General features: G+C 40.3%; 55 protein-coding genes, 2 tRNA genes and 1 pseudogene (1 of these 58 running past the window's edge). 9 read left to right on the forward strand and 49 right to left on the reverse strand.

From position 1 onward, the window contains the following. The 4 genes from clpB to rluD form a co-directional block, all read right to left on the reverse strand. Window positions 1-1,926, reverse strand: the 5' portion of a protein-coding gene (gene clpB / locus DRZ93_RS05525) for an ATP-dependent chaperone ClpB (RefSeq protein ID WP_113746041.1). The gene continues 657 nt to the left of window position 1, outside the view; only the first 1,926 of its 2,583 coding nucleotides appear in the window; the start codon lies at window positions 1,924-1,926; its stop codon lies off the left edge, out of view. Between the two features lie 312 nt (window positions 1,927-2,238). Continuing rightward, window positions 2,239-2,436: a YqaE/Pmp3 family membrane protein gene (locus tag DRZ93_RS05530; RefSeq protein WP_113743028.1), complete on the reverse strand. Its 198-nt coding sequence runs from the start codon at window positions 2,434-2,436 to the stop codon at window positions 2,239-2,241. Between the two features lie 155 nt (window positions 2,437-2,591). Then, window positions 2,592-3,329: a peptidoglycan editing factor PgeF gene (gene pgeF / locus DRZ93_RS05535; protein ID WP_113746042.1), complete on the reverse strand. Its 738-nt coding sequence runs from the start codon at window positions 3,327-3,329 to the stop codon at window positions 2,592-2,594. Beyond that, window positions 3,322-4,287, reverse strand: coding sequence for a 23S rRNA pseudouridine(1911/1915/1917) synthase RluD (rluD, locus tag DRZ93_RS05540; protein WP_113746043.1), 966 nt, complete (start codon window positions 4,285-4,287; stop codon window positions 3,322-3,324). Before rluD ends, pgeF begins: the two co-directional genes overlap by 8 nt. A 109-nt stretch (window positions 4,288-4,396) precedes the next feature. Between rluD and DRZ93_RS05545 the strand changes: the two genes are divergently transcribed. Continuing rightward, window positions 4,397-5,239 carry an outer membrane protein assembly factor BamD gene (locus DRZ93_RS05545; protein ID WP_113743031.1) on the forward strand — a complete coding sequence of 281 codons (843 nt, stop codon included), beginning with the start codon at window positions 4,397-4,399 and terminating at the stop codon, window positions 5,237-5,239. 133 nt (window positions 5,240-5,372) lie between these two features. Here DRZ93_RS05545 and DRZ93_RS05550 read toward each other — a convergent pair whose 3' ends face one another. Next, complete coding sequence (locus DRZ93_RS05550; protein ID WP_113743032.1) at window positions 5,373-6,350, reverse strand: NADP-dependent oxidoreductase; 978 nt, start codon at window positions 6,348-6,350, stop codon at window positions 5,373-5,375. 88 nt (window positions 6,351-6,438) lie between these two features. Between DRZ93_RS05550 and DRZ93_RS05555 the strand changes: the two genes are divergently transcribed. Continuing rightward, window positions 6,439-7,155, forward strand: coding sequence for a pseudouridine synthase (locus DRZ93_RS05555; protein WP_113743033.1), 717 nt, complete (start codon window positions 6,439-6,441; stop codon window positions 7,153-7,155). Window positions 7,156-7,227: 72 nt separating this feature from the next. Here the strand turns inward: DRZ93_RS05555 and DRZ93_RS05560 are convergent, their stop codons facing one another. The 9 genes from DRZ93_RS05560 to prfB form a co-directional block, all read right to left on the reverse strand. Further along, window positions 7,228-8,307 (reverse strand): glycosyltransferase family 9 protein, encoded by a 1,080-nt coding sequence (locus DRZ93_RS05560; RefSeq protein ID WP_113743034.1) that lies wholly within the window; start codon window positions 8,305-8,307, stop codon window positions 7,228-7,230. 60 nt (window positions 8,308-8,367) lie between these two features. After that, window positions 8,368-9,279, reverse strand: a complete 912-nt coding sequence (gene djlA / locus DRZ93_RS05565) for a co-chaperone DjlA (RefSeq protein WP_113746044.1) — start codon at window positions 9,277-9,279, stop codon at window positions 8,368-8,370. Continuing rightward, window positions 9,276-9,947 carry an N-acetylmuramate alpha-1-phosphate uridylyltransferase MurU gene (gene murU, locus DRZ93_RS05570; protein ID WP_113743036.1) on the reverse strand — a complete coding sequence of 224 codons (672 nt, stop codon included), beginning with the start codon at window positions 9,945-9,947 and terminating at the stop codon, window positions 9,276-9,278. The genes djlA and murU overlap by 4 nt, the downstream gene beginning before the upstream one ends. Continuing rightward, a complete protein-coding gene (locus DRZ93_RS05575) occupies window positions 9,944-10,918 on the reverse strand; it encodes an aminoglycoside phosphotransferase family protein (RefSeq protein WP_172458065.1) in 975 nt (324 codons plus the stop codon). The genes murU and DRZ93_RS05575 overlap by 4 nt, the downstream gene beginning before the upstream one ends. Beyond that, entirely contained in the window at window positions 10,896-11,609 is a 714-nt protein-coding gene (gene trmB / locus DRZ93_RS05580; protein ID WP_113746046.1) for a tRNA (guanosine(46)-N7)-methyltransferase TrmB, read from the reverse strand. Before trmB ends, DRZ93_RS05575 begins: the two co-directional genes overlap by 23 nt. After that, the gene (gene dapA, locus DRZ93_RS05585; RefSeq protein WP_113743039.1) at window positions 11,609-12,490 is read right to left on the reverse strand and encodes a 4-hydroxy-tetrahydrodipicolinate synthase; all 882 of its coding nucleotides are present in this window, start codon (window positions 12,488-12,490) and stop codon (window positions 11,609-11,611) included. The genes trmB and dapA overlap by 1 nt, the downstream gene beginning before the upstream one ends. Window positions 12,491-12,567: 77 nt before the next feature. Then, window positions 12,568-13,350, reverse strand: a complete 783-nt coding sequence (locus DRZ93_RS05590) for a glycosyltransferase family 25 protein (protein WP_113746047.1) — start codon at window positions 13,348-13,350, stop codon at window positions 12,568-12,570. A gap of 53 nt (window positions 13,351-13,403) precedes the next feature. Beyond that, window positions 13,404-14,927: a lysine--tRNA ligase gene (lysS, locus tag DRZ93_RS05595; protein ID WP_113743041.1), complete on the reverse strand. Its 1,524-nt coding sequence runs from the start codon at window positions 14,925-14,927 to the stop codon at window positions 13,404-13,406. 24 nt (window positions 14,928-14,951) lie between these two features. Beyond that, window positions 14,952-16,050 (reverse strand): peptide chain release factor 2 gene (gene prfB, locus DRZ93_RS05600; RefSeq protein WP_218564255.1). Its coding sequence is split into 2 segments (ribosomal slippage): window positions 14,952-15,974 and window positions 15,976-16,050, totalling 1,098 coding nucleotides; the frame shifts between segments, so codons are not numbered across the junction. Window positions 16,051-16,192: 142 nt separating this feature from the next. Here prfB and nadC point away from each other — a divergent pair. Next, window positions 16,193-17,038 carry a carboxylating nicotinate-nucleotide diphosphorylase gene (nadC, locus tag DRZ93_RS05605; protein ID WP_113743043.1) on the forward strand — a complete coding sequence of 282 codons (846 nt, stop codon included), beginning with the start codon at window positions 16,193-16,195 and terminating at the stop codon, window positions 17,036-17,038. A 104-nt stretch (window positions 17,039-17,142) separates the two neighbouring features. Here the strand turns inward: nadC and alr are convergent, their stop codons facing one another. The 4 genes from alr to DRZ93_RS05625 all read right to left on the reverse strand — a co-directional run bounded on the left by alr (window position 17,143) and on the right by DRZ93_RS05625 (window position 19,954). Next, window positions 17,143-18,222: an alanine racemase gene (gene alr / locus DRZ93_RS05610; protein WP_113746049.1), complete on the reverse strand. Its 1,080-nt coding sequence runs from the start codon at window positions 18,220-18,222 to the stop codon at window positions 17,143-17,145. Between the two features lie 9 nt (window positions 18,223-18,231). After that, the gene (gene dnaB / locus DRZ93_RS05615; protein ID WP_113743045.1) at window positions 18,232-19,683 is read right to left on the reverse strand and encodes a replicative DNA helicase; all 1,452 of its coding nucleotides are present in this window, start codon (window positions 19,681-19,683) and stop codon (window positions 18,232-18,234) included. 100 nt (window positions 19,684-19,783) lie between these two features. After that, window positions 19,784-19,860: transfer RNA gene (locus tag DRZ93_RS05620), tRNA-Arg, on the reverse strand. 17 nt (window positions 19,861-19,877) lie between these two features. Then, a tRNA-Arg gene (locus DRZ93_RS05625) sits at window positions 19,878-19,954 on the reverse strand. 283 nt (window positions 19,955-20,237) lie between these two features. On the opposite strand from DRZ93_RS05625, the gene rfbA reads away from it, so the two are divergent. The 4 genes from rfbA (at window position 20,238) to DRZ93_RS05645 (ending at window position 24,492) form a co-directional block, all read left to right on the forward strand. Beyond that, complete coding sequence (gene rfbA / locus DRZ93_RS05630) at window positions 20,238-21,116, forward strand: glucose-1-phosphate thymidylyltransferase RfbA (protein ID WP_113746050.1); 879 nt, start codon at window positions 20,238-20,240, stop codon at window positions 21,114-21,116. Between the two features lie 5 nt (window positions 21,117-21,121). Further along, window positions 21,122-21,727, forward strand: a complete 606-nt coding sequence (locus DRZ93_RS05635; RefSeq protein ID WP_113746051.1) for a hypothetical protein — start codon at window positions 21,122-21,124, stop codon at window positions 21,725-21,727. Window positions 21,728-21,745: 18 nt separating this feature from the next. Beyond that, window positions 21,746-22,279, forward strand: a complete 534-nt coding sequence (rfbC, locus tag DRZ93_RS05640) for a dTDP-4-dehydrorhamnose 3,5-epimerase (protein ID WP_113746052.1) — start codon at window positions 21,746-21,748, stop codon at window positions 22,277-22,279. Between the two features lie 458 nt (window positions 22,280-22,737). Beyond that, window positions 22,738-24,492: an IS1634 family transposase gene (locus tag DRZ93_RS05645; RefSeq protein ID WP_113746053.1), complete on the forward strand. Its 1,755-nt coding sequence runs from the start codon at window positions 22,738-22,740 to the stop codon at window positions 24,490-24,492. A gap of 452 nt (window positions 24,493-24,944) precedes the next feature. On the opposite strand, the gene DRZ93_RS05650 is transcribed toward DRZ93_RS05645, so the two are convergent. After that, on the reverse strand, window positions 24,945-26,174 hold the full coding sequence (locus DRZ93_RS05650) for a WaaS/CpsH family glycosyltransferase (protein ID WP_113746054.1): 1,230 nt from the start codon (window positions 26,172-26,174) through the stop codon (window positions 24,945-24,947). 343 nt (window positions 26,175-26,517) lie between these two features. On the opposite strand from DRZ93_RS05650, the gene DRZ93_RS05655 reads away from it, so the two are divergent. Beyond that, a complete protein-coding gene (locus DRZ93_RS05655; protein ID WP_113746055.1) occupies window positions 26,518-28,587 on the forward strand; it encodes an IS1634 family transposase in 2,070 nt (689 codons plus the stop codon). A gap of 302 nt (window positions 28,588-28,889) precedes the next feature. On the opposite strand, the gene DRZ93_RS05660 is transcribed toward DRZ93_RS05655, so the two are convergent. The 15 genes from DRZ93_RS05660 to DRZ93_RS05740 form a co-directional block, all read right to left on the reverse strand. Beyond that, window positions 28,890-29,183, reverse strand: coding sequence for a hypothetical protein (locus DRZ93_RS05660; protein ID WP_113745493.1), 294 nt, complete (start codon window positions 29,181-29,183; stop codon window positions 28,890-28,892). A gap of 232 nt (window positions 29,184-29,415) precedes the next feature. Then, a complete protein-coding gene (locus DRZ93_RS05665; RefSeq protein WP_113745492.1) occupies window positions 29,416-29,619 on the reverse strand; it encodes a hypothetical protein in 204 nt (67 codons plus the stop codon). A 477-nt stretch (window positions 29,620-30,096) separates the two neighbouring features. Further along, window positions 30,097-30,726 (reverse strand): DUF4376 domain-containing protein, encoded by a 630-nt coding sequence (locus tag DRZ93_RS05675; protein ID WP_113745490.1) that lies wholly within the window; start codon window positions 30,724-30,726, stop codon window positions 30,097-30,099. Between the two features lie 8 nt (window positions 30,727-30,734). Further along, the gene (locus DRZ93_RS05680; RefSeq protein WP_113746056.1) at window positions 30,735-31,577 is read right to left on the reverse strand and encodes a hypothetical protein; all 843 of its coding nucleotides are present in this window, start codon (window positions 31,575-31,577) and stop codon (window positions 30,735-30,737) included. After that, on the reverse strand, window positions 31,574-32,284 hold the full coding sequence (locus tag DRZ93_RS05685; protein WP_113746057.1) for a hypothetical protein: 711 nt from the start codon (window positions 32,282-32,284) through the stop codon (window positions 31,574-31,576). The genes DRZ93_RS05680 and DRZ93_RS05685 overlap by 4 nt, the downstream gene beginning before the upstream one ends. 73 nt (window positions 32,285-32,357) lie before the next feature. Next, on the reverse strand, window positions 32,358-33,185 hold the full coding sequence (locus DRZ93_RS05690; protein WP_172458067.1) for a phage tail protein I: 828 nt from the start codon (window positions 33,183-33,185) through the stop codon (window positions 32,358-32,360). Next, the gene (locus tag DRZ93_RS05695; protein WP_113746059.1) at window positions 33,182-34,312 is read right to left on the reverse strand and encodes a baseplate assembly protein; all 1,131 of its coding nucleotides are present in this window, start codon (window positions 34,310-34,312) and stop codon (window positions 33,182-33,184) included. The genes DRZ93_RS05690 and DRZ93_RS05695 overlap by 4 nt, the downstream gene beginning before the upstream one ends. After that, window positions 34,302-34,631, reverse strand: a complete 330-nt coding sequence (locus tag DRZ93_RS05700) for a GPW/gp25 family protein (RefSeq protein WP_113746060.1) — start codon at window positions 34,629-34,631, stop codon at window positions 34,302-34,304. The genes DRZ93_RS05695 and DRZ93_RS05700 overlap by 11 nt, the downstream gene beginning before the upstream one ends. Then, window positions 34,628-35,086, reverse strand: coding sequence for a phage tail protein (locus tag DRZ93_RS05705; RefSeq protein ID WP_113744231.1), 459 nt, complete (start codon window positions 35,084-35,086; stop codon window positions 34,628-34,630). The genes DRZ93_RS05700 and DRZ93_RS05705 overlap by 4 nt, the downstream gene beginning before the upstream one ends. A 581-nt stretch (window positions 35,087-35,667) precedes the next feature. After that, window positions 35,668-36,783 carry a DUF6402 family protein gene (locus tag DRZ93_RS05715; RefSeq protein ID WP_113746061.1) on the reverse strand — a complete coding sequence of 372 codons (1,116 nt, stop codon included), beginning with the start codon at window positions 36,781-36,783 and terminating at the stop codon, window positions 35,668-35,670. An 8-nt stretch (window positions 36,784-36,791) separates the two neighbouring features. Next, window positions 36,792-37,520: a hypothetical protein gene (locus DRZ93_RS05720; RefSeq protein ID WP_113746062.1), complete on the reverse strand. Its 729-nt coding sequence runs from the start codon at window positions 37,518-37,520 to the stop codon at window positions 36,792-36,794. Further along, complete coding sequence (locus DRZ93_RS05725; RefSeq protein WP_113746063.1) at window positions 37,501-37,944, reverse strand: Panacea domain-containing protein; 444 nt, start codon at window positions 37,942-37,944, stop codon at window positions 37,501-37,503. The genes DRZ93_RS05720 and DRZ93_RS05725 overlap by 20 nt, the downstream gene beginning before the upstream one ends. An 86-nt stretch (window positions 37,945-38,030) precedes the next feature. Next, the gene (locus tag DRZ93_RS05730) at window positions 38,031-38,606 is read right to left on the reverse strand and encodes a phage baseplate assembly protein V (protein WP_113746064.1); all 576 of its coding nucleotides are present in this window, start codon (window positions 38,604-38,606) and stop codon (window positions 38,031-38,033) included. Further along, entirely contained in the window at window positions 38,596-39,489 is an 894-nt protein-coding gene (locus DRZ93_RS05735; RefSeq protein WP_172458069.1) for a phage late control D family protein, read from the reverse strand. The genes DRZ93_RS05730 and DRZ93_RS05735 overlap by 11 nt, the downstream gene beginning before the upstream one ends. A gap of 230 nt (window positions 39,490-39,719) precedes the next feature. After that, complete coding sequence (locus tag DRZ93_RS05740) at window positions 39,720-39,935, reverse strand: tail protein X (RefSeq protein ID WP_113745085.1); 216 nt, start codon at window positions 39,933-39,935, stop codon at window positions 39,720-39,722. Between the two features lie 71 nt (window positions 39,936-40,006). On the opposite strand from DRZ93_RS05740, the gene DRZ93_RS05745 reads away from it, so the two are divergent. Continuing rightward, the gene (locus tag DRZ93_RS05745; protein WP_113744225.1) at window positions 40,007-40,267 is read left to right on the forward strand and encodes a hypothetical protein; all 261 of its coding nucleotides are present in this window, start codon (window positions 40,007-40,009) and stop codon (window positions 40,265-40,267) included. 14 nt (window positions 40,268-40,281) lie between these two features. Here the strand turns inward: DRZ93_RS05745 and DRZ93_RS05750 are convergent, their stop codons facing one another. The 15 genes and pseudogenes from DRZ93_RS05750 to DRZ93_RS05820 form a co-directional block, all read right to left on the reverse strand. Further along, complete coding sequence (locus tag DRZ93_RS05750) at window positions 40,282-42,777, reverse strand: phage tail tape measure protein (RefSeq protein WP_113745483.1); 2,496 nt, start codon at window positions 42,775-42,777, stop codon at window positions 40,282-40,284. Window positions 42,778-42,949: 172 nt separating this feature from the next. Beyond that, window positions 42,950-43,294, reverse strand: a complete 345-nt coding sequence (locus DRZ93_RS05755) for a phage tail assembly protein (RefSeq protein ID WP_113744223.1) — start codon at window positions 43,292-43,294, stop codon at window positions 42,950-42,952. A 5-nt stretch (window positions 43,295-43,299) separates the two neighbouring features. Next, the gene (locus tag DRZ93_RS05760) at window positions 43,300-43,824 is read right to left on the reverse strand and encodes a phage major tail tube protein (protein WP_113745482.1); all 525 of its coding nucleotides are present in this window, start codon (window positions 43,822-43,824) and stop codon (window positions 43,300-43,302) included. Between the two features lie 11 nt (window positions 43,825-43,835). Beyond that, on the reverse strand, window positions 43,836-45,317 hold the full coding sequence (locus DRZ93_RS05765; RefSeq protein WP_113745481.1) for a phage tail sheath family protein: 1,482 nt from the start codon (window positions 45,315-45,317) through the stop codon (window positions 43,836-43,838). A gap of 10 nt (window positions 45,318-45,327) precedes the next feature. Further along, window positions 45,328-45,615, reverse strand: coding sequence for a hypothetical protein (locus DRZ93_RS05770; protein ID WP_113744220.1), 288 nt, complete (start codon window positions 45,613-45,615; stop codon window positions 45,328-45,330). A gap of 19 nt (window positions 45,616-45,634) precedes the next feature. Then, the gene (locus tag DRZ93_RS05775) at window positions 45,635-46,153 is read right to left on the reverse strand and encodes a hypothetical protein (protein ID WP_113745480.1); all 519 of its coding nucleotides are present in this window, start codon (window positions 46,151-46,153) and stop codon (window positions 45,635-45,637) included. After that, window positions 46,150-46,704, reverse strand: a complete 555-nt coding sequence (locus tag DRZ93_RS05780) for a phage tail protein (protein ID WP_113744218.1) — start codon at window positions 46,702-46,704, stop codon at window positions 46,150-46,152. The genes DRZ93_RS05775 and DRZ93_RS05780 overlap by 4 nt, the downstream gene beginning before the upstream one ends. A gap of 34 nt (window positions 46,705-46,738) precedes the next feature. Further along, window positions 46,739-47,062: a hypothetical protein gene (locus DRZ93_RS05785; protein ID WP_113744217.1), complete on the reverse strand. Its 324-nt coding sequence runs from the start codon at window positions 47,060-47,062 to the stop codon at window positions 46,739-46,741. A 2-nt stretch (window positions 47,063-47,064) separates the two neighbouring features. After that, window positions 47,065-47,328, reverse strand: coding sequence for a hypothetical protein (locus DRZ93_RS05790; RefSeq protein WP_113745479.1), 264 nt, complete (start codon window positions 47,326-47,328; stop codon window positions 47,065-47,067). Next, the gene (locus DRZ93_RS14085; protein WP_245933774.1) at window positions 47,328-47,654 is read right to left on the reverse strand and encodes a major capsid protein; all 327 of its coding nucleotides are present in this window, start codon (window positions 47,652-47,654) and stop codon (window positions 47,328-47,330) included. Before DRZ93_RS14085 ends, DRZ93_RS05790 begins: the two co-directional genes overlap by 1 nt. A gap of 165 nt (window positions 47,655-47,819) precedes the next feature. Then, entirely contained in the window at window positions 47,820-48,383 is a 564-nt protein-coding gene (locus tag DRZ93_RS14090) for a major capsid protein (RefSeq protein ID WP_113746067.1), read from the reverse strand. A gap of 26 nt (window positions 48,384-48,409) precedes the next feature. Beyond that, the gene (locus DRZ93_RS05805) at window positions 48,410-48,781 is read right to left on the reverse strand and encodes a hypothetical protein (protein WP_113744214.1); all 372 of its coding nucleotides are present in this window, start codon (window positions 48,779-48,781) and stop codon (window positions 48,410-48,412) included. A 14-nt stretch (window positions 48,782-48,795) separates the two neighbouring features. Next, a complete protein-coding gene (locus DRZ93_RS05810) occupies window positions 48,796-49,608 on the reverse strand; it encodes a Clp protease ClpP (RefSeq protein WP_245933783.1) in 813 nt (270 codons plus the stop codon). After that, complete coding sequence (locus DRZ93_RS13740; RefSeq protein ID WP_113746069.1) at window positions 49,511-49,861, reverse strand: ATP-dependent Clp protease proteolytic subunit; 351 nt, start codon at window positions 49,859-49,861, stop codon at window positions 49,511-49,513. Before DRZ93_RS13740 ends, DRZ93_RS05810 begins: the two co-directional genes overlap by 98 nt. After that, a pseudogene (locus DRZ93_RS05820) lies at window positions 49,848-50,399 on the reverse strand (phage portal protein); the annotation flags it as partial. The pseudogene DRZ93_RS05820 and the gene DRZ93_RS13740, both read right to left, overlap by 14 nt. Between the last annotated feature and the right edge of the window lie 129 nt (window positions 50,400-50,528).

The following is a 50,528-nucleotide window of genomic DNA, read 5'->3' on the forward strand; positions in this document are numbered from 1 at the left end:
TGAGAATTTTTCCATAAACTCAGACATATCTATTCTGACCATGGACTTTTCAGTATCAAACATAAACTCGGCTACAGCCTTGCACAGCTCAGTCTTACCCACACCGGTAGGTCCTAAAAACATAAAGGATCCTATAGGACGGTTTGGATCGCTAAGCCCCGCACGTGAACGTCTTATGGCACTGGCAATGGCTGATACAGCCTCATCCTGACCGATAACTCTCTGGTGCAGATTGTCTTCCATATGTAAAAGCTTGTCTCTTTCACCCTCAAGCATCTTGGCTACAGGAATACCTGTGGCACGTGATACCACCTCGGCAATCTCGGCATCTGTAACCTTGTGTTTTACAAGCTCACTGTTGCCCATCTCCACATTGCCAGCATCTGCAACTCTCTTCTCAAGCGATGGAATAATGCCATACTGCAGCTCACTCATACGAGCCAGATCGCCAGATCTCTTGGCCACCTCAAATTCATGACGGGCATTTTCCAGATCAACTTTAATCTGCTGTGTTCCCTCAAGCGAGAGCTTTTCTTTCTTCCAGATATCCTCAAGCTTTGAGAACTCCTCCTCACTTTCTTTGATCTCAGCATCAATAGCCTCAAGACGTCTCTTGCTGGCCTCGTCACTTTCCTTGGCCACAGCCTGTCTTTCCATCTTAAGCTGAATGATCTTGTGATCAAGTCTGTCAAGAGGCTCAGGCTTTGAGTCAATCTGCAGTCGTATAGAGGCTGCAGCCTCATCTATAAGATCGATAGCCTTGTCTGGCAGCTGTCTGTCAGTTATATAACGGCTTGAGAGTGTAGCAGCTGCCACAATGGCAGGATCGGTTATCTGTACGTGATGATGGATCTCATATCTCTCCTTAAGACCACGTAAAATAGCAATGGTATTCTCAACAGTAGGCTCATCTACAAGCACCTTCTGGAAACGACGCTCAAGAGCGGCATCCTTTTCAATATACTGTCTGTACTCATCAAGAGTTGTGGCACCCACACAGTGCAGCTCTCCACGAGCCAGAGCAGGCTTTAACATATTGCCAGCATCCATTGAGCCTTCAGATTTGCCGGCACCTACCATGGTGTGCAGCTCGTCAATAAAGAGAATAACCTTCCCCTCTTCCTTAGCAAGCTCATTTAATACTGACTTGAGGCGCTCTTCAAACTCACCTCTGTACTTGGCACCTGCAATAAGGGCACCCAAGTCAAGAGACAGCACTCTTTTATTGCGCAGTCCCTCAGGAACCTCGCCCTTTACAATACGCTGAGCCAGACCCTCAACAATGGCAGTCTTACCAACACCAGGCTCACCAATTAACACTGGATTGTTCTTGGTGCGGCGCTGCAGTACCTGCATGGTACGGCGGATCTCATCATCACGGCCAATAACAGGATCAAGCTTGCCCTTTTCTGCTCTTTCTGTCAGATCTATGGTATATTTCTTTAAGGCACCACGGGCATTTTCAGCATTTTCATCCTCAACGGTCTTGCCTGCACGTATGGTGGTTAAAGCGTGTTTAAGCTTTTCTTCTGTTACATTACACTTTTGCAGTATGCTCTGCAGCTCACCGCCTGACTGCATGGCTGCAAGAACAAACATCTCAGATGAGATAAAACTGTCTTTATTCTCCTGTGACAGTTTGTCACATAAATTTAATATTCTGCCTGTCTGTGGTGAGAGCTGCAGATCGCCGCCAACACCCTTTACCTGCGGCAGCTTGTCTACTGCCTCATCAACTAAAATTTTTACAGCCTGCGGATCTGATCCTGCAAGTGTAAGTAAAGGACGAATGGAACCATCCTCCTGTGCCACCAGGGCTGACATAATATGTACAGGCTCTATAAACTGATTGTCATGACCTACAGCCAGTGACTGTGCATCAGATAAAGCCTCCTGAAACTTTACTGTAAATCTATCTAAACGCATCTTAACTTCCTCTTATTCATCGTACTTTATCCTGTTGTATATTAGGTGGGGTCTAAGAGGGCAAATTTAAAGAGATTTTACAAATATATTTATACATAAATTTTATATTGTGACCTGCTGTTTTACTTTTGTTAAAGTGCCAAGTCATTTGAACTTACGTAAGATATCACTATGAAAATAAAGCACAATTTTAAAAATTATCTGGCTTAGTGCAAAAAAGCTGCAGACTATAGTGCTCTTATGGGATGGACAATAAAAAGAAAAAGGCCCTGCGTGGGCCCATAACAAAAGTTTTATGCACCAAGTGCCGTATTAGCCTTTTTTGGCTCCTAAAGCTGCCTCGATCTTTTTATCAGTTTTGAACTGACCCAAGGCAAATACAGCCCAGATAGCTGCAGGAAGCCAGCCTAATACAGTTATCTGTAAAATAAGACAGATGATGCCTGCTATTGGACGTCCTATAGTAAAGAATGCAAAGAAAGGCAAAAATATTGCTAAAAGTAGTCTCATACTATCTCCTTTAAAATGTGCGCCGATTATAGCACACTAATTTGTATAACTTTTTTATGCTATATCACACTTATATCATCTGACAATAAAAGTTTATACTACACAAAAGCTCCTAAAGACTATTTTAAAATCTGGCCTTAGGAATTATATGGCTGCTATTTTACAGATTTTATAGCAATGACCGAGGCCATGCGCCCTGTGGTGCCCTCTTTTCTGTAGGAGAAAAAGTCATCTGTATGGGTATAGGTATCAATTGCCGCCATGTGTATATTATCTATACCAAGGGATTTAAGCTCACTTTTACAGATAGAGGCAAGAGAGCACATATACCTGCCCCTGTCATTTAAAACAAAAAACTTTGCATAATCCTGATTTTGCTGTAAAAAGGCCTCTTTGACCTCTGATCCAACCTCAAAAGACTTTGCCCCAATACATGGGCCCATAAAGGCCGTAGCTTTGATGCAGCCTAAATCACGCATACGTAAAAAAGTTTTGCTGATAATGCCAGACATAGTTGATCGCCAGCCACAGTGTACTGCAGCTACACACGAGCCACTGTCGCAGGCCAATAGCACAGGCAGGCAGTCAGCCGTCATAACAGCAAGACCTAGATCCTTTTTATCAGTGACAAGAGCATCTGCCTTAAACAGAGTGACATCATCTTTAACATAAACCACGTCACTGCCATGCACCTGATCCATATAACAGATATGATCAAGGCTAAGTAGCTGTTTTAATCTGTCTCTGTTTTTATTTACAGCAACAGCATTATCACCAACATGCAGTCCTAAATTAAAGCTTGCATATGGTTTTTGTGAAAAACCGCCGTGACGTGTGGTATAGCAGGCCCTGATGCCTTTACCAAAACAGGACAGATTAACAATATTAGACATGCTGCGCAGCATCCTCTTTTAAAAGTGAGATAAGATGCTGCATATCATCTGGCAGAGGACAGTCAAAGCTTAAAAGCTCGTCTGTTACAGGATGGACAAATTCAATATGTACAGCATGCAGAGCCTGATGCCTGAAATCGTGCAGACACTGCTGCAGCTCATCACTTGCTTTGGATAAATGTCTTATGCGTCTGCCGCCATAGACATTGTCACCTAAAAGAGGATGACCTATAGATGCCATGTGCACACGAATCTGATGGGTGCGTCCTGTATCAAGGCGCAGTCTTATTCTACTGTGGGCTCTGTAACACTCCATAACCCTGTAGTGGGTTACAGCCTCGCGACCTATGCCATCTGGCATAATGGCCATACGTGTTCTGTTATGAACATCACGGCCAATAGCAGCATCAACTGTACCGCCTGAGGCAATAAGTCCCTCGGCCACAGCCTCATACTCACGCACCACATCATGTTTTGATATGGCTTTGACCAGGGCCTGCTGTGCCTTTTGTGTAAGAGCAATGACCATAAGACCTGAGGTGTCTTTATCAAGGCGGTGCACAATACCGGCCCTTGGCAGAATCTTGGTCTGAGGAAAATGATAGAGCACTGCATTCATGACAGTACCGTCTTTGACGCCGGCGCCAGGATGGACCACAAAGTTTATAGGTTTGTTGATAACTATAAGATGCTCGTCACTATAGACAATATCAAGCGGCAGATTCTGCGCTACCACCTCAAGACTCTCAGGCTCTTTTAAGGTAAGCTCAAGCCTCTGTCCCATCACAAGCTTAAAGCTTGGTTTGGTCACAACCTGACCGTCAACGCTGACCAGACCCTCTTCAATATAGCCTTTAAGAACACTTCTTGAATGTGTATCAACTAGTGAACCTAAGGCCTGATCAAGGCGGGATGAGTGCAGATCGTCTGTAATAATAAAGTCTAATTTTTCTGACATAATATAATCTATCTTTTCTTGAACGTAATTTTTCTTTTAAAATACAATATATCTTAATTTTAGGTTAAAATGTAGAATACTATAAAAAGAACATATTTGGAGCCATATAATGTTTAAGATTGTAGCCCCACTAGCTTTATGTATAGCTTTAGCTACATCAGCCTGTTCATCCACAAATTATAACAAAGATGAAGTACCAGATGTTTCACCAGCGACACTTTACTCAACTGCCCGCGCAGCCATGTCTGCAGGAAATCTTGGTGAGGCCAGACAATATCTTGAGGCCATAGATTCACGTTATCCTTTTGGTCAGCTTTCAGAGCAGGTACAGCTTGATTTAATCTATGTCTACTACAAAAGCCGTGAAAGTGATTTGACCTCAGCCCAGATAAAACGCTATCTGCGTTTAAGCCCTACAAGTCAGTATGCTGACTATGTCACCTATATGAAAGGTTTGAATGAGATTCAAAAGCGTTCTGATATTATTCAGGACTTCTTTGGTCTTGACCGTTCACAAAAGGATCCTACCAATTATCTGGCTGCCTTCAAGACCTTCAAGGGTCTGATTGAGACCTATCCTGACAGCCCATATGTGCCAGATGCCAGACAGCGTATGATCTTTATCAAAAACGAGATGGCCAAGCGTGAGCTGCTTATTGCCAAGTACTACAATGAAAGAGGTGCCTATCTGTCATCTATCCGCCACTGCCAGAATGTGCTCTATGCCTATCGCGGCACTCCGCATCTAAAAGAGGCTCTTGAGCTTATGGTTGAAAACTACAACAACCTCAATCTGCCAGAGGCTGCCAACAATACCAAGGCTGTACTTGCAGCATCATTTGATGGCAAAAACTATATCTACACCAAGGATCCATCTCAGATTCAGAGATTAAACAAAGGTTCTGATGAGCCTTGGTACAAGAAACTTGATGTCTTTGACTTGTTTGGTTAAACCTTAATTTTAAAGACACAATATTTGTACAGCAGGATAGATTTTAAAAATCTATCCTGTTTTATTTCATAAGACCCATAAGAGACTAAACCTCATGGGCCTTGAATTTATATCATAACTTTACTGCCTGCTTTTAGCTGCACAGACCGTTTGGCAGCAGCACTATCTTGCCTTTAGTATGGCAGCTTTCAATCTGACTATGAGCCTTGGCAATATCCTGCAGCGCATATCTGCCGCTGATATTGACCTTAAGCTTATTGGCATAAAGCATATCCATAAGTTTTTTAATAAGTGCATTGTCACTATGTGAGAGCACAGAGGCGCTGCGCTTGTCACAAGGGGTATGCTCTTTTATAAAATCGGCTGTAATGGTAGGCACAGTAATAAGCAGACCATCTGTCTTTAGATAGTTAAAAAATGCAAGACCAGTATCAAAGCCTATATTGTCAACTACATAGTCAAAGCTCTCAAAACTCTCATTATTCTCATCAAGATAGCTCAAACGCCCATCAAGCGCTAAGCTCTTTAAAAAAGCATCTTCCTTGTTTTGTGACAGACTTGAAACGCTAAGGCCAAAGTGGATTAAAAGCTGCAGCAGTATATGCCCCACACCGCCTGTAGCACCTGTCACCAGGACTTTAGAGTCTTTTACATCAAGAGATCTTGTTTGTATATCATCAACTATCATGGATGCTATGTTATAGGCTGTAATGCCTGCAGTTAACAAAGATGCCGCCTCATCAAGTCTTGTGTCGTTATCAAGTTTTACAAGTCTTGCCCCATCTGTTATGACATGGGTTGAATAGGCACATGGGTATACTCTGTGCCCCACAAGACCTGTTACAACATCTCCTTCTTTAAAGGCAGCTTTAGATCCTGCCTTTATGACAATACCTGCCACATCAGAGCCTAAGGACCATGGCTTTGGCTCTTTTATAAGTGAGCATAAAAAACTCTGTCCCCTTCTTAGCTTGGTATCTACAGGATTGATGCCTGCTGCCATAATCTTTAGAATAAGCTCATTATCCTTAATCTCAGGCAGTTCAATATCTGCCACATACATAACCTCAGGGCCGCCAAAGTCATCAAATAAAATACGCTGTGCTTTCATATACTGCCTCTTTATCTGCCTCTTGGCAGTTAGATCTTAATTTTTGATTTTTCTTATTTTAAAATATGCACAATTCAAGAGGAATAATATGTCGCAGAATTTTGTATACAATCCACCCCTTGTGCCGTTTTTAGATACACTGTATGAAGATGGCGATATTATTGTGGTTAACAAACCATCGGGACTTTTATCAGTACCAGGCAGGCTTAAGGAATATCATGACAGCATACTCTCAAGAGTGCGCTCTATCTATCCTGATGCCTTTGCCGTACATCGTCTTGATCTTGGCACCTCAGGTGTGCTCGTGGTGGGTCTTAACAAAGAGGCCATATCCAATCTTGGCAGGCAGTTTATGGATCGCAGTGTAAAAAAGGTCTATATTGCCTATGGTGCAGGTAAACTTGAAGGATCTGGACGTATAGATCTGCCTATGCGCACTGATATTGACAACAGACCTTATCAGATAATAGATTTTGAGCATGGCAAAAAGGCTCTGACCTTTTATGAGGCCCTGTACTATGATGCAAATGCAGATAAAACTCTTGTCAGACTTTATCCTCAGACAGGACGCTCACATCAGCTGCGAGTGCATTTAAAGGAGCTTGGACATCCTATTCTTGGTGATCATCTCTATGCCCCTGATGCTATCTTCAAAGCTGCCGACAAGCTGCAGCTGCATGCCTGTGCTCTTAGCTTTTTACATCCTAGAACCAAAGAGCCTTTAGCCTTCACGGCAGCCCCTGAATTTTATGTGCCAGATGAGTTTATGCCAGAACTTTCATGGCTTGAGCATCAACTTGCCTGATTGTCTTTAAAGACATATTTTCTACTAACATTAACTGCATATAGACTGTTTTTGTCTATATGCAATGTCTTGCTACCTGCAGTATCTGTCTATAAAAGCCTCAAAATCCTCTTTGATATCAGCATAGCAAAGATCTGATATATAGACACCCTCTTTAGAGAATTTAACACTGTGCGTCATAGCATGATGAGGACCCCACAAGGTAATATTAGCCTTCGAAGGGTGCAGAGAAAACAGTGGTATATCAAAAGCACCTGCAATATGCACATTTGCTGTATCAACACTTACAAGAGCATCAAGACATGCGATCACAGATGACAGTTCAATCACTGTAATATGATCAGGCAGAGCAATACATCTGTCACCAAGCTTTGTTTCAATTTTATGTTTGTAATTTACAGCAGATGGTGCAAGCAACATAACTATCTTATAATCAGTATGCTCTAATATGTAATCTAGCATCTGCTCCTGCATCTTTTGAGTTATATTTTTACAGCTCATTGCTCCATATGGTGTAAAGCCTATAACCTTGCTACCCTTAAATACTTCCCTGTATTTACTGATAAGCAAATCTGATGCAAAAGAAATATAGCTATCATCAATATCTTTAATACCGCCTAAGCTTAACAGTGAGTTTAAAGCCTGTGACATATGCCTGCTGTAATCAATGCTAATAGGAATATTGACACAATCAAGGCCTTTTGCCGTGGCTGCAACATAGTCAGGCTTTAGATAGTGCAGCATGTAAAACTCTCTTGGTCTTACAACTTCATCAAGAAAGATAAATAAGTCGCACTTTCCATTGACACCTATCTTCTCTGCCATAGCTAAAACCTGAGCCTTGGATGGTCTTTTTTGTGGAGCGATTAGTGTAGTATCAACACCTATACATTGCTCATAGATATCTTTTACATTGGCAAGAGTGATAACAGATATCTTTATATGCGGATAATGCTTTTTGATATTGGCAAAAAAAGGTGTCATAACCTGTGTATCACCAAGCTTGCCGTCAATTTTTGAGATAACTATATGTTGTATAGAAGAAAAATTAAAATCATTGCCTGATTTTACAGCTTTGTAGTCATAAAGCGCCTTGTAGATTCTAAAGCGCAGCTTATCACGGTAAACTCTTAAATCGTCAATAAAGGCCATAGGTACATCACTAAAACAACAGGCAGTATAACTGCCTGCTATATTTATTAAAATGCAGTATTACTGCCATCCTTTAGATTTTTTAATCAGATCAAAGGCTGCCTGTATATCTTTAGCCTTTTGTGTATAAAGCTTTAACATCTCAGGCGGCAGACCCTGTGAGGCCAGTCGGTCTGGATGATATTTAAACATAAGACGCTTGTGGGCCTTTTTAACTTCATCAAATCTTGAGTCTTTGGTGACACCTAAGATTTCATAGGCCTGCTGCAGCTCTGAATCTGAAGCTTTGCGCTGATAGTGGTTATCTGATGAGCCTGATGAGTATGAATTGTCATAAGAGCCAGATGAGCTATAGCCACCTTCTCTGCTGGCAAAGCCTCTTACAAATTCAGCAAATTTAATTTCAGCAAGTCTGATACGGATCAGGCGCTCCATCTCGGCACTGTCAATATTGAATATGGCCGCCAGCATCATAAGTCTCTGATGCTCCTCAGACTCGATAACGCCATCGGCTAGGGCTATCTGAACCTGAATTTCAAGCAAAAAGGTTATCATCTCAACACTAAGCGAGCCCCTGCTCTTTAGTGCATCAACCTCTGCATTTAAATTAAAGCTGGCATTTTTGCCCTTATTGAAGCTCTCAATAGCCAGAGCTCTGGCATCATCGTTAAGCTCCATTGTGGCCATGATCTGCTCGGCCTTTTTAATATGGGAGGTAGTAATAGTACCGGCACCACGGGCTACAAAGCCTGCAAGCTTAAAGGTAAAAGACAAAAAGTCCTGAGCAGAGATTAACTTTTTAACTTCAGAGTCAAAAGAAGCTCCTGCTGAAAATGGATGCTGTCTGGCATAGGTCAGCATCTTTGGCTTGTCATAGAAGTAATAACCTATTGCAAAACCAATAAGCGCTCCTATAGGACTTAAAAACAGACCTATCAGAGCACCAATGACACGTCCTTTATAACTTTTCATAGCTTTTCCTTTAAATAACTGTCAAGTATCTCAAGTCTTTGCACTGTACCTACATCAAACCACGGGCACTCAAGCACGCTGCCTTTAAGAGTCTGACTTTCAATCCATCTGTCAAATAAAACCCTGAGTTTTAAACGACCGTCAGGCACACCATCAAAAGCTTTTTTAGTATAAATAGCAGCTCCTGTAAAAGTATAATCACTGCCATAACAGATCCTATCACCACTCAAAGCAAAATCACCTTTAAGATTATGCTCAGGATTTTTAGTTAAATATAGTAAACCATTAAGATTAGGCTCAACATAGGCCTCAATCAAAGCTTTATAATCTATATCCAGAAAGATATCGCCATTTATAACAAAAAAAGGCTCATCTCCAAGATAAGGCAGAGCTCGCACTATACCGCCTGCTGTCTCAAGACCGCCCTCCTCTTCAACAGAGTGCTGTATATTGACACCAAAGGCATGCCCATCCTGTAAAAAGGAGACTATTTTGTCACTTAGATAGGCAGAATTAACCACTATATCGCTAATGCCTGCTGCCTTTAATTTATTTATATGCCAGACAATAAGCTCAAGGCCTCCTGCCTTAATAAGAGGCTTTGGTGTACTGTCAGTAAGAGGTCTTAATCTCTCACCGCGCCCTGCTGCTAAAATCATGGCCTTCATCTGAATTTACCCTCAAGGTTGTCTTTAAAGAAAGCGCCTAATTCTTTAAGATCACATCTGTCACACTCATGCAGCACATACTCTAACACCAGCGGCAGATCCTTTAGATATGAGCTTTTGCCGTCGCGCAGATACAGTCTGTTGAAGATGCCAAGTACCTTGATATGTCTTTGCAGTGAGGTCATGTAAAGAGTCTTTGCAAAGACACTGTATGACATATCAAGTGCCATGTCACTTGTATATCTGTCATAGGCATAGTGCATAAGTTCATCTACAAGAGCGTCATCAAGTTTTATATAGCAGTCAAAAATCAATGAGGCCAGATCATATAAAAGCGGGCCGCAGACCATATCCTGAAAATCAATGCAGCACAGCTGTCCTTCATGCAGCATTATATTTCTGCAGTGAAAATCACGGTGCATGGCAATCTGTCTTTGTGCAAGACAGTTATCTGCAAGAGCAGCAAAGCCTTTGTCCAAAATATGTAAAGCCTTGTCATCAAGCTCAAGGCCAAGGGCTTTTTCAAGACACCACTGTGTGCAGATATTAAGCTCAAATAAAATAAAGTCTCGGTCAAAAGGCGGCAGACCTTTACTATCTGCTTTGCCTATTTTTAAAAGCATATCAATAGCTTTTTTATAATAGACAGCCTTTTCATCAGATACAGCCTTGTCATAAAACAGAGTATCGCCCAGATCCTCTAATATAAAAAAGCCGTTTTTAAGATCCATGGCATAAATCTCAGGCACTCTGACGCCACAGTTTTTAAGCCTTGCATTTATATCTGCAAATTCATGGTTTTTTTGAGTATCTGGCGGTGAGTCTACTATGATTTTGCCTAAAGCGCGGTAATAATGCCTGAAACTTGCATCACCGCCTAAAGCTTGCAAAGTGATAGTGTCTGTGTGTAAAGAGGCCTTCACAAAGGCCTCAAGTTGATTGTAACGCTTATGCTTTACGGCTAAATTCAAGATCCCATACTCCATGTCCAAGTCTCTGACCTCTTTGTTCAAACTTGGTCAGAGGACGCCAGCTTGGTCTTGGTATATAAGTTCCATCTGCAGCCTGGTTGACAAAGCCATCTGCTCTGTTCATAACCTCAAGCATCTGTTCGGCATAATTTTCCCAGTCTGTTGCCATGCGGATAAGTCCGCCTGGTACAAGCTTTGGTGCAATCATGGCTATAAAGGCATCATTGACAAGACGGCGCTTGTGATGTCTCTCCTTTGGCCATGGATCTGGAAAGAAAATCTGCACAATATCAAGACTTTCATCTCTTAAGCACTTTTTAAAGATCTCAAAGGCATCGTACTGAATAATGCGCACATTGCCAATACCCTGCTCTTCAATCAGCTTAAGACAGGCACCAACCCCAGGAGGATGTACCTCAATACCCACAAAGTTTTTATCAGGGTTGTCTTTGGCCATCTGCACCAATGAGGCGCCCATGCCAAAACCAATCTCAAGCACCACAGGAGCCTTATGATCAAATACTGCATCAAAATCAATAATCTCTAATTTTGATACATCAATTATATATTTAGGGCCTAAGTTGTTAAGGGCATTTATCTGCCCTTCTGTCATACGTCCGGCGCGTATGACATAGGATTTGATGTGATCCTGCCTCAAACCCTCTTTTTGACTGTGTTCCCTGCTCTCCACTAGATAAGCTCCAGCTTTGTCATCTCAGCCTTAATCTCCTGCTTGATCTCATCGCTCAAAGGCATGACAGGCAGACGTACCTCATCAGAGCACAGGCCTAAAAGTGAGGCACCGTACTTGGCACCAGCTGGTGATGGCATCTTGAACATCAGTGCGTGCAGGCGCATAAGCTTGTGCTGCAGTGCTGCAGCTTCCTGCCATTTGTTCTCCAGGGTAAGATTCTGTACCTTGGCTACAAGTGTAGGGGCAATATTGGCAGTAACAGAAATACAGCCAACGCCGCCTGCCACGTTATAGCTTACCTGTGTACCATCTTCACCTGAGAGCCAGGTAAAATCGTCACGGTTAATAAGAGTTCTTTCTATCCAAGGTCTGGCCAGATCGCCTGTGGCATCTTTAATACCCATGATGCGTGGCAGTTTGGCAAGCCTGGCAAGAGTCTCTGGAAGAACATTAACAATGGCACGGCCTGGAATATTGTAGACAAATATAGGCAGATCGGTATTGTCATGCACCATCTTAAAGTGGGCATAAAGACCATCCTGATTTGGTCTGTTGTAATAGCCTGCTACATGCAAAAGACCGTCGGCACCGGCCTTTTGTGCCTCCTGTGAATAATGTACAGCCTCAACAGGATTGTTCGAGCCTGCTCCTGCCATTACAGGAATGCGGCCTTTGGCCACAGAGGCTACAATCTCTACCACACGTACATGCTCTTCATTTGATAAGGTAGGACTCTCACCTGTGGTGCCTGTTGGTACTATAGCATGAGTGCCGTTTTTAATATGCCACTCAACCATCTTCTCAAGTGCCTGTTCATCAAGTCTGCCATCTTTAAATGGAGTAATAAGGGCCACCAGTGAACCGTGAAACTTATGCATATCTGCTCCTTGTCCAAACTTTAAGTTCTGTTACTAATATATTTTAAAGTCAGACATTAGTTAATAATTTTTTAAATTTATTCGCTGATCTGATCTTTATGGTACAAACTCTTTATTTTCTTAAAGGCCCGTGAGTACCAAGGTTTTACATTTTCTGCCATATCTCCTGAGTGAAGGATGGTAGTCTCATCATCTGTCAGATCGAAAATCTTAGGTATACACTTATATGAATTTAATTTATTATAGGCAAGCAAACCTAAAATCACATCAGCCTGTGCTCTTACAGGAAATGATGTATCTAAAAGATATTTAGCTGCCCTGTTGGTAATAACATAGGCTACAGTTCCATTGACATTGCGTCTTCGGTTATAAAACCAGTCATATTTGCCCATGCCGATTTTTTTAACCTGTACGCCGTATTTAGTATCTACAGGATCGGATTTTGATTTTAATCTGTCACCATACCATAAATACAGTACATCACAGCCTATCTCATCTACAACGCTGTCTATGTTCTTATAAAACTCGACACACTCAGCCTTGAGCGTAATGTCATCTTCTAAAATGACAGCCATAGGCAGATTTTCATCAACAATTTTCTGATACACGCTAAGATGGGACAGAGCGCAGGCATACTCGGTGTCAGATAAATATACATTAGCAGAGCAGCAGACAAAGCGGTTGTGCCAGAAACGCTGAAAGCGTGTTCTGTCTATTGAGTACTGACTCAAATCGTCCTTTTTACCGTCTATTGCTTTAAACCATTGTACATTTTCAAGACCGCGCTCTTTAAGATGGGCAAAAATTTTATCGCGGCGCTCTGGCGATCTCTCAAGAGATATTACAAAGGTCTTAACCATAAGCTAACCTCTGATACAGCTAAAGGTCCACAGCTGTGGACCTTTGCAGTTTTTTAATTATTAGGACGTAATGTTGGGAAGAGAATAACATCACGTATGGTATGGCAGTTGGCAAAAAGCATAACCACACGGTCAATACCAATGCCCTCACCTGCTGTAGGTGGCAGACCATGCTCTAAAGATACAATATAGTCCTCATCATAGTACATAGCCTCATCGTCACCATTCTGCTTGGCCTCTGCCTGCTGACGGAAACGGCCTGCCTGATCATCTGGATCATTTAACTCACTAAAGCCATTACCCATCTCACGGCCGCCGATGAAGAACTCAAATCTGTCTGTAAACTCTGGGTTGTCATCACTGCGGCGTGCAAGTGGTGAAATTACAGCAGGATACTCTGTAATAAATGTTGGCTGCTGCAGTTTCTCCTCAACAAGCTCTTCAAACAGAGCAGTAATGAAGTGACCATGCTCCCAGCCCTTTTGAATTTCAATATGATGTTTCTTGCACAGCTCTTCACACATAGCAGCATCATCAAGCTGCTCCATGGTGATATCCTTGCCGTATTTTACAATTGATTCTTTCATGGTCAGACGGTCAAAAGGCTTGGCAAAGTCAAGAGACAGACCCTCCTGTCCTTCCTTGGCATAGTGCACCTGTGTGGTACCTAACACATCAAGGGCCATCTTGCGGAACAGATCTTCTGTAAAATCAATCAGATCTCTGTAGTCATGATAGGCCATATAGAACTCAATCATGGTGAATTCAGGATTATGACGAACATCAATACCCTCGTTACGGAAGTTTCTGTTGATCTCATAGACCTTTTCAAAACCGCCTACAACAAGTCTCTTTAAGAACAGCTCAGGAGCAATTCTTAAATACATATCAATATCAAGAGCATTGTGGTGTGTTACAAAAGGTCTGGCATTGGCACCGCCTGGAATCACGTGCATCATTGGAGTTTCAACTTCCATAAACTGATGTGAGTCCATGTAACGGCGGATAAATGAAATAATCTTGGTTCTGATCTGGAAGGTTCTGCGTGAATCCTCATTGGCAATCAGATCAAGATATCTCTGACGGCAGCGGGCTTCCTGATCGGTAAGACCCTTGTACTTCTCTGGCAGTGGGCGCAGAGCCTTTACTAAAAGACGTAAAGAGGTGACATGCAGTGTCAGCTCACCGGTCTTGGTTCTAAAGGCATAGCCTGTAACACCAATGATATCGCCAAGGTCAAGCTTTTTAAAGAGCTCCTGATACTGACCCTCTGGCAGGGCATCGCGGGTTACATAAATCTGAATCTTGCCGCCCATATCCTGCAATGTGGCAAAAGCGGCCTTACCCATGATTCTGCGGGTCATGATACGACCTGCAATGGTAAAGGTTATTTTCTGAGCCTCAAGACTTTCACCGTCTATCTCAGAGCATTTTTCAAAAATATCTGATGATACGGCATCACGATGAAAATCATTTGGATATGCCTGACCTAGGGTACGCAGATGCTCAAGCTTGTTGCGGCGCTCCTGCATCTCATTGTTTAAACTTTCAGTAGTAGATATGTTGTGTTCGCTCATTTTAACTTCCTGTACCAAATAAGCTTAAAGTCCTGACTTTAAGCTTGCTTCAATAAACTGATCCAAATCGCCGTTCAATACTCTTTGAGTATCGCGGCATTCAACGCCTGTACGCAGATCCTTGATTCTTGCATCATCAAGCACATAAGAACGGATCTGACTGCCCCATCCTATATCTGATTTGCTATCCTCAAGAGCCTGTTTCTCTGCCATCTGCTTTCTAAGTTCAAGCTCATAGAGCTTGGCTCTTAACTGCTTCATAGCCTGATCTCTGTTTTGAAACTGAGATCTTTCATTCTGACAGCTGACCACAATACCTGTAGGTTTATGGGTCAGACGTACAGCAGATTCGGTTTTGTTAACGTGCTGACCGCCTGCACCTGATGCTCTGAACACATCAGTCTCAATATCAGCAGGATTGATTTCAATCTTGATCTCATTGTCTATCTCAGGATAGGCAAAGGCCGAACAAAAAGATGTATGTCTTTTGTTGTTGGAATCAAAAGGAGATTTTCTAACCAGGCGGTGTACACCTGTTTCAGTTCTGAACCAGCCATAGGCATTGGCCCCTGAAAACTTTAAGGTACAGCCTTTAATGCCTGCCACATCTCCATCGGTTACAGATATGACAGTGCTTACAAAGCCATGGCGATCGGCAAATTTAAGATACATGCGCATCACCATTTCAGCCCAGTCCTGAGCCTCTGTACCACCTGATCCTGACTGAATATCAAGATAGCAGTCTGAATTATCATGCTCACCTGAGAACATACGCTCCATCTCAAGAGCATTGACAGTCTGCTCAAGTGCCTGGGCCTCCTGCTGTGCATCGGCTATGGCCTTTTCATCCTGCTCCTCGCAGGCTAGCTCATAGAGTGTGCTTACATCATCAAAGCCCTGATATAAGGCATTAAATCTGTCAATAATGGATTGCAAAGACTGTTTTTCTCTGCCCAGAGCCTGAGCCTGTTCCTGATTGTCCCAGAGATTTGGATCTTCTAAAAGCCCATTGACTTCTTCAAGGCGCTCCTTTTTGGCCTCAAAGTCAAAGATACCCCCTAAGCTCATCCGTTCTTGAGATTAAGCTTTCAAGAAGGTTTTGTAATGAAATAGAATCTGTCACTTTAAACCTTTAATATTTACGCGCAAATTTAATCAGCAGATTATAGCATTTATGTTATAAGCAAAAAATATGCTTTTATGTGTTTGAGCAAAATCAGTGGTAAAATAGATATCAAGCACTAATTTATTACATAGGAAATATTATGCTTACAGAAGATATAAAACTAAATGTGCAATGTGCTCTTGCAGAAGATCTTGGCGGCAGCGTTGACGCCTCTCTTGATGTAACAGCACAGCTCATCCCTGAAGGTACTGTCAATGAAGCTACAGTTATTACCAGAGAGTCTGGTATTTTCTGCGGCAAGGCCTGGGTTAATGAGGTCTATGCTCAGTTAGGCGGCAAGGTAGAGATTACCTGGTTTGTTGAGGATGGGGATGAGATAAAGCCATCACAGGAATTATTCCATGTCAAAGGTGATGCCAGAACCATGCTTACAGCCGAGAGAACCACACTTAATTTTGTACAGACACTCTCAGGCGTTGCCACTACTGTCAACGGCTATGTCAAAGCCATTGCCGGCACCTCATGCCGTCTGTTAGATACAAGAAAGACTGTACCTGGTCTGCGCACTGCTCTTAAATATGCCGTAAAATGTGGCGGCGGCCACAATCACCGTATTGGTCTTTTTGATATGTATCTTATAAAAGAAAACCATATCATGGCCTGCGGCGGTATTGACAAGGCTATTGCTAAGGCTCATGAGCTCAATCCTGGCAAGAAGGTTGAGGTTGAAGTTGAGTCTATAGATGAGTTAAAGCAGGCACTTGAGGCTAAAGCCGATATTATTATGCTTGATAACTTTGACTTTGACATGATGACAGAGGCTGTAGCCATCACCGATAAAAAAGCCCAGCTTGAAATCTCTGGCAATGTAACTATTGATACTATTGCCCGTTTTGCTCAGACCGGTGTTGATTTTATCTCTGTAGGTGCCCTGACCAAGCATGTAAGAGCCCTTGATTTATCCATGCGTTTTGTCAAGGACTAGGCTACAGAGCACAAAGGGCAGTCTTTGATTTAAAGAGCTACTGTTTTTTGCTTTTATGTTGACTAAAGGAGAGCTGCAGTTTTACTTACTGCAGCTTTTTACTGTCAGATACACTCTACATTGACGCGTGGCATGATATGGCAGACCAGCTCATATGGTATGGTGCCACATCTTGATGCCACCTTCTCAACGGGCAGACCGTCGCCCCAGAGTATGGCCTCATCACCAACCTTATCCTTTGAGTCAGGTCCCAAATCCACAAAGAGCATATCCATACAGACATGACCTGCAGTAGGCACCTCTCTGCCATTGATTAATACAGGTGTGCCATTTGGGGCATTGCGTGGATAGCCATCGCCATAACCTGTAGCTACAATACCTAGGACAGTATCGCGCTCGGCTCTCCAGGCGGCGCCATAGCCTACTCTATCCCCCTGTTTGACACGGCGCACTGCAATAAGACGACTTTTTAGTGTCATGACAGGCTCAAGATTATGATCATAGCCACACTTGTCGGCAAAAGGAGATATACCGTATAAAATAATGCCAGGACGTACCCAGTCGGTATGAGACTTGGGCCAGGAGAGAATACCTGCTGAATTGGCAAGACACAGATCGCCATCAAAGGAGGCAGCAATCTTGTGAAAGTACTCTATCTGCTCATTATTGTAATCCTCAAGGCCTGCAGTATCGGCAACAGACAGATGAGAGATAAGACCTAAAGGTTTGACTACATTTTTACAGGCATTGAGTCTTTGCTTTAACTCTTCAATTTCATCTTTGTTGGCGCCAAGACGATGCATGCCTATATTGATCTTAAAAAAGCAGCTTATAGGTTTATCAATTCTGGCATTTTCTATAGCCTCAACCTGCTCCTTGTCATGCACAGCTGTTGTCAGGTTGTAATTGGATATAAGCTCTACATCCTCATCTGCAAAAAAGCCCTCAAGCAGAATAATTGGCTTTTGTACTCCCTTGTTGCGCATAGATATAGCCTCATCTATGCGGGCTACAGCAAAGGCATCAACATGATCTACAAGTGTATTTGCCACAAGAAACAGACCGTGTCCATAGGCATTAGCCTTAACCACGGCTATAATTTTTGACTTTGGTACCAGCTTTTTAATGTGCTCTATATTATGTACTAAAGCTGAAGTATTGATAATGGCACTGACAGCATTCATGTAGGATCCTTATTGATAGTAGTTTTCTGAAAGAGGAGGCTCTTCCATAGAGGCTATTATATTATCTTTATCGTAAAAGGCGGTATAGGCTCCCTGAAACTGCAGCTCTATATCCTTAAGAGCACCATTTCTGTTTTTACTTACAATAAGTATGGCCTTGCTTTCATCGGCCTCTTCATCACTCTTATACACAGACTCACGATGCAGGAACATAATCATATCAGCATCCTGCTCCAAAGAACCAGACTCTCTTAAATCAGAGTTCATAGGTCTGTGATCCTTACGGCCTTCAACCTCACGGTTTAACTGTGACAGAGCAATTACAGGTACATCAAGATCTTTGGCCAGCATTTTTAATGATCGTGAAATCTCGCCCACCTCAAGAGCACGGTTTTCAGAGCGGGTCTGACCTTTCATCAGCTGAATATAGTCAATCATGATGCATGACAGGCCGCCATGCTCAAGAGCAAGTTTTCGGGCACGTGAGCGCACCTCAAGAGGGGTGATATCACCAGAGTCATCTATAAATAACTTGTTTTTCTTGTCATCACCCTCGCCATAGGTCAGCATGGAGACTTTGGAGATAATATCACGCCACTGATTAGATAGAACCTTGCCCTCCTGCAGATCTTTCATGCTGACGCGTCCAAAGGTTGAGAGCATACGCAATACAATCTGATGGGCCGGCATTTCAAGTGAAAATACTAAGGCAGGCTTGGTATTTTCAGGATTCATGGCAATATTTTCTATAATATTCATAGAAAATGAGGTTTTACCAATACCAGGACGGGCAGCTACAATATTAAGGCTTCCAGGCTGAAGCCCTGATGTAAGCTCGTCAAGCTCTCTAAAGCCTGTGGATATGCCTGTCATCTTGACACCAAGAGTCATATCCTTTTGTATTTTTTCTAAAAGAGATATGGCAATAGGTACGACTTCCTGCGGACCTGAGTCAGTGTGGGCATTTTCCTCTGATAATTTAAAGATAAGACCCTGTGCCTCATCAAAGATCTCATCTATGCCACGTCCCTCTGGCATATAGCCTATTTTGGCAATATGTTCTGCCACATCAATAAGGCGTCTGCGCTTGGCATTGTTTCTTATAATGGTGGCATATTCAACAGCAGCTGAGCTTGGACCTGTAATAGAGCATAATGAGGAAACATAGGCTCTGCCACCTACTTTATCGAGCAGACCCTCATTTTCTAAAAGAGCACACATTACGGTTGGATTAAAATCATCAGATGAAGTGGCTCTTTTTAAAATGGCATTATATATAAGTCTGTTTTTTTCAGAGGCAAAATCATCAACTGCAAGAGGTCCTATTTCACTGCCTATACGTGTGAGCAAAGTACCATCAAGAAGCAGTGATCCAAGAAGATTGCGCTCAGCTTCAAGATCTTTGGGTGGGTCTTTTTGCAGCTCGCCTGATGAATAATTCTTTGTTTTATATTCTGCCATTTGTACAAAACCTAAAAACAACCACACACTAACATAATATCAGTCTGTGTATTATATTGTATAAAGAAGCAGATGGATTCGAGTGCTGATTAAGACTCAGTGGCGCACCCGAAGAGATTCGAACTCCTGACCGACCGGTTCGTAGCCGGTTACTCTATCCAGCTGAGCTACGGGTGCGTAGACTGTAACTTAAGTGGCGCACCCGAAGAGATTCGAACTCCTGACCGACCGGTTCGTAGCCGGTTACTCTATCCAGCTGAGCTACGGGTGCATCGTAATGTTAGTTACATCACATTACAGATGCGACATTATACTACTAATTTGAACTATTTCAATATATTTCTTAAATAATTTTTAAGATTTTTTTAAATCATATTAAATATGCCTTGATTTTTAAAGAATTTTTTAAGATTATTTTATTTGCCAGCATTAGCAATTCTTGCTCTTTGTCAGCGAATATACTCAATATCTGCATGGTCTTTGATCTATGTACAAAGTCTTAATGTGTTAAATATGTTAAACTAATTGGATGTAAACCATTTTAGGGGATGTCTATGAAAAAAACTAAGGGCATAATTTTAGCAGGAGGTACAGGCTCACGCCTCTACCCTATGACACTATCTGTTAATAAGCAGCTTTTGCCAGTATATGACAAACCTATGATTTACTACCCTATTACCACTCTTATGTCTGGTGGAATTGTAGATATTCTTATTATATCTGGGCCAAAGGAGCTGCCTCTGTATCAAAGCCTTTTAGGAGATGGCTCTCAATGGGGAGTTCATTTTGAATATGCAGTGCAAGAAAGTCCAGATGGTCTTGCTCAGGCTTTAATTATTGCTGAGAATTTTTTAGATGGTTCGCCTAGCGCCATGATTCTTGGAGACAATCTTTTCTTTTCATCAAACCTGCACAAAAGGATGCAGGCAATAGATTTTACAAAAGCAGGTGCAACTGTTTTTGCCTACAGAGTTCAGGATCCTGAAAGATATGGGGTCGTAGAGTTTGATGCAGATGGTAAAGCTCTGTCAATTGAAGAAAAACCTAAAGATCCTAAATCTCAGTATGCTGTAACCGGTCTATATTTCTTTGATGAAAATGCACCCGCCTATGCCAAAACGCTTAAGCCTTCTGCAAGAGGCGAGCTTGAGATTACAGATCTTAATATGATCTATCTTAAAAAAGGAGTTTTAAATGTAGAGATTCTAAGTCGTGGTACAGCATGGCTTGATACCGGAACCCCAGAGTCGCTTCTTGATGCATCTGATTTTGTACGTATCATTGAAAGTCGTCAGGGCCTAAAGATTGGATGCCCTGAAGAGGTTGCATATAAATCTGGATTTATAAATAGAGACAAACTTATAAAGCTTGCCAAACCACTTTCAAAGAACAATTATGGTAAATATCTTCTTGATTTAGCCAATGTGGGATAAAGCTCATGGCAAAAACAATAAGATTAAAAACAAGCCTCTTTTTTTCAGCTTTGCTTCTGGTTTTAGCCTGCAAAAATAAAGAGCGTATATTTATTACAAGATCTACGCCGACAAGAGATATCATTGCCTACCACTATGACAGATGTAATGAAAAAGACCTTTTCATTACTTTTAATATAGATAGATATGCAAGAAAAGTTTTTAAGAAAAGACTCTTCTCTGTATTTTTTAAACTCCTGCACAACAGCAGCTTTAACAGGAAAAACAAAATATCTTTTATTTTATGTAATATAGAATCGCAGGCTACAGTTGATCTGATTAAATACCTTTATCCAAAGGCCACAATATATGGAAAATATGTTGATATCATGTCATGCTTTTTTAAGTCAAAAGCCGAGTTACTAAGTAATACGAGAGGCTGTTACGAAATAGACTCATATAGTAAAGATGACTGTCAGATATTTAATCTTAAATATATTCCTGATCTGGCTAACATTGACGAAGACACCCCTGAAGATTTTGCAAATTTTTTAGAATCTAGTGCAGTATATGATAAATCTGAGCTTATAAGTTTTCAGAGTCATTTATCTAAAGGCTATCTTCCTGAATAATTGAAGTAGGTTTTTTATATGATTATTACAAATTCACCTCTTTTAGATGTTTTAATTATTGAAAATAAAAAATTTGGTGATGACAGAGGCTGGTTCTCTGAGGTCTTTAGGCAGAATGAGTTTGAGATGGCTGCGGGAAAGCATAATTTTGTACAATATAATGAGTCCTTTTCGGGCCATGGCATTTTAAGAGGCATTCACTTTCAGAATCCAAATCCTCAGGGTAAGCTAGTACGTGTTGTAAGAGGTGAGGTTTTTGATGTAGCAGTAGATCTGCGCAAAAACTCTAAGACCTATGGACATTGGTTTGGCATAACTCTATCTGCTGAAAATGGCAAGCAACTGTGGATACCAGAAGGATTTGGCCATGGTTTTTATGTAACTGGGGAGTGTGCACATTTTATATATCAATGCACTAATTACTATGACCCTAAGTCAGAACATTGCATAAAGTATGATGATAAGGATCTCAATATTAAATGGCCACTGCAAGGCAAACAACCAATAGTTTCAGAAAAAGACTTAACTGGCATTTCTTTTTTAGATTATTGAAACTATGCACTGATATTCTGCATTATAGCCTTACTGAAATTCTATTTAAAAAATAGCTTGAATTCAAAGCTAATTGCCATATACCCTTCCTATCATTTTCAGACAGATGAAAGATGTGCAAAATATCTCTATCAAATCCTCCATTTGTTAGATGAATTTTCCGGGTTTTTAAAAGATTTTAATTTTGTATACGACAATAAATCCCTCTGCATATCTGCCGTCATTCTTATAGGTAGTCCTTTTTAAATATGAATCTTTGTAGCGCGATTACTTATAACCTAAATCTCAGTACTGTTGTTACATAATTATTTACATCTGTTCTAAAACAACCTATAACTCCTTATGTCTATCCTTAAATTTTTTTAATTTGATATTTTTATTATTTATATTGAATTTTATCTCATTAAGTTATATAAATTATAGATTAATTATTATATTGGAGGTACAAGGAACTCAGCATGTTATTTCTAGATCACACTGTTTCTGTGCCCTCCACTGGCATCACCAGAGTAAAAAGAAACCATTTTATTTATGTCAGTGAACTAATAGACAGCTGGAAAACCAGTGATGGCAGCCGTAACACCAATAGAAGAAGTAAAATCATCGGCCGTCTGGTCAGAGCTGAGCCTGAATGCAATGTCATGTACCCAAACGAGGCATACTATGAGCTTCATGGTCTTGAAAAGCCTGCTGTAAATTTTGCACAAATATCTAAACCAGGTCGTAAATGCGACACCGTATATGCTGAGGGAGCCGCCATTTTCCCAGGCTTTGCTCTGCTTGCCGCCTGCGCTTTAATTGACTGTCAGGCTACATCTATCCTTACACAGTGCTTTGGACAACAGTTAGCTGAGCAGATTATCTTTATGGCAACACACTATGCCTCAGGGCACACCTCTCTTGAGTGTCTTGACTTTCATGCCATGAAGCACAATGTCTATAAAAGCGCCCGTGGTCTTAATGCTAAAAATGCCAGAGAGCTTATAGCAAATGGCCTAAAGAGTGAGAATATCAAAGCCTTTTTTGATAAGTGGCTGCCAGCAGCAGGCGGTGATGATGCCATTGCCTATGATGTTACAGCCTTACCTACGCAGGCAAAAAACATAACAAATGCTCAAAGAGGTTATGCACACGGAGGTCCTGAGCTGCCACAGGTTAACTATGCTCTGATGTGTAACTGTAAAACAGGAATGCCTCTGTATTACTCATCTTACTATGGTTCTATAACTGATAAGAAAAACCTGCAGCACGTTATTGACAGTGCTATAGAGAGACACCTGCCTGGCAATCTGTCATTGATATTTGACAGAGGTTTTGCATCTAAGGCAAATATTGAGGAGCTTACACACAAGGGCATAAATTTTATAATGGGTGTCCCTGGCACATTTAAGGGTGCCATGGAGCTTCTTGATGCCTTTACACTTGGATACAATACTGACTTTGAAGATCTAGTTCTGCTCCAAAAGCTTGATGGGACAATATCTGAGCATGGTTGCCGCTCTAAAACAGTACCATTTGAATACTATGGCATAAAATTAAACCTGCACCTGTATGTCAACGAAGAGATCAACCACGATAAATCTATGGAGCTGAATCATCATATAGCCCACTGCCTTCAAATAGCTCGTCAAACCAATCAGTTACCTGAGGATGGGTATTTAAAAGACGCTCGTGACTGCATCATCAAAGAAGGCAAAGGCAAGAACATTACATTCAGGGTTGATAATGAAAAATACCGTGAAAAGAAAAGAAAATATGGAAGCTTTGCTCTGTTTTCAAGTGCCCAGTGCAACTATAACTCCCATGATGCACTAAGGCTATTTAGAAACCGAGAGATAGATGAGGAAATATTCAACTGTCTTAAAACAGATCTGCATCTCCTGCCTCTGCGCGTATGGAGCAATGATGCCATGCACGGCAAATTCTTTATTCTCTTTATCAGCGCCATTATCAGAAGACATATTTTACAAAAGACTGGTGACATTCTGAATATGAGCAGATCAAGCTTTAACCGCCTTGTGACAATACTTGAAAATGAGCCTGTTGAATTAACAGGAGATGGCAGGTTTGCTGATATGTCGGTTAAATCCAAGATTGTACAGTCAGTACTGTGTAGATTTATTGATGCAGACAAGGCAAGAGAGCTGGGCATCAAAGACTCTTTTGTACATAAGCCTAAAGCAAGATCCTGTGCTAAAAAGCTAAAAAAGTAGCGGATTAGTTATGAAACAACTATACTGAGATTTAGGTCGTAATTTCGCCATACTGTAGAATTTGTTTACCTACCTTTTAGCCTCAGACACGCTTTTAAATAAGGCAGGAATAGGCACACTATGAGAATGCTTTAAAGTGGCGAAGGTGGACTCCATGTGTGCGTTATAATTGATGTTACGCGGTTTGCTATAGGATGTAGTCGGACCTAAGGTATAGGCCATGGCCATCATATTCTACCCTTTCATAGGACCACCGTTATCTAAATGAAGTACCAGTGAGTCTCTGATGATAACGTCATCTGTAATATTTGCAGTGCTCAGATAGCATTTAATTGCGATCTTGTTGTTTTTAGTTCATTCTATTAACATGAAATATTATGCTATAACATATAAAAATACGTATAAAAATTACAGCTGATGCATGTATCAGATTATGTATAGATATATACTGATCAAGATTTATTTGAATCTATAAGCTTATTCTTAATGTAAACATCTATATTAAACTCATCTGTATCTTTGTATAATAACCTACTATTATGCTTCTTATCTAAGAATTCATCTACAACAGATATATCATCGCTAAATACACAGATCTTATCTATACTGTAAAAAGACTCATCTACGATATTTACCCTATTTGTAATTAGACTTTTATTCATCGAAAGAGCCTCTCCAATTCTATATGAGTATCCCTCTGTTGGATAAATCCTATATAAATCGATAATAATAGCTGATTTTAATATTTTATCGTAATAGTCAGAATAAGTTAAAAACTGAGAACACTTAAAGGCTTGATAACCGGCCATTGTATTAAATCTATCTATCTTTTCTAACTGATTTTTATCTACTTGATTACTAAACAAGAACTCTATTCTATATCCATGTTTATAAAGAATTTTTGCAATACCATATAGTTGGTCAAATCTATTTTGAGATGAACCAATAAAAACTACTGTATTTGAGTTATCTAGTTTAGAACTATTATTAAATGACACATAATTTGGTTGATATTTTAAATTATTACTTTTTGCCAAATCTTTATTATATGTCTCTATGCTTACATTAATTTTTTTTAACGATTTATTAAAAGTATCTAATTTACCAATATTTATTAAAACATCTTCTGACAGATCATCATAAAATCTATTTATAATGACAGACCTAGGGTATGATGCTCTCAACATTTTGAGAAAATTTAAGTCTGCACAATTACCGCATATAATTAATGGAGCGTATGAATGAGCATTTTTTAACTTAAATTTGAACAATATTTCATAAATATTAGAAATTAATTTCTGATAAAATTTATTCCTTTCCAGAGGTATAGTATAAATTCTAGACTTAATATCTGTTAGTGTTTGCAGATGATATCCAATAATGCTATTTAATAGTCTATTATGTGGTATATATATAACATCATAGTTTTCTTGCTCATTTATAAGCATCCTTATATCGTCTGCCCACGTATATTTTTTTCCTAAGAGCAGGATTAATAACGAAACAAATCTATACTTGTGTTTAAACGTTTTAGTTACTAAAATTTTTGTATTACTACGAAATATTTCTTTAACTATCTCACTTAGGGAATTACTTCTTACTATCTGTACTGATCCTGAACAGAATAATTCCACATTCTCCTCTTTATAATTTTTATCTTCTGTAACTAGTATTCTATTCATACTACAAACCTTTAAATATCAAAATGATAATTCTGTAGGCGTTGTTTTACTGATATCAATGTGCAATCACACTTTATCAAGTGCGTATATATGGTCTTGAGTTTTCTTAATTTTAACTCAATAATAGACCAAATTAACAGATTACGTATTAAATTTAAATAACGTACATTTGCCTGGATAAGACATGCCCTGAGATCGCAGGTTAAAAATACCTAGTTTTTTTTATTTTTCTTTATCCTACCAAAAATTCCTTGTTATCAATCAAATTTTTTTTGAATTATTTTTCTAAATGCCTTGACTTTTTTCTTGTTTTATGGTACGATTTACCCAATAGGAGGACATCATGGCCAGTAAAGATAAGAATCAAAATCACCCAGTTTTCAAGAACGTTGTTGCCAGCAAGAGAACCTATGCCTATGCTCTCTTGCAGGGGAAATCTGTATGGAATGCTGAAAAAGGCTATTCAACCCGTGTGGCACCAACTCAGATTGGATCTATCAAAAGCAAAGATGGTATTGGTGAGTGTGTTTTTAATATTAACTTTCTCTCTGAAAATCCTGAGTTTATTCCATGGAAGGTTATACGTGTGGGGCAGGGAAAGTTTGAGTACGAAAGACGCTCAGAAGCTGAAATCAAGGAAATAAAACAAAAACTAGCCGACTCTCAGGATATTTTGGATGATATTAAAGCAAATCCATCTAAACCTGGCATACGCACCAAGGCCTCTGTTGCTAGAAATTCTGGCTCTGCTACCCCCAAGACCTGCGGCACTGCTCGTAAGTTTGGCGATTATTATCTGCTCAAATCCTTTATGGATAAGATGCCATCATTTAATATCCTTAAAAAGATTATGCCTGATGACAAATACATCCTGCTGGTATACATGATAATGACCTGTCTGTCCAAGGGTATTAAATCTATATCTTATGAGATTGAGGCTTTTGTCAGAGAGCACGCTCTTGATTTAGATATAAACTCTTATAAAGATCATATACAGAGACTGTATAAATACATAGATGAAAACGGCGTTATAAATGAGTTTGCCAAATTTAAAACTCAGTATCATAAAAAGAAAAATGGCAATAAGCACATGCAGTTTCTGGCTCTTGATGGTACTAACGTAGACAATGCCGGCAACTGCCTGACTAAGGCACAGTACGGCAAATCTAAAAGCGGTACAGACAACAAGGTTATTAATTTTATAACACTGGTTGACCAGAGCACACATGAGCTGTTTTCCACTGTTACATATGCAGGCAATATTACAGATGTGCTGACTGTGGAGTCAGTATGCAGGCAGCTTGTGGACAGAGGCGCCGGCGACAATATATCTTTAGTCTGTGACAGGGGATTCTGGTCTATCAACAATATCTCGGCCATGCTTGAGCATAATATATCCTTTGTGTGCAACTGTAATATAGCCAAGAGCAAACTTATCAAAGAGCAGGTAGATGCCATATCACGCGATCTGCTAAGAGACAGGGGTCTGGTTTTTAGCAGTAGCGCAGATATTACAGACACTGCGCCTAAACTGCTTGCAGGAAAGACTATACAGCTCCCATGGTCTTATACACAGAAGATTCTAAGTAAAATGGCAAGAGAAAATAATGAGTCTTACAAGCCTGTAAGGCAAAAGGAGAAAACTCTGTATGTACACTTTATTTTCTCCCGCGAGATATATGAAGAGAGCATGAATAAATATCGTGTTTTAGTAAAAGAGCTCAATGATGCCTATGATATAGCCAGCAACTGGCAGGAGGTTATTGCAGGTAAAGAGCCATCTGAGCTTACTGCTGCTCATACCAATCTTTTAAAAGACAAGCTCGTTGATTTATTTCAATATAGTGATGAGGTTGCAGACACTGACTCCTCTTTTGACAAAAAGGAGCAGCCTCAACAACACTATTACCCAAGATACTATGTCATATCAAGGCTATGCAGACAAATAGCCACCAGAGTTCTGGTTTCTGACTGTGTGGATAATGTTATTGAGGCAAATGAAATATATGCGCAGAGAAATAATGTAGAGGTGGGCTATAGTATCATTAAAGGCGAGCTTGGAGGCTCTACACTCAATGCCTCCACCGATAAGACAGTAAATGCCAAAGTATTCATACTGTCTCTTGCATCAGAGGTTCAAAGACAAATGATCGAGGCTAATAAAGCCTTTAATAAAGAGCAGATTAAAAACAATCTGCCTCCTGTAAAGCTTTGTCATAACTCATTTAGAGGCACACTGCGCTCTCTGGAGGCTATAGAGGCCACTATTGATAAAGAAAATGGATCTATAATATTCTCTGGCGGAATATTAAAAAGGCAGTCTGAGTTAATACGCTCATTTGGCATTGAGCCATTAGATACGCTGACACGTGCAGCATATGCCAAAGAAGAGGGTTTTAGCTTTAAACGATAGTTAAAAAAAGAAGATCTGGTCGCGTCCGGCGACCGGCTTCTGGTCATGAAATTAAGATTGATTCTCGGTATGTTTGGTGTGCGATCTTAGGGACACTAAATAAATAACTGAAAGAAGTGTCTGTGTGTTTTAAAAAAAAATAATAAGAAAGTTATTGAATTAAGGGTGGCGGATAGAGAGGGATTAGAAATCCACATAAATTACCCTTATTTTTCAATAGGTTGGAAAAACATGATCACCATAGACGCACTTTTTACATTGATTTAATTTAGATTTTACATCAATTTTACAGTGATCACGACCTAATTTTTCCCTTTAAAATCAGTTGGCAGATGTGCTTTATTAACCTCACTTTCCCATGCCTGCTGGCAGTGATTTTTGCCAAAAGGACTAAACAGCAGGTCAATAAAGATCCTTAATGCTTTGCCATACCAATACCCTTTTTGATTTAAACGCCACGCATTAGCGCTGATTGTCATGTCTGCATAGCACTTATAATCATGCTTAAAGACGCTGATTAGCAAGCCTATAAAACACATCAGCACTTGGTCTATAGAGATTAATAACTGCTTTAAATTTCTAAAAAAGTTTTTCATAAAATACCATAATATAATTAAATATTAACCAAATAAAAGAAAATTCCGTAAGGTATGAGAGCTAAACCTATTAACCCCAGCATGATGCAAAGTCTTAAAATATTTGTCCAAAAAAATCCATTAAAAAGCATAATAATATCCCTAAATTGTTTGATATCCAAAATAAATCTCATGTAAATTACTCTTATAATTATAATTTAAGATAGGTGAAATTGATGAAGTATTTTGATAGTTAGAAAAGAAAATTTAATAGAGTTGCAACAGCAATTATGCCCATAAAGAATAATCCTATAATTTTGTATGCTTGGTCTCTACCGTCTTTATGCCCTTGTTTGTATTGTTCTAACAGAGCAATTTTTAAATCCTTAGCATCGGCTTTATTGTTTATAAGCTCTTGTATTTGTCTATCTAATTGTGAAATTGGCTCATCATTCATTTATTAAACCCTCGTACAAAATATATAACATCTTTGATTAGCCTAAAGATAAAATACAGCCCAACTCCATAGCTACAAACAGCAATACCAAATAATAAGAATTGCCCTATAAAATTCATGTTATCCATAAACAGTACCACGTAAAACAACTCATTGACATCAAGAAAAATATTCATCTATAATATAATATCCTTTAAAGAGAATGTTAATAGAAAAGGCACTGAATTAAGGTGCCTTTTGTTTTATTTAATTGCTAGGCCTATACAAATAATCAAGAATGTAACTCCATTAATTAAGCCAAGAACTGATAAAGCATATAGGTATTTAAACCACTTAAATTGATTAAAAAACATATTGCTATCCTTTAAATTTGCTGAAAACTTTAGCATTAAATGCTATACTCCTTTTGTACTTGAAGATGTTTATATAATAAAAAAGGCACCTCTTGTGGGTGCCCTTTCTTTATGTGCCTAGTAACTAAGCCGTATAGTCTTTCATCTCACATTCAATCTTGATTTGATTTAACTCATCAACCGATTGAGCATTATTAATCTTATCTTGTAACGCCCACTTCTGCTGATAGATGTTAAGGCCATTCCCTATGTGTTCTGATAACAGCGTCTTAAGATTTTCAAGTGTTACTTTTTGAACGTGGTTATCATAGTCACGATAATCAACTGTCGTTTGACCTTGAGATGCGAGGGCAAAGGTTGATATTAAATCCTCTAGGTTAGAGCGAGTGCGTCTATCGCCGTTACATTTAAAACCAAGGCTTGATTTAAAGTACATATTTTTATTTAAGTTGTCCTCAAACTTAGCTGACCTAGTCTCAAGCTCAAGTAATTTGTTCTGCTTAAGCTCATCTAATGTAAGCAAGCAGTCGCCAATAGGCCACCCATAAAACTTAAGCACGCTGTCTTTTAATTCCTGCACGGTATAGCCATTGTTAATTGATAAGGGTTCATTGCCTGCATCAATAAAGGCCTTGTATTCTGCATCTGAATTGTCAACAAACTTAAGCCTGTCCTTGTCATACACCTTGCCGTTATCTAACTTGTAGTAAGGGGTGTATGCATTTTCAGTTTCAAAGTCTGTAATGTCTGTCATGTTATCTCCTATGATATTGATGATGATTGATCTACAGTAGTAAGGCCACCTAGATTTTGTGGTTTTCCTTTGCCGTTAAAGCCTATATGGGAGTTGTAAGAAGCATAATAAGCTTGAGCGTCAGGCCTAGGTGGAGCGATAAAGGACTGGGGAATAAATATTACTATTGAATTATAATAGCAGTTAATACCCACTATATTTGTTAATGAGTTGCCAATCGTTAAGCTGTTAGCCATCAGTAAAATTGAACAATCTACTTGCGCTCTAAACAACTCGGCACCTTTTCCTGTTGTAGTTCCATTGATTGTTATGTTTGCAGTTTCTATTATTTGTATATGTGAGTTTCTGTTAGGATAAAAAACTCTATGCACACAGTTATCTTTTAAAGTAACAGTAAATGTATCAGTAAAATATACCATGGAACTGTCAGCACAATATAGCAAATTATCATCGTATGTCTGCTTAAAGTTAATGCCTTTAAAAGTCACAAAGCTTTGGTAAATCTTTATATGATTAAGTACTACATTGTGCCCATTGGAATTAATTTCAAGAAACCCACCCATATTAATCGCTCTTATTTTGATAACATCTTCTGTCTCTATGTAGTCGGTTAAAAAATTAATTCTAATAAAATAATTTGTGCATACATAATTTAATATATATCTTAAGCACTTACTTAAAGTTTTAAATGGCTTATCTTGTGAGCCGTCAGCTGTACTATCATCACCTTGATTAGATATATATAAGGCTAAATCGCTTTCCTGTCTAAGATATGATTTATTTAATAACCTAGTAGCCAAGTCTTTAGAAATTTGCTCGGCTACTAAGCCATTGATTTTAATATTACTCATAAAAATACCTCGCCGTTAAATGGTTCTACATATAATGTGTTAGGTTGTTTCTCGCTTGGAGCTGATGCTACAAATTCAACCTTGCCCTTTTTAAGCTCGTCTTGTAATGCAGTTATTGCTCCTCCATACCCACCTGGTGGCATGGTTGCTGTATCAAGACCTAAATCATCTTTTAAATGCCTGCTTAATGTGGCCGGTGTTACTATGGTGTTGCCACTGTTGCCAAGCTTGACCTCATCAGAGGTTGCAATCTCTGCCACGCCTGCTGTTTCTGTTGTTGCAGGTGGATTTAAAAAATTGGCATCTCCAAAGGTCACAGAGGTAGGTTTAAACCCTTGAACAAGGAAATCAATTGCAAGCTCTGCTATAGATGCGCCTACTTTTTGAATGATTGGCTCTGCCTGCGAATACACTCCAAAGAGTGTGCCATTATCGGTATATATGCCAAAGGCTCTGACAGAATAGACAGCTGCGCTTTCATCTCTTGCAAGAATATGTATAATGCCGTCTCCAACATTAGCGCCAGATAGAGTGGTAACGCTTGCCACCTCATTGGTCAGTTGAGAAGTGTTAACATCTACCGTCTGATCGGTATCTGAAAATTTCACAGTCTGTAAGAGTACAGGCGCTGTACCATTTTTCTCGGCATTTATGATCTCATTAAGACCTGCCGTGGTTAGTGTGATATTAATTGGCTGTACTGCCATGATCTACTCCTATTTTTAGACAAAAGAATCCCATGCCTTGATGTAAATCAAAGCCATAACTTGTATAAAGCTATTAAATTCGGTTGAAGGAAAGAGGTCTTATACCGTCACTTAAGGTTAAGGACACACCAAGTTTTGCGCTCTCTTTGGCCTTTGGTGTAAGTCTTGTATATGTTAGGGCTCTTGCGCTTGCACTTATGGTCACTGTTTTATCTGTAGCACAGCCATAAGGCACACCCACATATTGTGAGATACGGGCAAAAGTTAAAGGTCTTGATGCAGCAGCTGCGTATATATTAGATGCCACATCTGCATTTTCTGTAATGGTCTGTGATATGCGTCCATAAACCAAAGGCCTTGATGAGCCACCTACAAAGATATCATCCTGAAATTTTTGAATAACAGAAATTGTATATTGCGATCTTACCGGCTTGGTGGCATTGATGCTTCTTTTTATATCATATATAAGCTCTTCATCTGCAATGCCCTCAATTTCATTCTGATCAATGCTGATATTAAAAGTATGGGGCGCTGTTGGTGGCTCTCTTGCAAACCATTCTGTAATGTAGCCTGCGCTGCCTAAACCCTTGATAGCATTTTTAACGGCACTTACTGTGCCCATGCGTGTCTTTTCACTAATTAGCGCCTTAAGAGATGATCTTTTTATGTGTAGTGGCCATGAGTCACGCCAGACCTCAGCGTCCCACTGCATTGCCAAATGGTCCAAAACATCTGAGGGCAGATAGTCAATCTTATATAAGAGCATGCCATCATCTGTGTGAGCGCTTATCTCTTTTAGCTGGCTGTCCAAAGCCTCTGCGCTGTCTACTACCTTCTTATCCTTTGTAATAGATGAAGGCAGAATGGAGCGCATCAGTGAAGGTGTATTTATTTTTTTCATTGATCTTCTATGCCTCCGTATGTGAGATTGACAGCAGATGCAAGGCATTGAGCCACTTCTGACTGCAGCACAACTTTATATTCAGGCTCTGTAATCACAATGCGCTTTGCTCCTGCTTTTCTGACATATTCAATCAAGACATCAGGATTAATATCAGCACCTATCTTACTTTGTTGCCATAGTCTGTAATCTTCTACTGCTTTGGTGACCTGCTCTTTTACTTGATTGATACGGTTTATATCGTCTTTGGATAGGTACCAGGTGGCTGTAATTTGATAATTAACAGCTGTAGGAGCACTGACCATAAGCTTATCTGTAAGAGGTCTTATTGTGTCTGCATTTAAATACGCTGTAAGCGCTTCTAAAAATTCTGTCTGCGGCAGCTCTCCATTGGTCAAAAGTGGATGAATGTAGACATTGCCGGGGTGATCTTCAAGTCCGTATATTTTTGCATCTATGATAGCCGTGCTATAGCTTAATGTGTGGTACTCATATGCCTTGGCTGGCCCTGCCACTGAAAACGATGCCGGGGCTAGCTTGATGCGCATTGCATAGCGCTCATCATCTTCCCTATCACCTGCGCCAGATGTGGCTGTGATGTTCTCAACTTTGGTAATTGAAGGCAGAGGATCTACAAGCTGATTTATCTTGCCCACAGGTATGTTATTGCCAATCTCGCCAAGCTCAAGGGCAGTGGCTGAAATCTCGGCCGTGGTCTCAGGTGGCATTATTTCATATATGCTGTCAGTGGCAAATGTAAATACACCATTGGTAACTCTTGTCCCCTTTGGAATTGTATAAACACCGTCCTGCGCTTGGTTGAGCGTGAATTTAAGTGTAGTCTGCGCACCTGTGGCTTCTATTCTTGTCGTATTAACAAAAGCGCCCAGGTGGTCAAGGCGCTCACCTGATGCGTATGACAGTAAATTCTGCTTGGCGCCAAGGTCAAAGGCGTTACGCTGCTTAATGATAATGGCAGCTAAGGACAAAAGAAAAAGCCTTACAGGGTCAGAAGGTGCAAGCACTCTGTCTGTGATTCGCTCATACTCTGCAATTATCTCATCTGTGACCCTTTGTGAGTCCACTTCTAAAAAGTTTATATCAGGTAAATTAAATCTAGCGCTCATTCTCTGCCTCTATCTCTATAGTTACAATTGGCAGCAGTCTGCCGTCCATGACATCATCTGCCCCTTGTTTGAAATCTATGCTTTTAACTCTAGCCCTTGGCTCATATGTCTTAACAGCGTCAATGATTGAAACTCTGCACTGCATCTGCGCCATCGGTGAGGCATCATCAATAAAGGAGCCATCAATTCCAAAATCTCTATCAAGTGGCACTGTGCCCTTTATCGTGCTTATAATGGTCTGCACGTTCTGTACAATCTCGGCTACTTCCGATGAGGGATTTAAATCAATGTCTGTCAGAGTTGATACAAGCAGCTTCATGAAATCACCTCTTTGACCTTGTTAACGATTTCATTTAAAAGATTAAATCCACCAACCTCGCGCAAGTGCAAAGTTACTTCTGCAAAGGTGCAGATGCCAATACCTGTAAAATGCTTTCTGTTTTCGTCATAACTTTCTAGAACAAACTCGCCCATATAATCAGGGCCAAGGATAAGTTTCTGCGCCTGCCCACTCTCTAAGATGTTCTTTAAAACGTCAAAGTAAAGCATAGGCACTGCATTGTGATCCTGCGATAGTGTAATAGTAAAGGACACAGTAGATAAGGATTTGCCTACATATTCATTTATAGGCATAGCTCCAATTACATCATGCTGTGCATACCTGGCAGAGCGATTGACCTGCACATCTTTAAAGGTTAGCACCTGTAGACTTGAGCATGTAAATAAGACAGCCTTAAGGCCGTTGCCAAAGTAGCCTAATACGCCTAAGCTCATATTAAACCTCACAAAATAAAAACCCTCTAAGAGTTGTCTCGTAGAGGGGATTATTAATCTTAAAAGATTGTATAATTTTCTTGATAGTAGGCAAGTATTTACAATTGCCTTTCTATTATCATTTATTAACGTGATTAGAGTGTTTATTATGAATCCTTATTAATAGAATAACTGAATATATAAATAAAATGATTGACCAATAAGGACTATAAAACAGCACAAAAAAGTGTAAACCAATCCACGCTGAAAAATGCATAATAAAAGGGATTATCAAGTGTTTTATGGTTCCTGTTATAATGTATGGCATATAGATAGATATGTATGCTAGTTCTAATAAAAGTAAGAGAATAAAAAAATAACAACCGTTACCGATTCTGTCCACATCAATATCCTTAAGCAACAGAAATGGGATGACAAATTTTACAGCGGCTTCAACCGCATGATCTAAGGATAATGTCCCATAAGAATATAGAAACTTAAATGTATCGCATAGAAAAATTAAAAGAAAAGAAAGACTTACTGCTTTTATAAATCTGTAAAAATATTTTCCAATTATTTTAAAAATCACTTTTTCTACTCTTTTATGAAAGCTCTATAACTATTGGCTCAATTTCTTTACAGTAGTGTATTTTTGAAAGCACCCAAAAATCTTGACCAATGTTATATCTGTCTCTAAATTCTCTAAAATCACTATTGAAGAGAACTTTATAGCTTGTATTTAATGGAAGCGGTGAAAAATCTAATTCTGCTTTACTCCAGCTTAACAAAGTATCATAACCTTCAAATTGAAATCTATCATCTACATATGTAAAGGTTTTGTTTATTGTTATACGCCTAAGACCTGTCTGTTTATCAACTTCAACAGAGCCTTCAGATAATACGCGAATTGTATGATTTGCTAAACATGCTCCCATTCCATCAATTGAGGTATCTTTCTCAACTTCAATAAAATCGTAATAGTAGTCCTCCCTTTTATAGTAGTCTTTTGAGACCATGTTATAGTAACCGCCAGAATCCCATACTCCTATCTTTTTTAGGGTTTCTTTAAAAGCTAATAGTTTTTTATCTGTAGCAAATAAATTCTCTAATAACTTTTTATAAGCGATTTTAAATTCCTCATATAACATAAACCATTCCCAATCCATAGACAGAATGAAAATTGGAGCTTTTTTATTTTTAATATCTGAAACATTAAATGTATATTTATTATTGGCCAACCATTTAGCAAGCATCTTAGAAAGCTCAAGCCAGCCTTTTTGATCTTTTTCTAATAATGTATCCTTTAAGGCCTCATGTCTTGCTATTTGTGGGGTGTAAAATATAACCTCATCTACCTCAGACAAATTGTTTACATTGTCTATGTAGTTATTGGTACTCTTTACAAAATTGACTATATCATCAGGGCCTAAAGAATCTACCGTCACTGTAGGACTTCCTGATGCTACAGAGCCACCAATTGAGACAGCATCACCTACACGGCCTACAGGCTTGCCATTTACAAATACTGTAGAGCTACCTGATGCGATTACATCAGAATGAGGATCGTGCACGTCACAGCCATGAGGTGCATAGGTACTGCCCACAACGCCTACAGGCTTGCCATCTATCAGTACATTGCTTTCACCCCCTACAAGCGATGAAGGAGGGCAGTCATCATGCCCTGTGCAAGTGTCTCCTTGTCTTGTAATTGCTGGCATAAACACCTCTACAATGATGAATTATAAAAAAAGCAAACTCCAGACATTAAAACAATATCAGCTATAGCTAATATTAGAATTATGTATGTATGCAATTTTATACTTGCTATTTTTGACAAAAAAGAAAGCAGAGCTATTACTGTATTAAATATTATAAAACCAACCAAACAACAGAAAAAAGAGATTTTATGTATGTCAGTATTTGCTATGTTTGAGAAAACAGATGTTACTAAATTAAAACCAACAAATACTGTGATTACAATAGACGCAAATATACCCAATATAGTTATATATTGTGTTGACAATTTGTTAATATCTTTTTTTGATTTTTTTAGTTTTAAATTAAACTCATTAATTAAATTGTTAGTTTCTGCTATTTCCTGATCAATATTTGAAAGCTTATACGTTACATAATTTAATCTTACCGACTCAAGATGAATATGATCATGTAATTTAGAGACGCTATTTTTTAAACTGGTCTCAGTACTATATTTATCATATATTATATCTTTAATTGCCTTAAGTCCTTCAGCAATAAAGCTAACATACTCGGCCAAATTATTGTTGTCTTGGTTTCTTAGTAAAAAAAGGCTTATATCGGAATATGAATGGCGAAAGTTATTTGAATATATATGTCTTAATTGAGCCGCATACTCTTCAGGATCTTTTTTATTTGATGTTGTTTTTGATAAATCATCAAGCAAAGTCTTTAGTAATTCATATTTGTTCTGTTCCATTTTGGGCCTCTTGTTTAATATACTCTTCAGGTATTTTATTTTTTAATCCTGGGATATATGTTTTTGCCCATGCCCCATCTTTTGAGTGGCTGTAATGAACAAGCGCCCATGGTCCTTTGTTTAAGCATTTGTTTATTGTATCTTGAATATACATCGGCACAAGTAGACCTGATATTTTTGGCTCACCTTTAATTGGCTCACTTCCATATAAGCAATATTCAACGTACACCTCTCTACATACGGGGCCAAACATCCATGCCTCAAAGCCATGATCGGTGATAATTCTATCCCCAGAATTTTTGTATGAGCTTATCTGACAAAAGTATAAGATTTTTTGTAACATCAAATTGCTAACATGTTTTTGATGCTCAATGGCGTAGTTAATAATATAATTTGATAGTTCCAAGGCTTTCATAAGTTTCATCTCTATTCATAAATCCTTTCGTCAGAATATATCACAATGATGACACTATAAATCAAATTTTTATTAAAGCCTTGGTTTTACAGATTTTAATTTACTGTCACACTTGGCGCACTAAGGACAATCGTAGAGGTACCACCAACTACCACGCTATCACCAGTGATGTTTACAGTATTTGATGCCTGTATGTTGATGTCCGTTGATTTTAAATTTATTGTCTTTGGTGTTGTGACATCAACTGTCTGCCTATCTGCATGGATCTTTGTGCCCTCTATAACAATATCAAGCTCATGTGTTTTTCTATTGTAAGTCACAGTTGTATCATCATTAAATTTAACCATCCTTATATCAGGGTCGGTGGCGGGTGGCTTTACATCACCTGCATAGAAGGAGCCAAGAATAAAACCATCTTCTATGCCATCAGGGCGAAACAGACAGACCGCATCTTCACCAATATCAGGCATGTGGTAATTATGGTTTTTCAAAGTATTAGGGCACAGAATTGGTAAATCGTATGATGTGCAATTGTCGTCTTCAGGAAAAACCACCCTGGCGGTATGTCTGAATGGGTCAATAGATGTAATCTCGCCCACCCTTATCACCATAGATAAGAGGTGCTTTAATTCTTCATAGCCATCATTCCTTAATAGAGCACTAATACTCATTGTTTACTCTCCTAACCTCTATATCTGTCACATAGCCTGAATTGCTCACACTGTGGGTTGCTTTCTCAATGATGAAGTTGCCGTCAAAGGAGCCAAAGCCACTAAGAGCAACCACAGCCCCAGCGTATAAAAGAGGATTGCCCACCAAGGTCAGTGAGCCTGTAGTCTGTCTCTGATTGAGCTCTCTTAGCTTAGCCTTGGCCAGCCTTTGCGCTTCTGCCAAAGATGTGCAGCGCTTTTTTAAAACATATACCTGCCCTGATGGTTCAACTGTCTCATCGGTGTAGGTGTAGTCAATATATTCAGCTTTAAGCGCTGTATTGCCTTTCTTGACCTCTTGAGGCTTGTGCTCCCATGAAAGATCCACTTTACCGTTCTGGCTTTGAGCTTCCTGCGCAGTTCTAAAAGCCACTGTAGCTGTAGATGTATCTTTGCCTTTTTTCTTGAAGTCTCTCCACTTAATACGACATGCTCTGTATCTCTCTGCCTGCTGTGCATTGAATGACCATCTAAGAACAGGAGACATTCCCAGGGCATAAGTCGCTATAGGATCTTTTTTCTCATAGCTTTTTTGATCAAACATAATGAGCTGTTCTGAATTGACCTTAAGGCTTAGGCCTGCCTCTTTGCAAATACGCTCAAGAAACTTAAGATCAGTTTCATCTTTTTGATCAATTCTGTCGTATGTGGGATTCTCTTGGCTGTCAAAAAACAGCTTGAGCTTGTTATCTGTCGCTATTGTATTGGCAATAGTCTTCAAGTCTAGGTTTTCAAAGTTTCTTGTCTTGGCAGTCTTGCGCACAGTGTTCTCCAAGGGCACAGAGATAGCCTGCATGTCAAATGTGCGTGGAGCTCCCTGGGCTGATAGACTGTTTATAATCATCAGCCCTGTCTCTAAGCTATATCCTTGGTTAGTGCTTAACATGCATCGTACCTTGGCTCCTCTGTCAGGAGACCAAGATCCTGCCCATTTGCCTTGCTCATCTTTTAATGTGATGCTTACACTGTCACATTCATCTGAGCAATTATCTTCATAAGAGAAAGATAAGAGGTCAGCGTTTATCTCTTGTGTGATGTCTGTGCTTTCATATATCACACTTACAAGCGTTTTTATTACTTTACTCTTTTCCATGGTGGCAACTGCTCGCTGTTAGTTGAGGGGCTAGGATTAACATCAGGAATATTGAGCTCAATTCCACTAGAGAAAATTAAAATATCTCTGTGCTTAAAATTAAGCTCAATCAATTGGTGCATTTGAAACTCACTACCAAGCTGCGCCTTGGCTATGATGTCCCATGTGTCGCCTTGTTTTGTGACATAGCTTCTCATTTATAAACACCCTTTTTGATTTTTTATTCTATAATTTATCCATAGAGCCTTGCACTTAAGAAGAGGTTAAAATGAAAACTCTAATTACCTTTTATAATTTAATTAAAGCGCTTTGTCTTGCAGTTGTTGCTGTTGTTGAGATTGGTTTTCAATTAATAGTAGGGGCTCTAGTTATTGGGTTCATAGTTGGTATATTTGTAGTTATTTTATCCCCTTTTATAGAGCCTTCTACTTCTATAATTACAATCTCTGCTGTACTTGTTTTATTGTTTACTGCAGCGTGCTTTAAGGCATATTTATTTCTCAAAGACGATACTCAGTTAAAGCAATAAATGGCACAGTATATTTAATAAGCTATCTGCCCACTGCCACGCATCAACTTCTCAAGCTCTTTCTTAAGATTAATTGAGCCCACATTTAACGCTTCATTTACCTGTCCCTTGACGTTCTGATCGCCTTGTATGTTGATAGTTGGCGCAAAGGTCACGGTTATAGGAGCGTTGTTAGTGGTGTTGGTTGTGGTGCTAGAAGTGCCAAGCATGGAGCCTAGCTTTGACAGTGGCATCACAGCTTCACTCTCTGCACCTTCTCCTATCATTGCAAGGGTCGGCTTTGAGACAATACCACCGTTTGCAAGTGCAGGGATTGAAGTTGCAGAGGTGACACTTGGCTGTGATGCTGTGGCATTCACATTGACATTGGCATCATCACCAAAGCCAAAGAAGCTTTTTACAGAATTAACAGCATTGCCAAAGGCGCCCTTGACCTGCTCCACCTTGTCAGTCACATAGTTGATAGGTCCCTCGGCTATACCTTTGAGCGCATCAAACATGGCTTTAAAGATGTTCTTAACATTAGCCCATGCTTCACCCCATTTGCCTGTAAACACATTGACAATAAAGCCAAGCATGTTGGACAGCACAGTTTTAACATAGTTAATGTACTGACCAATAGCCGTGGCCACGGTCTTAACCACCGATGCCATAGCTGGGAATTTCTGCTCAAAAGTTGCCCACAGCTCTACAGCCTTAGCTTGAATTGTGTCCCAGTGTTTATATAACAGATAACCAACGCCAATAAGGGCAGTAATAGCAGTTATCACGAGGCCTATAGGGTTGGCCAGCATGGCCATATTGACCAACAGCATAGCTTTTTTAAGCATCACAAAGATGTTAATTAAACTGATGATAGGCTTTAACATCAGGCCAAAGGCTAACTGCGCCGCGCCTATTGCTGCTATAAGAGCCAAGAAAATAGCCACGCCTGTGCCAATAGTTTTGACTAGTTCTTTATTATTTTCTATCCACGCTATATAAGGTTGTGACATTTCTATAGCTGCACCCAAAAGCTCATTAATAGCTGGTAAAAAAACTGAACCTATCGTAGCCGATATAATTGTGACAAGATTATTCAGAATACCTAGCTGATTTGATGTTGTTGCTGCTCTGGCCTCGTACTCCTTTTGCATAGATCCTAAATAGTTGAGCTCATTAGCTGCCAATTCAAAGGGCTTACTTAATATATGCCCCTGTTCTGCCATTGTCATTACAGCTTTCTTAAGCCCAGCCTCGTTACCAAATATCTGACCTACAACACTGTTCTTTTCATCTGCTGATAACTTATTAATGCGTTTAAAGACTTCTTCAATGGCGTATTGTGCCTCTGCTCCGCCTGTAGTTAAAGCCTTGGCCATCTTCTGTGGGCTAAGCCCTAACTTCTCAAAACCCTTTAACTGTGTATTAGTGGCGTTAGAGCCTGCCATAAGGGCATTGATAAAGCTTGACTGTGCTGTAGCAGCTACCTCTGCACTTCCTGATGCCGATAAAAAAGCACCAGATAGGGCAACAATCTGCGATGTGGTGAGCTTAGTAGATGCTGCAACCATACCACCTGAACGCTCTAGCACTTCAAGAGTTTCTTTACCTCCAGCTGTGGTATTGTTGGCTATTGCATTAACAAGATCAAAGGCCTTGATTGTATCTTCCATGTTGCCAGCGATCTGATTTTTAATAGCTGCAAAACTTGAGCCCACTTGATCACCTGTCATTGTAAGTGCGATCATGGCTTTAGCTGCTGTCTGCGTATATGTCTCAATCTGTTTGGCGTCATTGGCATCTAAGATGTTTGACTGCATAGCATTGGCCTGTAAAGCCACCATCTCTTCTGTAGAAACAGCCATTTTGGTGGCCATTTCCTTGTTCTTTTTCATGACTTCATCAGAGATGTCAGTGTACTTTCTAAGCTCGGCAGTCTGATCTTCTATATCCATTGCAGCTTTTATCGGCATGCCAAATGCAGCTGCTGTCATGGCTGTAGCTTTGGCTATGTTACCTAATCCTTTGGCCTGCATTGACTCTGCCTTCTCGGCCAGGGCCTGCGCCTTCTGTGTCTGCGCTTCTATGTTGGCCTTGGCTTGCAGTCTCTTATTAAGGGCATCGGATTTAGCCTCTAAGTCTTTAAGACTTTTACCTGTGGCATTGGCCTCGGCTTTGAGCTGAGACAGTTTATTCTTGCCATCTGTGTAGGCCTTCTCTGCCCTATTCATGGCGTTAACAGCGTTTAAAAGCTCGGCTCTTAGCTCCTTGTGACCACTCTTGGCACTCTGTAACTGCTTTTCAAGTGCTTTGACCTTGGCCTTGGCTTCATCGTAGGCATAGTAAGCCTTCTTTGTTGCCTGCGCCTGCGCCAAGATCTTATCAAGGGCCAGCTTATGTGAAGCAATAGAATTAAACGAATGATTTAACTTATCCACATGCTTAATTGCATTGCTTGCGCTCTTAATAAATGAGCCCTCAAGCTTGCCTTTAAGCTGCATTGCAATTTCATAAACCTTTGAGCTCATTTCTTTTTCAATTCCTTAGTGTATAAAATAAAATTCTCTGTGCATTCAAATACGTCAAGTATAGGCATATGGCACATATCAGAGTACGGAGTCTTTATCTGAATAGATAAGAACAGTAAATTCTTAAAATACTCTTTTAGATATTTCTCAATACTCTGATCGCTTAGATTGCCTATACCGAATCGGTGAAAAAATTTTGTAAGGTCCCACTTAGGGCTATATAGTCCTTAAAGGGCAGTCCATTGAAAAATTCAAGTGGCAGATGGGACAGTTCACACATTGCAAAGTCAATAAACTCATTGTTAATAATTGCAGTCACTAACATGCGATCCATGACAAGGCTTTGCGCATCAGTCTGTTTCCTTAATGCTATGTACTTGCGATAGAGCTGCTTAAACTGCCCACCCGTAAAGTTATCATCAATATTAAAGGTCACAGAGGTGTATTCCTGGCCCTCAAAGGTGTAAGGGCGTGAAAGAGAGGCAGTGAGCCCCTCTTTAGTAGTAGATATGGACATTCTTTTTAAAATCCTAAATTAGCTCGTACATTTTCAAGAAGATCATTCTCACCAATGACACACTTAAAGTTAAGCTTGTCAATCTCAAGCACCTGCTTGCCATCAACTTCAATCTTGATATAAGGAGTCTCTAACTCAATTGAAGTGTCAGTCTTGGCACCTGGCTCAAAGCTTCCAAGGCTCATAGTCTTTGGCAAAGTCTTGAGTACAATTTTAATGCCTTGAGTCTTATGAGTACTGACCTCAGCCATATCAAGTGCCTGCTGTGCAGATCGCAGTGTCAGGGTGTTGCCCTTGGTTGAAAGCAAAACAATGGCATCAGCTTGAATAGCATTGAAATTAAGAGTTGTTGACATGGCGCCAAAATGACCTGTCACAGGTGTTTCAATCTCACCTGCAAGACCTGCACCGGTTAAAGTCTCAGTCATATATGCAAGCTCGGGCAGTTCTGCTGTTGCAACGCCTAAAAGCTCGCCCTGCTCTGAATATACGTTGTAATTAATTGTCTTATCTGGATATTTGTTTGCCATATATCACCTCCTTAATTAAATAAGGTCTCGTAGTAAGTTGGATCAATCTCTAAGTCAAAGCTCAGCTCTCGTGCTGGTGATGGAGGGGTTATAAATATCTTGAAGTGATATTTGCCGTCCATTAGCTCTGTAACAGGGTTGTCTTCCTTTCTAAACTCAATACGACCACCTAGCAGCTGCTGTCTTGCAGTAAAAGCATTGAGCCATACATTTAAAGAGTCAACAATGGTATCTATAAGGCGTCTATTCCCAGGCTCATCTACCTTCTGCCACATTGTGGTTACTACTGTGTTTGCAATAAAGAAGAACATGCGCTTTACAGGGATAAAGGCATCCTTTGGGTCGGTATTGGCTGGATAACATGAAGTGCGATTGCCCCATATCTTCCATCCACCACTAAAATTCAGAGCTGCGACAATGCCCTCACCATTTAAGTAGTTAGCCTCTTCATTGCCAAGCACCACTTCAGAGCCATCTTCAAGACAAAGACCTGTGCCCTCAAAATTCTTATTTGAAGGAGACACATAAGGCACGCCGTCACGCTCGCCATCTGTTCTTGCAAGCACGCCAATGAGGTGGGTTGATGATGCGTATCTTGTGCCTGTCATTTCAATCTGTGGCCATGTAACAGCTACATTAGGATCTACTATGTTGTTCTTGTTCTTCCAATTTGGCACATCACTGTATTTCTTGGTGGTCTTGGTATCAGCATCAACTATGGCCATAGCATTAAAGACGGTGTTTATGTTAAGAGCCTTTGCGCCCATAATTGCCGCCACTTCAGGATCTGCTGAATAATGTGGAGAGGCCACAAGGGTCGGTATAATTCTTAAACGTGGATATACTTCACTGATAAGCTCAAGACCGGTCTTCTTGCCCTCAGGTGTCACACCTCCGATGATCTCTTTTTTGGTGACTGCTGAAGGATCTAACTTCTCAACGGTAATAGTCAGCTCCTGCTTTGCAAGCTTGAAGTTGCCGTCACTCCCTTCAGGAAGGGCAGAGATAACAAGATAGCCGTCATCATCAAAGGCTGTAACATAATCAGTGCCCTCTGCATAAAAGCCTGTATCAGGTTTTGAAATTTTGAGAGTTGAGACAACGCAGCCAAACTCCTGAATTACTGCCTGCCCCTTGGCGTCAATTGTAATAGCTGTGGTATCAGCTGTCTTCTTGTGCTTGGCAGGATCTAAAACATTGACCAATACAATTGGCGTATTGCCGTAGAAGTTGAAGGTAGAGTAAATAAACTCAGATAAGTTGTATTTAAAGCTCTTCTTGCCGTTGCCGTCATCTGTGGCATTTTCAACACCAAAGTACTGCACAGCCTCTTTGTATGAGTATACAAGCTTTGGCTCATTGACACTTGGCTCTTGTGCCATGTTAATTGGTGCAATGCCTACAACAAAAGGCACAGCAGATAATACTTCTGTGGTTGGTATAAGTGAGGTCGGTGTTTCAGATGTATAGACACCGTGCTTATATGCTGCCATTTTTTAGCTCCTAGTTAAAAGATGAATTTATCTGATATAAAGCTGAGGTTTTATCATGTAGATCAGCAACTGCATGGCGCATAATGCTGACATGAACAAATAAAGCTTTATATATTGGTGATTTTTCTAGCTCTGCCCTGATATGTTCAGGAATAGCTATATATTCTGTGTATACCGTGTACGTTTTAAGCCCCAGGCGTGGAACATTTTTACCAATGTACACAATTGAATTATCCTGATGCTCTGCACTTTCAGGACGTGCGACAGCCTCAGGGCCTTTGCTCTGATTTTTTGTCATGTTTACCTCTGACTAGATTTTAAATTGTTGAGAAATTTTGAGGGCATGGGGCATACCAACTCCATGAGGTTATTATTGATGCATTATGAAAAGGGTGCTTGTTTTCTTCAAAGGTTGACCATGTAAATGGCAGTGAAAGCTCAAACTTATTATCAAGCATGTAGTTTTCAAGCTGAGACAGGCCGTTAATAATACGCCTTAACATATTCATCAGTGCCCTGTTATCTTCCTGCGAATAAACACCAATATCAAACTGCGCTCTACAGGTGCAGTACTCTCTATCAACACTTCCATCTAATAAAAAGATAGAGACATAAGGAAACACAGAGCTCTCCTGCTTGGCAGAGGGCACAAAGCCATTGTATATATTGACCTTAACCGCCTGCTCTTTGTCCTGCATCTCTGCCTTTAAAGGCCTTACAGTTCTAAGACTGCCAAGGTATGGCTCCCTGTCTGTGCCAGGTCTGTCCTGATTGATGTCGTTTAGCGTTTTTTCAAGAAAAGTCTGCAAACTCTCTATTAAATAAAACTCTGTCATTTGTCATACCCTTTTAATGAAACATCAATCTCATGCATGATGCGTTTATTGAATGTATCAGTCATGCCTCGCTCAATGCGCTCAATACTTTCCTTACTGCCTATCATCTGAGGGACAGATGGGCCATACATGGATTGAATTGGCAGTCTCTTTTTACCTTCTCTTTTATAAATACGCCCCTGCCACACAAAACCACGATCCACACTAAAGCGCTTGCCTTTGGTGAATGAAACAAACACCTGTCTGCGCTTGTTGCCTGTAGTATCGCCATGAGGTCTGTGCATAAAGTGTGAGGCATTTAACTGCGTGCCCCTTGATTTGATTTCGCCTGTAAGGGTGTTTTTATCTGACTTAACGACAGATAAGGTCTGTCTTATATCTGTAGCTTTTAAAGTGTAGCGCTCTTTTACTACCCTCACTATCTGAGTGCGGGCGCCCTGCATGGTGCGATTGATAGCACGGCTTATTGCACTCTCGGCCCCTCTGGGGATTTGAGATAACAACAGCTTTGCATTCTCAATAGCTTTGTCGTCAATTTTTACTGAAAACATAGAAGGCGCCCTCAAAGCGCTATAGCTTTACAAACTAACGTGACTGATTTTCTACAGCAATAATGGCATCACAGCCCTGCTCAATCCTTAAGCCTTTGCAGGTGTAGCTGTATCCATCAAGCTCAAAATCCTCATCAACAAGTGGCAGGCGTGACAGCGACCCTTGCGGTATAAAGATCGTTATAGCATTAACAAATACAGCCTGCATTGACTCGGTTTTAATGGCTACCTCATCAAGGGCATTGGAATCAATGATCGCATTGACCTCTTGCCCGTTAATGCTGTGAATGTCTGCAAACTCGGACAGATTGATAAAGGTGTCAATGTCTAAGGCTAACTGCTGCTTAAAATCAATCATGTTTATTTTCTCTTTATTGTTTTACCTTTGCCCTCACCACCAAGATCAGGCATCTGCATAACATCATCAATATCAGCATCAGCCTCTAAAGAAGGATCTGCCTTTTCCTGTGTCTCCTCGGTCTTTGGTGGAAGTGGTTCGGCATTGCCTATTTTCTCAAGATACCCATCTTTGATAAGGGCAGGTACAGTTTCAAACTCGTACTCTGCTCCTTGCTCATAATAGGCACTCTCAAAAATAAAGTTTTTAAGTGCTCTGTATTTCATTAGGATAATACCTTCATAACATGGAACGCATAAGGCTCATTAACAATCATCAGAGGATGTGAAATCATCTGCACCACTCGGCCTGCCGGTGTATCACGCTGTACCCATGAATTGGCAACTCGTGAACCCTCAACAAAGCGAATGTTATTATTCTCATCAATGATATCTACAATGCCGTAGGCTCGTGTGGTCATAGCGCCATCAGATGCTAAGAAGGCAATATTGTCAGGCACAAGTGGTGTGTTTGTTCCTGCATCGTCCACAAAGGTCTCGGTGTAGGCGTAGATATCAAGATGAGGATATAACAGAGTACCGATGTACTGCACTCCATTGGCCTGTACTTTGGCAGGCTCAATGTGTCCTAGATTTATACGGCGTGGGTCAAGTGAGCCGTCCTTGACTAAAAATTCATCAGGACTTTTAGAACCTTGCGACCTACGATCAGCTTGTTGGCAGTACGACCAGATAACTCGCCCACCTTGTCACACATGCTACAAGATCATCAAATGGTGTGGCATTAGCTGGTCCCACTTGGTTGCAATGTCGGTTTCAGGCTTCTTGGCATTGTCCCACATGGTGAGCACATCGTTCACGCCCTCGCCCTTCATCTCAATCTTACCTGTAAACAGTGCCTGCGCTGCCATCCATTCCTCACGGCGTGTAATCTGCTTATCAAGCTGTTTAAGATTGTCAGCTACAATGGCATTCATACGCTGTGCAGGATTGAACTGACTGTAAATAGTCTCACCTGGGGCACGGGTAAAAGCCTCATCAGCTGTAGTAATCATCATAGGGGCAATTCGTGCAGGCTGATATGATTTGGTTGAATAGCCATCTCTGTATGAGAAGGTGCCACCGGTATAACGATGTAACAAACGGTGCAAGCTTGCGCTTATCAGGCCAATAATATCAATATCAACCTCTTTGGTCATAAAGGTCTTTGTTGTTGGGAAAAATGTATCTCGCAAAAAGGTGTGCTCTCTTGGCATCTGCTGCACGACACCTAAGAGAGTTCTAAAATCATAAAGTGAAACATTTCCTGTCTGAGTTGACATAGTTTATACCTCGTCTGTTTAAATCTTTACTTGGTTGGTTTGTTGAAAATGATGCCTACATTACGGGCTGACAGATAAAAGTCTGCAACCTTGCCACTATCGCCAGGTGTGCCCATGGATAAAGCCTCTTCATTGAAGGCGCCTGACAGATAAATGCGGGCATATACCTTGGAGCTTGTAGCATCCACATCTTCAGCCAGAATGCCATAGACCACATCAGCCTTAAGCTTGCATGCCTTCACGGTCTTGGTTGCTGCGTCATAGGTTACAAGACAGCCACGCTTGAGCTTGTTCTCACCCTGTGCCACCTCATTGTGGGTGTACTTGACCCAGTCTCTAGGTCCTGCAAGCAGTTTGTCGTACTCAACGTTGCCTAAATCTCTTGATAGTTCTGCCATTTTGAAAACTCCTTTTACATGTTCTCTAAAATTGATTTAATCATTGCATTGCGCTGTGTTTCTGCTGAGGTCATTACATCATCCTGAACTCCTGCCACTTCCTGAAGGGCAGATGCATCAGACTGCAAGGCGCTTGCCTGCTCATCAAGCTGCTGCTTTTGAGCCTTTAAGATATTGAAGGCGCATGATTTGGCATCCTCAAAGGTCTCGTACTTGGCCTTGTTGATAAGTGACTCATGCTGTTTAGATGACATAGCATCAAGCTCTTTAATGCGCTCACGTTCTGCGCTCTGTCCTTTGGCAAAGGCTTCATCTGCAATAGCTCTGCAAAAGTCAGGATATGCTTTAATCATCTGAGCTACATCTGTGAAAGTGACGGCGCTCTTAGTTTCTGTAACAGTGAGGTTCTTGTCCTCGGTCTTTACTTCTTCATTCATGGTGATTTCGTCCTCTTGGTGACATTGAAAAAATTCTTGTAATTTACAATAGGTAGCACAGCTAAAATCAAGACCACCTATTGAAAGCTTATTATTGTCAATGCTTGCGTTTACTGACTTGGTACCGTCCACCTTATCAGCAAAGCCAAGCTCCACAGCTTCATCAGCTGTAAGCCATGTCTCTTCACTCATCATTTTTATAAGCTGTGGTACAGGAAGATTGGTTTTTTCTGCATACAGCTGAGCAATGCTTTGTGTAAGCTTATCTAATCTATCTGCCGTCTTCTTTAAATCATCCTTTGCCCCCTGCATTGTGATCCATGGTTCGTGGATCATAAACATTGAGCCCTTTTGCATAGTGACATGGGCATTCTTGGCAGAGGTGATCAAAGTGGCAGCACTTGCAGCTAAACCCGTGACGCTTATCCTCGGCTGTATCTCCAATGATTCTAAAAAGGTTTTTAATTGCAAGCCCCTCATTTGTGGATCCGCCTGGGCTGTTAATCACAACATTGAGGGCACGTGCTGTATCGTATTGAGATAATTCAAAGACAGTATTAGAATCCCCTTCTTTAAAAAAATGGGCGCCCTCTATGGCGCCACTGATATAAAGCGTATTGCTTTTCTTGTTAAATGAAATCATTCTTCATCCTCATTTTTATTACAGGTGGTAACTCTCCCTGCTGTGGCGTGATTGCTTTTAGTGCTTCACTCTCAGCTGTGAGCTGATTGGCAATAACTTCAAAGGACAGACCTGTAAGCTCTGCTGCTTCTTTCTCTCGTGTTGAAAGTCCATTGTTGATTCTTACAACTGCTGCATTTGCTTCTTTAAGTGGATCTAATTGGCCTTGTGCATCGCCAGACCATTCGGCACGTGACCATGCCTTCTTATATGATAAATCGCTAAAAAAGTTAGGAGCACTGATGCGTCCTAGTGATACAGCCTCTGCAAGCCATTCTTCATATACAGCCTGACAGAAAGAATCGCACAGCCATTGACGGCGCATTCTGAATGCCTTCCAAGCCTCTAAAAGAGATGCACGGCTGGCGCTGTAGGATGCTGTAAAGTTCTTAACTAAAAGCTCATAAGGCAGCTCAAGTGCTGCACCTATCTGACGGCAGACAGCCTGCACAAACCCACCAAACTCGGGGTTAGGCCTACCCGGTGATCCAAAGGTGACGTTCTCCCCTCTTGCAGGTACACCATAGAGCCATTTCCCATGCTTATCTCATTGCGCTCTTTGTCTCTGTCTCCCAAATCGTTAAAAGGAGATTGCAGACCGTCTGCGCTTTGAGTTGTTACAAAGCCT

It is taken from the genome of Anaerobiospirillum thomasii (genome assembly GCF_900445255.1).
GTDB classification, from domain to species: Bacteria; Pseudomonadota; Gammaproteobacteria; order Enterobacterales; family Succinivibrionaceae; genus Anaerobiospirillum_A; species Anaerobiospirillum_A thomasii.

Bases quoted from the DNA above. Each gene is read 5' to 3' on its own strand.
- DRZ93_RS05715 (WP_113746061.1), bottom strand. From the start codon at position 36,783: ATGCCAGCAATTACAAGACAAGGAGACACTTGCACAGGGCATGATGAC.
- DRZ93_RS05765 (WP_113745481.1), bottom strand. From the start codon at position 45,317: ATGGCAGCATATAAGCACGGTGTCTATACATCTGAAACACCGACCTCA.
- nadC (WP_113743043.1), top strand. From the start codon at position 16,193: ATGCTTACAGAAGATATAAAACTAAATGTGCAATGTGCTCTTGCAGAA.
- DRZ93_RS05560 (WP_113743034.1), bottom strand. From the start codon at position 8,307: ATGGCCTTTATTGACGATTTAAGAGTTTACCGTGATAAGCTGCGCTTT.
- DRZ93_RS05650 (WP_113746054.1), bottom strand. From the start codon at position 26,174: ATGAATAGAATACTAGTTACAGAAGATAAAAATTATAAAGAGGAGAAT.
- dapA (WP_113743039.1), bottom strand. From the start codon at position 12,490: ATGCATAAGTTTCACGGTTCACTGGTGGCCCTTATTACTCCATTTAAA.
- DRZ93_RS05690 (WP_172458067.1), bottom strand. From the start codon at position 33,185: ATGAAAAAAATAAATACACCTTCACTGATGCGCTCCATTCTGCCTTCA.
- pgeF (WP_113746042.1), bottom strand. From the start codon at position 3,329: ATGTCTAATATTGTTAATCTGTCCTGTTTTGGTAAAGGCATCAGGGCC.
- DRZ93_RS05530 (WP_113743028.1), bottom strand. From the start codon at position 2,436: ATGAGACTACTTTTAGCAATATTTTTGCCTTTCTTTGCATTCTTTACT.
- rfbA (WP_113746050.1), top strand. From the start codon at position 20,238: ATGAAAAAAACTAAGGGCATAATTTTAGCAGGAGGTACAGGCTCACGC.
- alr (WP_113746049.1), bottom strand. From the start codon at position 18,222: ATGAATGCTGTCAGTGCCATTATCAATACTTCAGCTTTAGTACATAAT.
- DRZ93_RS05680 (WP_113746056.1), bottom strand. From the start codon at position 31,577: ATGAGTAATATTAAAATCAATGGCTTAGTAGCCGAGCAAATTTCTAAA.
- DRZ93_RS05645 (WP_113746053.1), top strand. From the start codon at position 22,738: ATGTTATTTCTAGATCACACTGTTTCTGTGCCCTCCACTGGCATCACC.
- DRZ93_RS05720 (WP_113746062.1), bottom strand. From the start codon at position 37,520: ATGGAACAGAACAAATATGAATTACTAAAGACTTTGCTTGATGATTTA.
- DRZ93_RS05700 (WP_113746060.1), bottom strand. From the start codon at position 34,631: ATGAAGCTGCTTGTATCAACTCTGACAGACATTGATTTAAATCCCTCA.
- murU (WP_113743036.1), bottom strand. From the start codon at position 9,947: ATGAAGGCCATGATTTTAGCAGCAGGGCGCGGTGAGAGATTAAGACCT.
- DRZ93_RS05750 (WP_113745483.1), bottom strand. From the start codon at position 42,777: ATGAGCTCAAAGGTTTATGAAATTGCAATGCAGCTTAAAGGCAAGCTT.
- DRZ93_RS05655 (WP_113746055.1), top strand. From the start codon at position 26,518: ATGGCCAGTAAAGATAAGAATCAAAATCACCCAGTTTTCAAGAACGTT.
- DRZ93_RS05730 (WP_113746064.1), bottom strand. From the start codon at position 38,606: ATGAGTATTAGTGCTCTATTAAGGAATGATGGCTATGAAGAATTAAAG.
- DRZ93_RS05725 (WP_113746063.1), bottom strand. From the start codon at position 37,944: ATGAAACTTATGAAAGCCTTGGAACTATCAAATTATATTATTAACTAC.
- DRZ93_RS05665 (WP_113745492.1), bottom strand. From the start codon at position 29,619: ATGAATGATGAGCCAATTTCACAATTAGATAGACAAATACAAGAGCTT.
- DRZ93_RS05695 (WP_113746059.1), bottom strand. From the start codon at position 34,312: ATGAGCGCTAGATTTAATTTACCTGATATAAACTTTTTAGAAGTGGAC.
- rluD (WP_113746043.1), bottom strand. From the start codon at position 4,287: ATGTCAGAAAAATTAGACTTTATTATTACAGACGATCTGCACTCATCC.
- DRZ93_RS05545 (WP_113743031.1), top strand. From the start codon at position 4,397: ATGTTTAAGATTGTAGCCCCACTAGCTTTATGTATAGCTTTAGCTACA.
- DRZ93_RS05705 (WP_113744231.1), bottom strand. From the start codon at position 35,086: ATGAGCTTAGGCGTATTAGGCTACTTTGGCAACGGCCTTAAGGCTGTC.
- DRZ93_RS05745 (WP_113744225.1), top strand. From the start codon at position 40,007: ATGAAAACTCTAATTACCTTTTATAATTTAATTAAAGCGCTTTGTCTT.
- dnaB (WP_113743045.1), bottom strand. From the start codon at position 19,683: ATGGCAGAATATAAAACAAAGAATTATTCATCAGGCGAGCTGCAAAAA.
- DRZ93_RS13740 (WP_113746069.1), bottom strand. From the start codon at position 49,861: ATGATTTCATTTAACAAGAAAAGCAATACGCTTTATATCAGTGGCGCC.
- DRZ93_RS05675 (WP_113745490.1), bottom strand. From the start codon at position 30,726: ATGACAGACATTACAGACTTTGAAACTGAAAATGCATACACCCCTTAC.
- DRZ93_RS05590 (WP_113746047.1), bottom strand. From the start codon at position 13,350: ATGGTTAAGACCTTTGTAATATCTCTTGAGAGATCGCCAGAGCGCCGC.
- DRZ93_RS05550 (WP_113743032.1), bottom strand. From the start codon at position 6,350: ATGAAAGCACAGCGTATTTTATTTGATGACTTTGGCGGCCCTGAGGTT.
- DRZ93_RS05770 (WP_113744220.1), bottom strand. From the start codon at position 45,615: ATGACAAAAAATCAGAGCAAAGGCCCTGAGGCTGTCGCACGTCCTGAA.
- DRZ93_RS05805 (WP_113744214.1), bottom strand. From the start codon at position 48,781: ATGGCAGAACTATCAAGAGATTTAGGCAACGTTGAGTACGACAAACTG.
- DRZ93_RS05740 (WP_113745085.1), bottom strand. From the start codon at position 39,935: ATGAGAAGCTATGTCACAAAACAAGGCGACACATGGGACATCATAGCC.
- djlA (WP_113746044.1), bottom strand. From the start codon at position 9,279: ATGAAAAGTTATAAAGGACGTGTCATTGGTGCTCTGATAGGTCTGTTT.
- DRZ93_RS05635 (WP_113746051.1), top strand. From the start codon at position 21,122: ATGGCAAAAACAATAAGATTAAAAACAAGCCTCTTTTTTTCAGCTTTG.
- DRZ93_RS05760 (WP_113745482.1), bottom strand. From the start codon at position 43,824: ATGGCAAACAAATATCCAGATAAGACAATTAATTACAACGTATATTCA.
- DRZ93_RS14090 (WP_113746067.1), bottom strand. From the start codon at position 48,383: ATGTCAACTCAGACAGGAAATGTTTCACTTTATGATTTTAGAACTCTC.
- DRZ93_RS05555 (WP_113743033.1), top strand. From the start codon at position 6,439: ATGTCGCAGAATTTTGTATACAATCCACCCCTTGTGCCGTTTTTAGAT.
- DRZ93_RS05755 (WP_113744223.1), bottom strand. From the start codon at position 43,294: ATGTCCATATCTACTACTAAAGAGGGGCTCACTGCCTCTCTTTCACGC.
- DRZ93_RS05735 (WP_172458069.1), bottom strand. From the start codon at position 39,489: ATGATTATAAACAGTCTATCAGCCCAGGGAGCTCCACGCACATTTGAC.
- rfbC (WP_113746052.1), top strand. From the start codon at position 21,746: ATGATTATTACAAATTCACCTCTTTTAGATGTTTTAATTATTGAAAAT.
- lysS (WP_113743041.1), bottom strand. From the start codon at position 14,927: ATGAGCGAACACAACATATCTACTACTGAAAGTTTAAACAATGAGATG.
- DRZ93_RS05660 (WP_113745493.1), bottom strand. From the start codon at position 29,183: ATGAAAAACTTTTTTAGAAATTTAAAGCAGTTATTAATCTCTATAGAC.
- DRZ93_RS05685 (WP_113746057.1), bottom strand. From the start codon at position 32,284: ATGGCAGTACAGCCAATTAATATCACACTAACCACGGCAGGTCTTAAT.
- DRZ93_RS05785 (WP_113744217.1), bottom strand. From the start codon at position 47,062: ATGATTGATTTTAAGCAGCAGTTAGCCTTAGACATTGACACCTTTATC.
- DRZ93_RS05780 (WP_113744218.1), bottom strand. From the start codon at position 46,704: ATGTTTTCAGTAAAAATTGACGACAAAGCTATTGAGAATGCAAAGCTG.
- DRZ93_RS05790 (WP_113745479.1), bottom strand. From the start codon at position 47,328: ATGAAATACAGAGCACTTAAAAACTTTATTTTTGAGAGTGCCTATTAT.
- DRZ93_RS05775 (WP_113745480.1), bottom strand. From the start codon at position 46,153: ATGACAGAGTTTTATTTAATAGAGAGTTTGCAGACTTTTCTTGAAAAA.